This window comes from Klebsiella electrica, from assembly GCF_006711645.1.
Taxonomy (GTDB): Bacteria; Pseudomonadota; Gammaproteobacteria; order Enterobacterales; family Enterobacteriaceae; genus Klebsiella; species Klebsiella electrica.
Genome location: NZ_CP041247.1, coordinates 5,158,308 through 5,215,136, shown reverse-complemented (window position 1 = coordinate 5,215,136; position 56,829 = coordinate 5,158,308). Strand labels below are relative to the sequence as shown.

Sequence of the window (56,829 nt, the reverse complement as noted above, 5' to 3'; positions counted from 1 at the left end):
GTGATCTAGCCATGGGCAGGTTGAAGGTTGGGTAACACTAACTGGAGGACCGAACCGACTAATGTTGAAAAATTAGCGGATGACTTGTGGCTGGGGGTGAAAGGCCAATCAAACCGGGAGATAGCTGGTTCTCCCCGAAAGCTATTTAGGTAGCGCCTCGTGAACTCATCTTCGGGGGTAGAGCACTGTTTCGGCTAGGGGGTCATCCCGACTTACCAACCCGATGCAAACTACGAATACCGAAGAATGTTATCACGGGAGACACACGGCGGGTGCTAACGTCCGTCGTGAAGAGGGAAACAACCCAGACCGCCAGCTAAGGTCCCAAAGTCATGGTTAAGTGGGAAACGATGTGGGAAGGCACAGACAGCCAGGATGTTGGCTTAGAAGCAGCCATCATTTAAAGAAAGCGTAATAGCTCACTGGTCGAGTCGGCCTGCGCGGAAGATGTAACGGGGCTAAACCATGCACCGAAGCTGCGGCAGCGACGCGTATGCGTTGTTGGGTAGGGGAGCGTTCTGTAAGCCGTTGAAGGTGGCCTGTGAGGGTTGCTGGAGGTATCAGAAGTGCGAATGCTGACATAAGTAACGATAAAGCGGGTGAAAAGCCCGCTCGCCGGAAGACCAAGGGTTCCTGTCCAACGTTAATCGGGGCAGGGTGAGTCGACCCCTAAGGCGAGGCCGAAAGGCGTAGTCGATGGGAAACAGGTTAATATTCCTGTACTCGGTGTTACTGCGAAGGGGGGACGGAGAAGGCTATGTTGGCCGGGCGACGGTTGTCCCGGTTTAAGCATGTAGGCGGAGGTTCCAGGTAAATCCGGTACCTTATTAACGCTGAGGTGTGATGACGAGGCACTACGGTGCTGAAGTGACAAATGCCCTGCTTCCAGGAAAAGCCTCTAAGCATCAGGTAACATCAAATCGTACCCCAAACCGACACAGGTGGTCAGGTAGAGAATACCAAGGCGCTTGAGAGAACTCGGGTGAAGGAACTAGGCAAAATGGTGCCGTAACTTCGGGAGAAGGCACGCTGATGGTAAGTGAAGCGACTTGCTCGTGGAGCTGAACTCAGTCGAAGATACCAGCTGGCTGCAACTGTTTATTAAAAACACAGCACTGTGCAAACACGAAAGTGGACGTATACGGTGTGACGCCTGCCCGGTGCCGGAAGGTTAATTGATGGGGTTATCCGTAAGGAGAAGCTCTTGATCGAAGCCCCGGTAAACGGCGGCCGTAACTATAACGGTCCTAAGGTAGCGAAATTCCTTGTCGGGTAAGTTCCGACCTGCACGAATGGCGTAATGATGGCCAGGCTGTCTCCACCCGAGACTCAGTGAAATTGAACTCGCTGTGAAGATGCAGTGTACCCGCGGCAAGACGGAAAGACCCCGTGAACCTTTACTATAGCTTGACACTGAACACTGGTCCTTGATGTGTAGGATAGGTGGGAGGCTTTGAAGTGTGGACGCCAGTCTGCATGGAGCCGACCTTGAAATACCACCCTTTAATGGCTGGTGTTCTAACGTAGACCCGTCATCCGGGTTGCGGACAGTGTCTGGTGGGTAGTTTGACTGGGGCGGTCTCCTCCCAAAGAGTAACGGAGGAGCACGAAGGTTAGCTAATCCTGGTCGGACATCAGGAGGTTAGTGCAATGGCATAAGCTAGCTTGACTGCGAGCGTGACGGCGCGAGCAGGTGCGAAAGCAGGTCATAGTGATCCGGTGGTTCTGAATGGAAGGGCCATCGCTCAACGGATAAAAGGTACTCCGGGGATAACAGGCTGATACCGCCCAAGAGTTCATATCGACGGCGGTGTTTGGCACCTCGATGTCGGCTCATCACATCCTGGGGCTGAAGTAGGTCCCAAGGGTATGGCTGTTCGCCATTTAAAGTGGTACGCGAGCTGGGTTTAGAACGTCGTGAGACAGTTCGGTCCCTATCTGCCGTGGGCGCTGGAGAATTGAGGGGGGCTGCTCCTAGTACGAGAGGACCGGAGTGGACGCATCACTGGTGTTCGGGTTGTCATGCCAATGGCATTGCCCGGTAGCTAAATGCGGAAGAGATAAGTGCTGAAAGCATCTAAGCACGAAACTTGCCCCGAGATGAGTTCTCCCTGACTCTTTGAGAGTCCTGAAGGAACGTTGAAGACGACGACGTTGATAGGTCGGGTGTGTAAGCGTAGCGATACGTTGAGCTAACCGATACTAATGAACCGTGAGGCTTAACCTTACAACGCCGAAGCTGTTTTGGCGAAGAGACGAGATTGATTTTCAGCTTAGATTACAGATTAGCGAAAACGAAAGATTTTGCGCTGAGGCAAGGCGGCAAGCGAAGTAAAGGAAGGAGCATACAGGAGTATGTGACTGAGTTTACGAGCGAAGGCAACGCAGCATCAGAGTAAAAGATTCGTTTTGAGCACCAAGAATTTGCCTGGCGGCACTAGCGCGGTGGTCCCACCTGACCCCATGCCGAACTCAGAAGTGAAACGCCGTAGCGCCGATGGTAGTGTGGGGTCTCCCCATGTGAGAGTAGGGAACTGCCAGGCATCAAATAAAGCAGAAGGCCCGGTCGAAAGACCGGGCCTTTTGTTTTGTCTGGTGTTTATGGCAAAAGCAGCCCGTCCTCACGGACGGGCTTTTTGCGTTTTTATCGTTATTTATCCGCAGCGCTTAATCTTGCTGGAATAGCGAGAACGGGCGTAATAAACGCCCATTGGATTTGCCCCTATATATCCAGACGCGTTTTCTCTCTTAAGCTTCCGCCAACCAACGTAGAATAAACGCCACGATCTGCGGAATATTGTTTAAATCTAGCTGTGGGAGAGATGTCTCTATTGGCGTATCGCTGGCCACCGCAATCACATAATCATCTACGACAAGCTCCTCAACACGATGCCCGCTCTGTTGTCGAAAAAGCAGGATCTTCGCTACCGGCTCATGCTTAAACCCTTCAACCAGAACTAAATCCAGTTTTGATGCATCCATCCTGCTAACCAGCCAGGCCAAATCTACCTCTTCTGCATCCGGCGTTTCAGTCATTAGCGCCCAGCGTTGTGAACTGGCGACAATCGTTTGAGCCGCACCGGCTTTACGCAATTCATAGCTGTCCTTACCCGGTTTATCGACATCCATATTGTGATGGGTATGTTTGATCAAACCTGGACGCAGGCCAGCAGCACACAATGCGGGGATTAATTTCTTCAACAGCGTTGTCTTACCGCTACCACTCCAGGCGGAAATGGCGAGAACGGGGATCATGATTGCTCCTGTATGCTCTGCAAGTCATCAAGGGTATTGACGTTAATAAATGCCGGGCGGGCATCGCTGAAATCAACGCGATGCCCGCCGCTGTTGCGCATAAAAGCCATCACGCGTCGTTCGCCTGCGGCAAGATATGCCGCCAGATCGGGCATTACACATCGATTCATCAGGGCAATGGCGGGATGATCGCGTTCTCCGTCGTAGGCCCAGACTACGGGCGCGGTCTTTTTCTGCTGTAAAAAGCGCTCAGCCAGGAATGAGGGGATAAAGGGGGTATCGCAGGGACAGAAGAGAAACCATTCGCTCTCTGTCTGCTGCATCACGGATAGCATACCGGCTAATGGCCCCGGGAAGTCAGAGAGAGTGTCGGAATACACCGGATACCCGCTTTCATACCAGCGTTCCAGATTACGGTTGGCACTGATAGCCAGGTTGGTCACCTGAGGAGACAGCGCCTCTGCAACATGGCGCCATAATGGCTTACCGTCGAGTAGCTGCAATCCCTTATCCGCTCCCCCCATCCGCGTGGCCCTTCCGCCTGCTAATACAACGCCGGTTATGACCTCGCCTTGCATATCAATATCGCCTCTTTCATTGTGGGATTGACCCTGTTAACTTGTCGCTATCAAGAGTAAGGAGCATGACCATGAAATGTAAACGTCTGAATGAAGTAATTGAACTCCTCCAGCCAGCCTGGCAGAAAGAGCCGGAGCTGAACCTGATGCAATTTTTGCAGAAACTCGCAAAAGAGGCCGGTTACGCCGGCGAACTTGCCGATCTTTCCGACGATATCCTGATTTATCATCTGAAAATGCGTGATTCGGCAAAAGAAGCCGTTATTCCTGGTATTCAGAAGGATTACGAAGAGGATTTCAAAACGGCCTTATTGCGCGCGCGCGGCGTCATCAAAGAGTAAAAGGTTGTAAGTGCTGCCGCGGAACGAGTTATGAGATGATATCCTGAACTACTCCTAAGATTATCGGATGTCAGGATGCACGATAAGGCTTTTAATTTTCAGACGCTAAACCCGGATACCATCATTGATGGGCTATTCGATCTGGGGATGAGGGTGGACTCCGGGCTCACGCCGCTCAACAGCTATGAAAACCGCGTTTACCAGTTTCAGGACGAAGACCGCCATCGCTATGTGGTGAAGTTCTATCGTCCTGAACGTTGGTCTGCCGAACAGATCCTCGAAGAACACCAGTTTACCCTTCAGCTCAAGCAGGATGACGTTCCTGTTGCCGCACCATTGTTTTTCAATGACAGAACCCTTCATCAGCACCAGGGCTTCTATTTTGCCGTGTTTCCCAGCTTAGGTGGGCGCCAGTTTGAATCTGATAACCTCGATCAAATGGAGTCTGTCGGCCGTTATCTGGGGCGTTTGCACCAGACCGGGCGTAAATCGCGTTTTGTCGCACGCCCTGAGATTGGGGTGAATGAGTATTTGCTGGCACCGCGGGACGTTTTTGAACACTCAACGCTGATCCCCTCAGGTCTGAAGAAGGATTTCCTCCGCGCCGCAGATAAGCTGATCGCTGCCGTTATTGCACAATGGCACGGCGACGCGGACGTTCTGCGTCTGCACGGTGATTGCCATGCCGGTAATATTCTCTGGCGCGATGGTCCGCTTTTTGTCGATTTAGATGATGCCCGCAACGGTCCGGCCATCCAGGATCTGTGGATGCTGCTGAACGGTAATAAAGCTGAGCAGCGCATGCAGCTGGAGATGATCGTTGAAGCTTATGAAGAATTCAGTCCGTTTAATTCAGACGAAATCGCCCTTATCGAACCTTTACGCGCCATGCGGTTAGTTTATTATCTGGCATGGTTGCTCAGGCGCTGGGACGATCCTGCCTTCCCTGTTAATTTCCCCTGGCTTACCGGGGAAGATTACTGGCGGGGGCAGACAGCAACTTTTCTTGAGCAGGTGAAGGTTCTGCAAGAACCCCCTCTTCAGTTAACGCCAATGTATTAATTAGATATTTCCAGGAGAGACGTAAACATGAAAAAAATTTGGCTGGCGCTGGCTGGTATGATTCTGGCTTTTAGTGCTTCTGCTGCCCAGATAGCCGACGGTAAGCAGTACATCACCCTCGATAAGCCCGTCGCCGGCGCGCCTCAGGTTCTTGAGTTCTTCTCGTTCTACTGCCCGCACTGCTATCAGTTTGAAGAAGTGCTGCACGTTTCTGATAACGTGAAGAAAAAGCTGCCGGAAGGCGTCAAAATGACCAAGTACCACGTTGAATTCCTCGGGCCTTTGGGTAAAGACTTAACTCAGGCATGGGCCGTTGCGATGGCGCTGGGCGTTGAAGATAAGATCACTGTGCCGATGTTTGAAGCGGTGCAGAAAACCCAGACCGTGCAGACAGTGGCTGATATTCGTAAAGTCTTCGTTGACGCTGGCGTAAAAGGCGAAGACTACGATGCGGCATGGAACAGCTTTGTGGTGAAATCTCTGGTTGCTCAGCAGGAAAAAGCGGCCGCTGACTTCCAGTTGCAGGGCGTACCGGCCATGTATGTCGACGGTAAATATCAGCTGAACCCGCAGGGGATGGATACCAGCAATATGGACGCCTTTGTCGCCCAGTATGCGGATAGCGTTAAGCAGTTGGTTGAGAAGAAGTAAAAAAAAGCCGGTCACTGACCGGCTTTTTAATATCCCTCTTAAATAACCTGTGAAGGTGGCATACTTCTCAGGTTCAACGCTCTTCGCGTCCTTTTGTCCGCATAATTTCCGTCAGCTGACTGTCTTTCTCTTCCCACAGTTCATTCAACCAACGCTGGAAACGGCGCTTAAAGTTTTTGTCATTCACGTAGTCGCCGTGCAGATCTTCCGCCACGGGAACGAGATTAACGTGAACAACAATGCGCGTCAGTCGGCCGCTTAACATATCGTAAAATGGCCGCCTGTTGTTCTCCGGATAGCAAAGCGTGACGTTCAACAGCTTATCGAACTGCGCACCAAGCACGTTCAACGCCATCGCGATACCTGCGGCCTTCGGTGGCAATAAATTGCGATAAGGTGAACGGGTTTGCCGCTGCTTGTCTTCGGTAAAACGCGAACCTTCGACAAAATTGACGATGGTGGTCGGATGCGCGCGAAATTTCTCGCAGGAGCGGCGAGTCGTTTCAACATCTTTACCGCGACGCTCAGGATGGCGAATTAAATAGCCTCGTGAATAGCGACGCATAAAGGGCATATCCAGCGCCCAGCAGGCAAGCCCGATAAAAGGTACCCACGCCAGCTGTTGCTTAAGGAAGTATTTATTCATCGGAATATGCTTGCGGAACAACACGCAGAGCACCACGATATCCGCCCAGCTATGATGATTGCTGATGAGCAGATACCAGTTTTTCTTGTTCAGTCCCTCAAGACCTTGCACGTCCCACGTCAGCCTGGGATTCAGGTAGAGCAGCAGTGCCAACCCTTCGCACCAGCAATACATCATGAAATTGCAGAAACGGGAAATCGCACGCCATACCGCAGGGATGGGCACAAGAAGTTTAATCAGCCCGGCGATGATTATCGGTACGGAACAGATAATGGTGACTAAGATGGTAAGGGCGATACTCAGCGGAAGTGTTATCGCAGCGAGTAATCTCGACATAGTTAGTTTATTCAGAAAGTTAGGCTGATAAAGAGCGCAGTTAAACCGTGCAAGAGGCTGATTTTACCAGAAAACGCAGCAAATGACGGGTCTTACCAGAACAGAAAAAACAGCGGATCTTATATCCACATGGAACATTGAGTCATTAGAAGGGTATTAAAAGCCAGGATCGATAATTAACTTCATGATAAATAAAATTAAATTATGTTTTTTGCTATTTTATTTCAGACCAGACAGCTATCCTTATAAAACTATGCACAAAGTTATCCACAGATATTATTGCCGCACGATCGACCGGATCAACGAATCTTTTTGGTGAAATGCGGGAAAAATTCAGGTTTTCAGGTCTGTCTGTGGCATCCTTTAGCCATAATCTGATAAACAGGCACGGAAATTATGGTTCAGATCCCAGAAAACCCACTTATCCTCGTTGACGGCTCCTCTTACCTCTACCGGGCGTATCACGCTTTCCCGCCGCTGACTAACAGCGCCGGCGAACCGACAGGCGCTATGTATGGCGTGCTGAATATGCTGCGCAGCCTGATCCTCCAGTATCAACCCACTCATGCCGTTGTGGTTTTTGATGCCAAAGGGAAAACTTTCCGTGACGAACTGTTTGAGCATTACAAATCCCATCGTCCGCCGATGCCGGACGATCTGCGGGCGCAGATCGAACCGTTGCATACCATGGTGAAGGCGATGGGGCTGCCGCTGATGGCTGTGCCTGGCGTCGAAGCGGACGATGTGATCGGAACTCTGGCGCGCGAAGCAGAAAAAGCGGGCCGTCCGGTGCTTATCAGTACCGGTGATAAAGACATGGCGCAGCTGGTCACGCCGGGTATTACCCTGATTAATACCATGACCAATACCATTCTTGGCCCGGATGAAGTGGTGACGAAGTACGGCGTTCCGCCGGAGCTGATTATTGACTTCCTGGCGCTGATGGGCGACTCCTCCGATAACATTCCAGGCGTACCCGGCGTGGGCGAGAAAACAGCCCAGGCGCTGCTGCAGGGACTGGGGGGGCTGGATGCGCTGTACGCGGAGCCAGAAAAAATTGCCGGTTTGACCTTCCGCGGCGCCAAAACGATGGCGGCGAAACTGGAACAGAATAAAGAGGTAGCCTACCTCTCGTATCAGCTGGCTACGATTAAAACCGACGTCGAGCTGGATCTGAGCTGTGAAGAGCTGCACGTGCTGCCGCCGGCAGCGGACGATCTGTTGGCGCTGTTCAAAAAATATGAATTTAAACGCTGGATCACCGATGTTGAATCTGGCAAATGGATGCAGTCTAAAGGCGTTAAGCCAGCCGCAAAACCGGCAGAAGCATCGGCTGTAGCGGAAGAAGAGGTCGAGGTGGCCGCGACGCTGTCCGCGGAAAACTACGTCACTATTCTTGATGAACAGACGCTGATCGAATGGATCGAGAAGCTGAAAAAAGCGCCGCTGGTGGCGTTTGATACGGAAACGGACAGCCTGGATAACATCTCCGCCAATATGGTCGGCCTGTCGTTTGCCATTGAGCCCGGCGTCGCAGCCTATGTACCGGTCGCCCATGATTATCTCGATGCACCGGATCAGATTCCCCGTGAACGCGTACTGACGTTGCTGAAGCCCCTGCTGGAAGACGAGAAACTGCTGAAAGTTGGGCAAAACCTGAAATATGACCGCGGAATTCTGGCGAACTATGACATTGAGCTACGCGGCATCGCTTTTGACACCATGCTGGAGTCCTACATTCTTGATAGCGTGGCGGGCCGCCATGATATGGACAGCCTTGCTGACCGCTGGCTGAAGCATAAAACGATTACTTTTGAAGAGATCGCCGGGAAAGGTAAAAATCAGCTCACCTTTAACCAGATAGCGCTGGAAGAAGCCGGGCGCTACGCGGCGGAAGATGCGGATGTCACCCTGCAGCTGCACCTGAAGATGTGGCCGAAGTTGCAGCAGCATGAAGGTCCGCGGAACATCTTTACGCATATAGAGATGCCGCTGGTACCGGTGCTTTCTCGCGTGGAACGCAACGGCGTTAAAATCGATCCGGCGGTGCTGCATGCCCATTCGCAGGAGATAGCCAAACGCCTGCTTGAACTGGAACAGAAAGCCTACGAGATCGCGGGTGAAGAGTTCAATCTCTCTTCCCCCAAGCAGCTGCAGACTATCTTGTTTGAAAAACAAGGTATTAAGCCGCTGAAGAAAACGCCGGGCGGCGCGCCTTCTACTTCCGAGGAAGTGCTCGAAGAACTGGCGCTGGATTATCCGCTGCCAAAAGTTATTCTGGAATATCGCGGGCTGGCGAAGCTGAAGTCGACATATACCGACAAGCTGCCGCTGATGATTAACCCTAAAACCGGCCGGGTGCACACCTCTTATCACCAGGCGGTAACGGCGACGGGGCGTCTCTCCTCCACCGATCCTAACCTGCAGAACATTCCGGTGCGTAACGAAGAAGGGCGTCGTATTCGTCAGGCATTTATCGCGCCGCCGGATTACCTCATCGTCTCTGCCGACTACTCGCAAATTGAGTTGCGCATTATGGCGCATCTGTCGCGTGATAAAGGCCTGCTGACCGCGTTTGCGGAAGGTAAAGATATCCACCGCGCGACGGCGGCAGAGGTCTTTGGCCTGCCGCTGGAAAGCGTTAGCGGCGAGCAGCGTCGAAGTGCCAAGGCGATTAACTTTGGTTTGATCTATGGCATGAGCGCATTCGGTCTCGCACGGCAGCTCAACATTCCGCGCAAAGAGGCACAGAAATATATGGACCTCTATTTTGAGCGCTATCCAGGCGTTCTTGATTACATGGAGCGTACCCGGGCACAGGCAAAAGAGCAGGGTTATGTCGAAACGCTGGATGGCCGTCGCCTCTACCTTCCGGACATCAAATCCAGCAACGGCGCCCGGCGCGCTGGCGCCGAACGTGCGGCGATCAATGCCCCGATGCAGGGTACGGCGGCAGACATTATCAAGCGCGCGATGATCGCCGTTGATGAATGGCTGCTGGCCGAGAAGCCGCGGGTGCGGATGATCATGCAGGTGCACGATGAACTGGTCTTTGAAGTGCACAAAGAAGATCTTGATGCCGTGGCGAAGAAGGTGCACGAACTGATGGAAAACAGCACGACGCTGGCGGTACCGCTGCTGGTGGAAGTGGGAAGCGGAGAAAACTGGGATCAAGCGCACTAAGTATTCAGTGGATAAGGTGATTTTCTGTAAGTAAGCAACATAACTTATAGAGTTTTGTGATGATCATTTGAATTTGCTATGTAAAGAGTGAAAAAAAACTACAAAAAGTGCTTTCTCCGTAACCAAAAGAAGAGTAGAGTTAACGACGTAGGGTACAGAGGTAAGATGTTCTATCTTTCAGACCTTTTACTTCACGTAATCGGATTTGGCTGAATATTTTAGCCGCCCCGGTCATTTATGACCGGGGCGTTTTTTATTGCGCGAAAGAAAATTTTTTGCCAGCCGCGATGGGCTGATGATGCGGCCCGGATAAGGCGTCAGGCGCCGCTATCCGGGAAAACAACGGCGATTACTCTCCGTCGGCGATCTCTTCCTGAGGAGGGATCTCATTAAACCAGCTGTCGAGCTTCTGACGCAGCTTATCCACGCCTGATTTTTTCAGCGAAGAGAAGGGTTCAACCTGCACATCGCCGTTAAAGGCAAGAACCGCTTCACGCACCATATTCACCTGCGCTTTACGTGCGCCGCTGGCCAGCTTATCGGCTTTGGTGAGCAGAACCAGAACCTGGATATCGCTTTCTACGGCCCATTCGATCATTTGCTGATCGAGGTCTTTCAGCGGATGACGGATATCCATCAGCACCACCAGTCCTTTCAGGCACAGGCGTTTCTCCAGGTATTCACCCAGCGCGCGCTGCCATTTGATCTTCATCTCCTCCGGCACCTGAGCGTAGCCGTAACCTGGCAGGTCGACCAGGCGTTTGCCTTCAGCGACTTCGAACAGGTTGATTAGCTGGGTGCGGCCAGGAGTCTTAGAAGTACGCGCCAGGCTTTTCTGGTTGGTGAGCGTATTCAGGGCGCTGGATTTCCCCGCATTTGAGCGACCAGCAAAAGCAACTTCGATCCCGGTATCGGATGGAAGATGGCGGATATCGGGTGCGCTGGTGACAAAATGCGTCTGTTGATAGTTCCAGTTAGTCAAGACTGTCGTCTCCGTTAAATAAGGCTATGGCGGGGATTATACCTGAACAGCAGAAAAAGGCTGTTCTTACCGCATCCTCCGGCGTAAGTAAAAGCCCTTCACTTTGTGAGATATTGTCCATTCAATGGTGAGGCAATCGATGAGAAATGAAGGGCACTGGCAGTGTTAACACATTAAAAATCATACAATTAAATTTAGAGAACAATCCTGAATAACCATTTTTATTCTGTGGTTAGTTGTAGGATTTGATGAAAACGGTAGAGTAATGGGCAAGGCGAGGAAGCCAACAGGACAGTGACTCAGGATGAGTTGTCAGGAGCGCCAGGAGGCGAAGACCCGGGAGTGATGTCAGGATGACAAACGTCTGGAGACGTTTTGACAAGGAAAGGGATGTAACAGGGACCGTTATTTGCTAAAGGAAAGACAGGGTACGTCGTAAGCTAACAGGGAAAGTAGAACCCGCTAAGGGTTGTCAGTGAGGAAAAAGGCGGCAGAGTAATCTGTCGCCTTTTTTCTTTGCTTGCTTTCTGCTAGATTCCGCCTCAATTCTATACTGAAGAAAACGAATCTGAAGATTACTTATATGAAAAAACCGACATCCGTACCCCGTGGCAAAACGCATCGCAAGACACGTGAAGAAATGAACCAGGAATCCCGCGATCGCAAACGCCAGAAGAAACATCGTGGTCACGCGGCAGGAAGTCGCGCAAACGGCGGTGATGCCGCATCATCCGGCAAAAAACAGAGCCAACAGCAAGATCCGCGTATTGGGAGTAAAAAACCGATTCCGCTGGGCGTGACTGAAAGCACCCCGGCTACTAAGCAGCACAAACCGAAGAGCGAGAAACCTATGCTTTCACCACAGGCTGAGCTGGATTTGCTGGAAAATGATGAGCGCCTGGACGCGCTGCTGGAACGTCTGGAAGAGGGGGGCACCCTGAATGCTGAAGAGCAGTCATGGGTCGATGCCAAACTCGATCGTATTGATGAGCTGATGCAGCAGCTTGGCCTGTCCTACGATGATGACGAGGACGAGGAAGAAGAGCGCCAGGAAGATATGATGCGTCTGCTGAAGGGTGGAAACTAACGTTTGCACTCAATCGGATTCCCGGTCCTGCTTATAACCCTTTTGGTTGTATGTTATATGCTGTGGTTATTCGTTAAACTACGACGGTTGTCGCGGCGTCAGAAATGGCTGCGCAACCGGCTCATTACCCGAGGTGCGGTTGGGCCGGGGCGGCGTACCCGCCGACGGCACCATCGGAAGGAGTGAGCATGTCTGTGCAGTTAATCGACTGGGATCTGGCCCTGATCCAGAAATATAATTATTCGGGGCCACGTTATACCTCATACCCCACCGCGCTGGAGTTTTCTCCTGAGTTCGGTGCGGCAGAATTTGACGAGGCGGTAGCTCGCTACCCGCAGCGTCCGCTATCGCTGTATGTGCATATTCCGTTTTGTCACAAGCTCTGTTATTTCTGTGGCTGCAACAAAATTGTGACTCGCCAGCAGCATAAAGCCGACCAGTATCTGGATGTTCTGCAGCAGGAAATTATTCATCGCGCGCCGCTCTTTGCCGGGCGTCAGGTGAACCAGCTGCACTGGGGCGGCGGTACCCCCACTTACCTGAATAAAGCGCAAATCAGCCGCTTAATGCATTTGCTGCGCAGCCATTTCAATTTTAACGCCGATGCAGAGATCTCGATTGAAGTCGATCCGCGTGAAATTGAGCTGGATGTCCTGGATCATCTCCGATCGGAAGGCTTCAACCGGCTGAGTATGGGGGTGCAGGATTTCAATAAAGAGGTTCAGCGGCTGGTTAACCGCGAGCAGGATGAGGCGTTTATCTTTGCCCTGCTCAACCATGCTCGTGAGATTGGTTTTACCTCGACGAATATCGATTTGATTTACGGTCTGCCGAAACAAACGCCGGAGAGTTTTGCGTTTACGCTGCAAAAAGTAGCCGAGCTCAACCCCGATCGCCTGAGCGTATTTAACTATGCGCATCTGCCGACGCTCTTCGCCGCTCAGCGTAAAATCAAAGATGCCGACCTGCCTTCGGCAGAACAGAAGCTGGATATTCTGCAAGAGACCATTGCCTCACTCACCAACGCCGGCTATCAGTTTATCGGTATGGATCATTTTGCCCGCCCGGATGATGAGCTGGCCATTGCTCAGCGCGACGGCGTCCTGCACCGCAATTTCCAGGGATACACCACCCAGGGCGATACCGATCTGCTGGGGATGGGGGTGTCGGCGATCAGCATGATTGGCGACTGCTACGCGCAGAACCAGAAAGAGCTGAAGCTTTACTATCAACAGGTTGATCAAACCGGAGATGCGCTGTGGCGCGGCATTGCGCTGACCCGCGATGACTGTATTCGCCGTGACGTTATTAAGGCGCTGATTTGCCAGTTCCATCTCGATTTTTCTGCGGTAGAAACGCGGTGGCAACTGGATTTCCAGCGTTATTTTGCCGACGATCTGGCGCTGCTGGCACCGCTGGCAAAAGATGGGCTGGTGGATGTGGATGATAAGGGCATTCAGGTGACGGCAAAAGGCCGTCTGCTGATTCGCAACATCTGCATGTGTTTTGATGCCTATCTGCGTCAGAAAGCGCGGATGCAGCAGTTCTCCCGGGTGATTTAACTCTGTCATGCCGGGCGGCACTTCGTTTGCCCGGCCGACGGATTCTGCAGGCCCGGTAAGCATAGCGCCACCGGGCATGACGTTTACTCCATTCCTAACTCTTTCAGCTTGCGCGTTAGCGTATTACGTCCCCACCCCAGCAGACGTGCGGCCTCCTGCTTATGCCCTTGCGTATGACGCAGGGCGGTAGTGAGCAGCGTCCGTTCCATCTCCGGCTGCGCTTCCGAAAGCAGGTTTTGATGACCGGAACGCAGGGCGCGATCGGCCCACTGTCCCAGTAACGTTGCCCAGCTGTCCGGCTGCATATGCGTCGGGCTATCGGGAATCGCGGTTTCAAACAGTTCGCTGGGAAGATCCTGCGTCAGAACCTCCTGGCCTGCTGCCATCACCGTCAGCCAGCGGCAGGTGTTCTCCAGCTGGCGGACGTTACCGGGCCAGGCTAAACGGGTTAGCGCGGTTTCCGTCTCCGGATGGAGCTGCTTGGCTTCGACCCCCAGTTCGCGGGCGGCAATTTGCAGGAAATGCCGCGCCAGGCGGGGAATATCCTCGCGGCGCTCGCGCAGCGGCGGCAGATGAACGCGAATCACGTTCAGGCGATGGAACAGGTCCTCACGGAACTTCCCTTCCTGTACGCGCTGCTCAAGGTTCTGGTGGGTGGCGGCAATAATGCGCACGTCTACCTTCACCGGCGCATAGCCGCCAACGCGATAGAACTGGCCATCGGCCAGAACGCGCAGCAGGCGCGTCTGCACATCGAGCGGCATATCACCGATCTCATCGAGGAACAGAGTCCCGCCGTCAGCCTGCTCAAAACGTCCCTGACGCACGGTATTGGCGCCGGTAAACGCCCCTTTTTCGTGACCGAAAAGTTCAGATTCGATCAGGTCTTTTGGGATAGCAGCCATATTCAGTGCGATAAACGGCGCTTTTGCCCGCGGGCTATGGCGATGCAAGGCGTGCGCGACCAGCTCTTTACCGGTACCGGATTCGCCGTTGATCAATACGCTGATCGATGAACGCGACAGGCGGCCGATGATGCGAAAGACGTCCTGCATCGCCGGCGCTTCGCCGATGATATCGGCCGTCGGGCTGGTTATCGTGATATTGCGCGGCTGCTGCTGTTCCTGATAGTGGCTGATCGCACGATCGACCAGGGCGACCGCTTCATCAATATCAAAAGGTTTGGGCAGATAGTCAAAGGCGCCTTGCTGATAGGCGCTGACCGCCGCGTCCAGATCCGAATGCGCGGTCATTATGATGACCGGAAGCATGGGGTGACGCTGTTTAATTTGTTTCAGTAACGCCAACCCATCCATTCCCGGCATCCGGATATCAGATAACAGTACATCCGGGGTTTTGGTGGTGAGTGCATCAAGCACCTCGTTGCCGTTTTCAAACGTTGTACAACTTAAGCCTGCTCCGGTGAGCGCGCGTTCAAGCACCCAACGGATGGAGCTATCGTCATCAACGATCCAGGCTATCCCTCGTTGCATAAACACCTCTACTTCCGAATAGGCAGGTATACCGAGAATTCGGTATGCCCTGGCCAACTGGTAAATTCAATTTTGCCGGAGTGCTGATCGATAAGACTGCGGGCAATGGAGAGCCCCAGACCGGTACCGCCTTCGCGACCGCTAACCATGGGATAGAACAGCGTATCCTGTAAATGAGACGGAATTCCCGGGCCGTTGTCCTCGACGTCAATACGCGCGGTGAGGCGGTAACGAACGCCGTGCAGCGTCAACTGAAAGGCGGTACGGGTGCGCAGGATGATCTCGCCGCCTTCTGGCCCCAGCGCCTGTAGCGCGTTGCGAACGACATTCAGCAGAACCTGCTCGATCTGGTCCGGGTCATGAGGGAGCTCCGGCAGGCTCGGGTCGTAATCGCGGACCAGTCTGACGTTATCCGGCAGTTCCATCGAGACCAGCTTCACAACCCGTTCGGCAACCTTATGGATGCTTTCGGTCACGTGCATCCCTGGATGCTGCGGCCCCAGCAGGCGATCGACCAGATTTCTTAAGCGATCGGCCTGTTCAATAATCACGTTGGTGTATTCCATCAACGCCGGGTCAGGCAGCGCTTTACTCAGCAATTGCGCAGCGCCTCTCAGACCGCCTAACGGATTTTTGATCTCATGGGCCAACCCGCGAACCAAATCCCGCGCCGCAATTTGCTGGGCGTGCTGCAGCTGCTCCTGGCTCAGGCGCCGCTGGTTATCCATCGGGGCCATCTCCAGCAGGATATAGCCTTCAGGCAGGCGCTGTGCCGTCAGAGACAGGATATGCGAGCGGCCATCGATAACCAGCGTCACTTCGTTGTCGGTAAAACCCTGGCCCGCCAGCAGGCTTTCCTGCATCAGGTCAATATTCAGGGAAAAATAACTCAACAGTTCCGGGAGCGGCGTGCCAAAGAGCTTACGTGAACTTTGCGCCAGCAGCTGCTGCGCGGCCGGGTTCGCGTAATGCACCGCCAGGTCGTCATCGACCAGTAAAATACTGTTGATTAAAGAGTTAAGGATCTGCCCAGCATCGGGCTGAGTGCCTGTTGCCATCCGACAGTCTCCTGAAAAGAGTGCACTATTTTAGTGCAGTATAGCTTTTTATAGGTAAAAAGCGTATGAGATCAGAGTGTTGGTGGAGAAAAAAGCCCATCCTGAGATGGGCTGAAAGTTTCCACGGCAACAAAATATCCACGGTACCCCACGCCACAACACGGAATACCGGGGATTTACAGCAAAATCAGACGCTGTAGTACAGTTCGAATTCAACCGGGTGCGGAGTCATACGTACGCGGTCGTTTTCTTCAATACGCAGGGCGATGTAGGCATCGATAGCGTCGTTGGTGAACACGCCGCCAGCCGTCAGGAACTCACGGTCAGCATCCAGCGCGTTCAGTGCTTCTTCCAGAGAACCCGCAACCTGTGGGATCTCTTTCGCTTCTTCCGGCGGCAGGTCGTACAGGTTTTTGTCCATCGCTTCGCCCGGATGGATTTTGTTCTTAATACCGTCAAGGCCAGCCATCAGCAGTGCTGCGAAGCACAGGTACGGGTTAGCCGCCGGGTCCGGGAAGCGCACTTCAATACGGCGTGCTTTCGGCGAGGTGACTACCGGAATACGGATGGAAGCGGAACGGTTACGGGCGGAGTAAGCCAGCATGACCGGTGCTTCATAACCCGGGACCAGACGCTTGTAGGAGTTGGTGGTCGGGTTTGCCAGGGCGTTGATCGCTTTAGCGTGCTTGATAACGCCGCCGATGTAGTACAGCGCTTGTTCAGACAGACCTGCATACTTGTCGCCAGAGAACAGGTTAACGCCGTTCTTGGACAGAGACATGTGGCAGTGCATACCGGAACCGTTGTCACCGAACATTGGTTTCGGCATGAAGGTCGCGGTTTTACCGAAACGGTGTGCAACGTTGTGCACAACGTATTTGTAGATCTGAATTTCGTCCGCTTTTTTGGTCATGGTGTTGAAACGGGTCGCGATTTCGTTCTGACCCGCGGTAGCCACTTCGTGGTGGTGAGCTTCAACAACCAGGCCCATTTCTTCCAGGATCATACACATGGTAGAACGGATGTCCTGAGAGGAGTCAACCGGCGGAACCGGGAAGTAACCCCCTTTCACGCCTGGGCGGTGACCTTTGTTACCACCTTCGTATTTGGTGGAGGAGTTCCATGCGCCTTCGATGTCGTCGATAGCCACGTGGGAGCCAGAGATAGAGGCGCCGAAACGGATATCGTCGAACAGGAAGAATTCTGGTTCTGGCCCAAACAGAACGGTGTCTGCGATGCCAGTAGAGCGCAGGTATTCTTCAGCGCGTTTTGCGATGGAGCGCGGGTCACGGTCGTAGCCCTGCAGCGTGCCTGGTTCCAGGATATCGCAGCGGATGATCAGAGTCGGTTCTTCATAGAACGGGTCGATCAGCGCAGTGGTCGCATCCGGCATCAGAACCATGTCAGATTCGTTAATACCTTTCCAGCCACCAATCGAGGAGCCATCAAACATTTTGCCTTCTTCGAAGAATTCGGCATTTACCTGATGAGAAGGAATTGTGACGTGCTGTTCTTTACCTTTGGTATCGGTGAAGCGCAGATCGACAAACTTCACTTCGTGCTCGTTCAGCATCGTCAAAACGTGTTCAGCGGACATACTTAAACTCTCCCGGATTGGTCATTGTCGTCGTGGAAACGAAAACTTTTTAACTACGAAAAGTGGCGTTGTTGCCTTAAAAAATATAAAGCGAAATCTGTGCCAACTTTTAAATTGCCCCCAAAAGGCGTTATCATGCACTCCATCGTGCAAAAGGGCTGCACCATTATGAATGCATTGCACCAATATAGTGCAATTGCGTGAACGTTGGGCACTAATTTGGTGCAATTGACCTTGAATAACCCTTTTAACGCTCCGTGAAAGCGATCACAAAGAAACTCTGCAATACTTGTTTGCGGAGGATGTTTGTGATCCTGTTTTGTACTGCGATTAATCCGTGTACAATAACGCGCTATTTCTAATGCCTGAGGCAAAGTTGTGATCGAAAATTTGCGTAATATCGCCATCATCGCGCACGTTGACCATGGTAAAACTACCCTGGTTGATAAGCTGCTGCAGCAATCCGGTACGTTCGATGCGCGTGCCGAAACTCAAGAACGAGTGATGGACTCCAACGATTTGGAGAAAGAGCGTGGGATTACTATCCTCGCGAAAAACACCGCCATCAAATGGAATGACTACCGTATCAACATCGTTGATACCCCTGGGCACGCCGACTTCGGAGGTGAGGTTGAGCGTGTCATGTCCATGGTTGACTCTGTGCTGCTGGTGGTTGACGCATTTGACGGCCCGATGCCGCAGACGCGCTTCGTGACCAAAAAAGCCTTTGCTCATGGCCTGAAGCCGATTGTCGTTATCAACAAAGTTGACCGTCCTGGCGCGCGCCCTGACTGGGTTGTCGATCAGGTATTCGACCTGTTCGTTAACCTCGACGCTACCGACGAACAGCTGGACTTCCCGATCGTTTACGCTTCTGCGCTGAACGGTATTGCGGGTCTGGATCACGAAGATATGGCTGAAGATATGACTCCGCTGTATCAGACTATCGTCGATCGTGTTCCGGCGCCGAACGTTGACCTTGATGGCCCGCTGCTGATGCAGATCTCCCAGCTGGACTACAACAACTACGTTGGCGTCATTGGCATCGGCCGCATCAAACGCGGTAAAGTGAAGCCAAACCAGCAGGTCACTATCATTGATAGCGAAGGCAAAACCCGTAACGGTAAAGTGGGTAAAGTTCTGACCCACCTGGGCCTTGAGCGTATCGACAGCGATATTGCTGAAGCGGGCGATATCATCGCGATCACCGGTCTGGGCGAACTGAACATCTCTGATACCATCTGCGATCCGCAGAATGTTGAAGCGCTGCCGGCGCTGTCAGTCGATGAGCCAACCGTATCCATGTTCTTCTGCGTTAACACCTCTCCGTTCTGCGGTAAAGAAGGTAAGTACGTTACCTCTCGTCAGATTCTTGACCGTCTGAATAAAGAGCTGGTGCATAACGTGGCGCTGCGCGTCGAAGAAACTCCGGATGCGGATGCATTCCGCGTTTCCGGTCGTGGTGAGCTGCACCTGTCTGTGCTGATCGAAAATATGCGTCGTGAAGGTTTCGAAATGGCGGTTTCCCGTCCGAAAGTTATCTTCCGCGAAATCGACGGCCGTAAACAAGAGCCGTTCGAAAACGTCACGCTGGACGTTGAAGAGCAGCATCAGGGTTCTGTCATGCAGGCTCTGGGTGAGCGTAAAGGCGACCTGAAAAACATGAATCCAGATGGCAAAGGCCGCGTACGTCTCGACTACGTGATCCCAAGCCGTGGCCTGATCGGCTTCCGTTCTGAGTTCATGACCATGACCTCCGGTACTGGTCTGCTGTACTCCACTTTCAGCCACTACGACGACGTTCGTGCGGGCGATGTGGGCCAGCGTCAGAACGGCGTACTGATCTCCAACGGTCAGGGTAAAGCGGTTGCGTTTGCACTGTTCAGCCTGCAGGACCGCGGTAAGCTGTTCCTCGGCCACGGTGCTGAAGTTTACGAAGGCCAGATCATCGGTATTCACAGTCGTTCTAACGACCTGACCGTAAACTGCCTGACCGGTAAGAAACTGACCAACATGCGTGCTTCCGGTACTGACGAAGCAACGGTTCTGGTTCCGCCGGTTAAGATGACCCTGGAGCAAGCTCTGGAGTTCATCGATGACGACGAACTGGTAGAAGTGACCCCAACTTCCGTTCGTATCCGTAAACGTCACCTGACTGAGAACGACCGTAAACGCGCAATGCGCGGTGCGAAAGAAGATTAATTCTCGCTTCTTGTCGATACCGAACCCCGCCTTTATGGCGGGGTTTTTTTGTCTGTAGCCCCCCAACCGGTGAACAGCCCCGTCTGACTTTTTGGCCGCGGTTCACCGGTTGGGGGCTCCGTAACGCTTTGCGCTCAGGGTCAGTGATGAGTGTGGCGGGATATCTGAAGGGAAAAGTGAGCAGCGTGGCTCTCCAGGGACGAGCCGTTATCGGGCAGCCTAAATCGTTCTGAACGCCGGTTTAAAAACCATACATAGTCAAATACCGCCTTTCCCGCTACAGTTAATCTTTCATGGCGCGCAAGGAGACAAAAATGCTCTATATCTTTGATTTAGGTAATGTGATTGTCGACATCGACTTCAACCGGGTTCTCGGGACATGGAGCGATTTGAGCCGTATCCCGCTCGCGACGCTCAAGCAGCATTTCACCATGGGCGAGGCGTTCCATCAGCACGAGCGCGGTGAAATTAGCGATGAGGACTTTGCGCACGCGATGTGCCATGAAATGAATATGCCGCTGAGCTATGAGCAGTTTTCCCACGGCTGGCAGGCCGTTTTTGTCTCTCTGCGCCCGGAAGTCATCGCTATTATGCAAAAGCTGCGCGAGCAGGGGCACCGCGTGGTTGTTCTGTCGAATACCAACCGTCTGCATACCACTTTCTGGCCGGATGAATATCCGCAGGTGAGGGCCGCCGCCGATCGTATCTATCTTTCCCAGGAGATGGGGATGCGTAAACCCGAGGCGCGAATCTATCAAAGCGTCCTGCAGTCGGAAGGTTTTTCTGCCGAGGAGACGGTCTTTTTTGACGATAACGCCGATAATATAGCAGGGGCTAAGCTGTTGGGGATAACCAGTATTCTGGTAACCGGAAAGGAGACCATCCCCGCCTACTTTGCGAAATAACTATGCTCAAAACCGTTCATCAAAAAGCAAAGCGCCGCGTCCGGCCCCTGATTGCCTGGATAAAACTGCTCTGGCGGCGTATTGATGAAGACCATATGACGACACTGGCGGGGAATCTCGCCTACGTGTCGTTACTCTCCCTGGTGCCGCTGATCGCAGTCGTCTTTGCGCTGTTCTCGGCATTTCCGATGTTTGCCGAGGTTAGCGGTCAGCTTCGCCACTTTATCTTCGCTAACTTCATCCCGGCGACGGGGGACGTTATTCAGGGATACATCGAACAGTTTGTCGCGAACTCCAGCCGGATGACCGCCGTCGGCGCCTTTGGGCTGATCATGACCTCGCTGCTGCTGATGTATTCGATTGATAGCGCGCTGAACACCATCTGGCGCAGCACGCGTACCCGGCCCAAAATTTACTCATTTGCCGTTTACTGGATGATTCTGACGCTGGGGCCGCTGCTGGCGGGGGCGAGTCTAGCCATCAGCTCTTATCTGCTGTCGTTGCGCTGGGCGAGCGAACTGAACAGCGTGATTGATGATGTGCTGCGTCTCTTCCCGCTGATGTTATCGTGGACGGCATTTTGGCTGCTCTACAGCATTGTACCGACGACCCAGGTACGCAATCGCGATGCAATTATCGGATCGCTGGTGGCGGCGCTGTTGTTTGAGGCGGGCAAAAAAGCGTTTGCTTTATATATCACGACCTTCCCGTCGTACCAGCTGATTTACGGCGTGATAGCCGTGGTGCCTATTTTGTTTGTCTGGGTGTACTGGACGTGGTGTATCGTCTTGCTTGGGGCAGAAATTACTGTCACTCTCGAGGAATACCGCAAACTTAAAAAAGAAGAACCAGAATAACTATGATTGCATTAATTCAGCGCGTATCCCGTGCAAGCGTAACCGTGGAGGGCGAAGTGACGGGTGAAATCGGCCCGGGGCTTCTGGTGTTGTTGGGCGTTGAGAAAGACGATGATGAGCAAAAAGCGAATCGCCTGTGCGAGCGCGTACTTGGCTATCGTATTTTCAGCGATAGCGAAGGAAAAATGAACCTCAATGTGCGGCAGTCCGGCGGCAGCGTCCTGGTGGTCTCACAGTTCACGCTGGCGGCGGATACCGAACGGGGCATGCGGCCGGGTTTTTCCAGAGGGGCCGCCCCTGACAGAGCGGAAGCGCTGTATGACTATTTTGTCGGTCGCTGTCGCCAGCAGGAGATGAACACCCAAACCGGGAGATTCGCTGCGGATATGCAGGTCTCACTGGTGAATGATGGTCCTGTGACCTTTTGGTTGCAGGTATGAGCCAGCTTCCGGGCCGGCTGCGGGTAACAAAAGAGAGTACGGCTATGTATCACCTTCGTGTACCGCAAACAGAAGACGAACTCGAGAGCTACTATCAGTTCCGCTGGGAGATGTTGCGCAAGCCGCTCCATCAGCCCAAAGGATCGGAGCGTGACGCCTGGGATGCGATGGCGCATCACCAGATGGTCGTGGATGAAGAAGGCAACCTGGTTGCCGTCGGGCGGCTGTATATAAACGCGGAGAACGAAGCCTCTATTCGCTTTATGGCCGTACATCCCTCGGTGCAGGATAAAGGCTTGGGGACGCTGATGGCGATGACGCTGGAGTCCGTCGCCCGTCAGGAGGGCGTTAAGCGCGTAACCTGTAGCGCTCGCGAAGACGCGATGGATTTCTTTGCCAAGCTCGGTTTTGTTAACCAGGGCGAGATTACCACGCCGACCACCACGCCGATCCGCCACTTCCTGATGATTAAACCAATCGCCTCGCTGGACGATATTCTGCATCGCGGCGACTGGTGCGGGCAGCTGCAGCAGGCCTGGTATCAGCATATTCCGCTCAGCGAAAAAATGGGTGTGCGTATTCAGCAGTACACCGGCAAAAACTTCATCACCACCATGCCTGAAGCCGGTAACCAGAATCCGCACCATACGCTGTTTGCCGGAAGTCTGTTTTCCCTGGCGACGCTGACCGGCTGGGGGCTTATCTGGCTGATGCTGCGCGAGCAGCATCTGGGCGGCACGATTATTCTCGCCGATGCCCATATCCGTTACAGCCAGCCGATTAGCGGCCGCCCGAGCGCGGTGGCCGATCTGGGCTCGCTCAGCGGCGATCTCGACCGCCTGGCACGCGGGCGCAAAGCCCGCGTACAGCTGCAGGTTGAGTTGTTTGGCGGCGAGAGTCTGGGCGCCATTTTTGAAGGCATTTACATCGTTCTGCCCGCGAAGCCGTTTGGTTCGTATGAAGAGGGCGGGAACGAAGAAGAGTAATTCCCGGTGCGCTGATTATATCGACCGACCTGGTGAACGGATTCGCCAGGCGATATCGCCCATGGCATGGCGCGCCGCCAGACTGATGCCACCCAGCTGAAAGAAACCGTGAATCACGCCAGCATAGCGCTGGCAGGTACAGACCACGCTTTGCTCGATCATTCGCTGATACAGCGCTTCACCCTCATCACGCAGCGGGTCATATTCGGCGGTGAGGATATGCACCGGCGGTAGGCCGCTGAAGTCGTCTCGCCACAGCGGGCTGGCCTCCGGGTGTGCCGATTCCGTTGCGGGCAGGTACATTTCGTAGCCGCTCAGCAGCGTATCCCGGGTGATGATGTAATCCTCTCCGTTGCTGACGTAGCTTGCCGAAGCCGCGGTGGCGTCCAGCATGGGGTAAATCAGAATCAGCTGTGCGGGCTGCCAGCCACCCGCGGCTTTCAGCCGGAGCGCGGTGACGAGAGCCAGATGCCCCCCCGCGCTATCGCCCGCAAGGGTGATTTGCGAGGCATCGACCCCGAGCGGCTCCGCGTGGCGGCGGATAATCTGCGCTCCCTGTTCCGCGTCATCGTGCGCGGCAGGAAACGTCTGCTCGGGCGCCAGCCGGTATTGCACGGCAATGACCCGGCAGCCGCTTTCATACGCCAGCTGGCGCAATTGTTTATCGTGGGTGGCGAAACCGCCGCTGATAAAACAGCCGCCGTGATAGTAGATAACGGTGGGCAGCGGACCGGCCGCATTCTGCGGCGATACCACGCGAAAATGCATCCCCTCCAGCATGACATCATCCACCTGCACTCGCGTTTCGGTTTCTCCTGCCAGTACCGCACTGGCAACATAACCTGCCCTCCGGTCATCAATATTTCGCTCTCGCGAAGAGGGGCGCCCTGCGGCGATAAACTCCTCAACCAGCCGGGCAATACCGTGTTCCAGTGCCATCATTATATTCCTTCAGTCTGTATGGATATACAGTGTTATAGCCTGGGTTGCCGTCGATAGAAAAGGTTTTTTTGTAGAAAATGAGCATCGGGGACGGGAGAAGGGCATGCTAAAGCGAAGGCCTTCCTCTGCTGAGGTGCGCGCGTATCAGGTTTTGGCGAGTGCCGGGCAACGTGGATTACCCGGCAATATGGGGGGATTTACTCCCCTTCACCCGGGAACATAAACGGGTTAATTGAACTTCTGGCGAAGCCTTCCTGCTCCATGCGGGCATCCAGCACCAGCGAGGCGAGATCGTCGGCTACGGCTTCCACTTGCGGATCTTTTTCCTGGTACAAAATCTTCAGGTAAGTCCCGCAGTCACCGCAGCTTTCGGCCTTAATGGCCGCCTGCTCGTTGTCCAGAGACCAGTAATGTAAATCCCGGCTCTGCTCGCAGTTGCTGCACTTCACGCGCACGACGTGCCATTCGGTTTCGCACAGGTTGCAGTGCAGGTAGCGCAAGCCCTGCGTGGTGCCAATTTGCACCATGCTGGATACCGGCATTGAACCGCAGACCGGGCAATACTGACGCTGTTCGCCATACTCGGCGCGCGCCTTGCCAGGGATCAGGCTGGCCATCTGCGCCCAGTAGAGCGACAGCGCAGCCCAGATAAACGGCGCTTTGTCGCTACTGACCGAGGCAAAGTCGGAAGCGAACAGGGCGCTTGCCATCAGCTCCAGCTCCTGCTCAGAGGCTTTTTCGAGGTTTTCGATGACCGCCAGCGCCGGGCCACTCATCTCTGGCTTGAGCTCGGCAATCAGCGAATGCAGGAGCTTGTGCCAGTGCTTGTCGCGCGGCAGCACGTGAATATCCAGCGGCGGTTTGCCCTGCTCGTTCGCTTCTTTGAGGCGGGCGGTCAGATCCATCTGTAGCGGATGGTCGTAGAGCACCACTTCCTGGGCGTGTGCAATGAGCGCAGCAAAGCGCAGGTAGTCGCCCAGCGGGTTGTTCTGTGCCAGTTCGCGCAGACGATCGGCCCGACGGTTATAAAGATTTTTCAGCCTGGGAAACAGTAACGGCGGAATGTACTCCGCCGTACGTTTCTCGCTCGAACCCAGCTCATCTTGCGGGATTATGCGAATACTCATTCAGTCTTCTTTTCCTGTTTCTGGCGAACTTCCCGGTACCAGCGGGGATGATGTTTCTTCGCCCATGTTTTGGTCACCCAGCCCTCCACCATCGCGGTAATGGTGCCTTTCACCCACAGGGCGGCGTAAATATGCACCATAATAACCACAATCAGGGCAACGGCGGCAAATGAATGCAGCATCAGCGCGAAGCGGATCACCGGGATTGAGAACGCCGGCGCAAAATACGGACGCCAGATGATCACGCCGCTCGCCAGCAGCAGCACCAGCAAGATAATCGCCGCCCAGAATACGCACTTCTGGCCGAAGTTATAGCGCCCGGTATCACCCACTTCCTCGTTGACGACGATCTTACGAATATTCTTCGCCCAGAAGATATCATCCCGGTTGATGAGGTTATGGTGCCAGTAGCGGAAAAACATGATGATGAACGACGCGAACATGATAACGCCGACAAACGGGTGCAGTATACGCGCCAGCTGCGGTGTCCCCATGATCTGCATCAGCCAGTTGAAGGACGGGAAGAAAAAGCCCAGTCCGCTCAGCGCCGCCAGCACGAAGCAGAAGGCGGTGACCCAGTGGTTGATGCGTTCCGGCGCCGTGTAGCGCACGATGGTGTCACGTCTTTTCATTTGCGCACCTCGTCATTCTCTTCATGCAGGTTGTCCTCTTCCTCTTCCGCACGGTTCGGACCGACCCCGACATAGTGGAAGACGCTGGCGGCGAAAGTCGCGGCAAATCCTACCGCCGCGAGCGGTTTCCAGATACCTTTCCAGAACTTCACGGTGGCGCTGATTTCCGGGTTCTCCGGCAGGCCGTGATACAAATTCGGTTTGTCGGCGTGGTGCAGCACGTACATCACGTGCGTGCCGCCGACGCCGGCCGGATCGTACAGGCCCGCGTTGTCGTAACCACGGGTTTTCAGTTCAGCGACGCGCTCACCTGCCAGCGTTTTCATATCCTCTTTGGAGCCAAAGTGAATCGCCCCGGTCGGGCAGGTCTTCACACAGGCAGGCTCCTGACCCACGGTGACGCGGTCGACGCACAGCGTACATTTGTAGACGCGGTTGTCTTCCGGGTTCAGGCGCGGCACATTGAACGGGCAGCCGGCGATACAGTAGCCGCAGCCGATGCACTGCTCGGACTGAAAATCCACGATACCGTTGGCATACTGAATGATAGCCCCTTCCGACGGGCAGGCCTTCAGGCAGCCGGGGTCGGCGCAGTGCATGCAGCCATCCTTACGGATAAGCCACTCCAGTTTGTCGTTCTGCTCCACTTCGGAGAAGCGCATCACCGTCCAGGATTTGGCGGTCAGATCCGCGGGGTTGTCGTACACCCCGACGTTGTGACCGACTTCATCGCGGATATCGTTCCATTCTGAACAGGCGACCTGACAGGCTTTACAGCCAATACAGGTGGTGACGTCGATAAGCTTCGCGACTTCCTGCTGGTGGTCCCGCGCCTGAGGCGCGGGAGTGAAACCGTTAGTCGCGGAACGACGAATAATGTCTTGCGATTGATAAGCCATAAGTCGTCTCCGTTACACCTTTTCCACGTTCACGAGGAAGGCTTTAAACTCCGGCGTTTGCGTGTTCGCATCGCCGACGAACGGCGTCAGCGTGTTGGCGATAAAGCCTTTCTTCGCCACCCCTTCATAGCCCCAGTGGATAGGAATACCGATGGTATCAATATCCTTACCGTCCACTTTCAGCGTGCGAATACGCTTGGTCACCACCGCCTTGGCCTTGATATAGCCGCGGTTGGAGGAGACGCGAACGGTATCGCCATGCGCGATGCCGAGCTTGTTCGCCAGCTTCTCGCCGATTTCCACAAATTGTTCCGGCTGGGCGATGGCGTTGAGCAGCGCATGCTTGGTCCAGTAGTGGAAGTGCTCGGTGAGACGGTAGGTGGTGCCGACGTACGGGAACTTATCCGCTTTACCCATCTGTTCCAGGTCGCCGCTAAAGACGCGGGCGGCCGGGTTAGAGACCACATTCGGGTGCAGCGGGTTGGTGCCCAGCGGCGTTTCAAACGGCTCGTAGTGTTCCGGGAACGGACCTTCCGCCATCTTATCAAGAGCAAACAGGCGGCCCATGCCTTCGGGCTGCATGATGAACGGCCCGACATCGCTGCCTGGTGCGGCGGCACTGTAGTCCGGAATGTCCACTCCGCCCCATTTTGCGCCGTCCCATTTCAGGATTTGGCGTTTGGGATCCCACGGGTTGCCCTGCGGGTCAGCGGAAGCACGGTTGTACAGAATGCGACGGTTGAGCGGCCATGCCCAGGCCCAGCCCAGCGTATTGCCGAGGCCGGATGGATCGGCGTTATCGCGACGCGCCATCTGGTTGCCTTCCGGCGTCCAGCTGCCGGCGAAGATCCAGCAACCGCTGGCGGTGGTGCCATCATCGCGCAGCTGCGCGAAGGAGCTGAGCTGCTGGCCTTTCTTCACAATCACCGCGCCGGTGGCCGGATCGGTAATATCTGCCAGCGCCTTGCCGTTGCTCTCCATCGCCACCTCTTCCGAAGCGGGTTCGTGCGGCGTGGAGTAGTCCCAGGTCATGTTCAGCACCGGCTCAGGCGCCGGACCGCCGGTTTCCGCGTACATTTTCCGCAGACGTAAGAAGATGCCGGCGAGGATTTCGCCATCGGTGGTCGCAATCCCTGGGGCATCCGCGCCTTTCCAGTGCCACTGCAGCCAGCGTCCGGAGTTAACGATGGAACCATTCTCCTCGGCAAAGCAGGTAGAGGGCAGGCGGAACACTTCGGTCTGTATTTTCGCCGGATCGACATCGTTCGACTCACCGTGGTTTTGCCAGAAGGTAGACGTTTCGGTGTTGAGCGGGTCGATGGTCACCAGGAACTTCAGTTTCGACAGCGAGGCGACCACTTTGTTTTTGTTCGGGAACGAGGCCACCGGGTTAAAGCCCTGGCAAATATAGCCATTGACCTTGCCCTGATACATCATCTCGAAGTACTGCAGGACGTCGTAGCCCTTATCCCACTTCGGCAGCCAGTCAAAGCCCCAACTGTTTTCCGCCGTGGCTTTATCGCCAAAGAAGGCCTTCATCATTGAGACGAAGAATTTCGGGTAGTTGCCCCAGTAGTTCACCTGATCTTTCAACAGCGGCTTCGGCGTGTTGGCGGACAGGTAGGTTTGCAGGTCGGTCTGCTTCTCACTCGGCAGCGTCATATAACCCGGCAGGCTCTGCGACAGCAGCCCCAGGTCGGTCAGCCCCTGAATGTTGGAGTGACCGCGCAAGGCGTTCACGCCGCCGCCAGCCATACCCATGTTGCCAAGCAGCAGCTGGATCATCGCCATGGTACGGATGTTCTGCGCACCGATAGAGTGCTGCGTCCAGCCGAGCGCATAGAGGAATGACGCGGTTTTATCATGCGCGCTGGTTTCAGCGATGTACTCACAGACTTTCAGGAAGTCCGCTTTCGGCGTACCGCAGATATTTTCCACCACTTCTGGGGTATAGCGAGAAACGTGCTGCTTCAGCAGGTTCCATACGCAGCGCGGATGTTGCAGCGTCGTGTCGCGTTTCGCGAAGCCGTTTTCGTCCAGCTCATAGTTCCAGCTGGTCTTATCGTATTTGCGGCTTGCCGCGTCATAGCCGCTGAACAACCCGTCATCGAAGCTGTAATCCTCACGTACGATCAGGCTGGCGTTGGTATAGGCTTCGGTGTACTCGCGGTTGAATTTTTCGTTATTCAGCAGGTACAGGATGACGCCTGACAAGAAGGTGATGTCAGTACCGGAACGAATCGGGGTATAGAAGTCGGCTACCGACGCAGTACGCGTAAAGCGGGGGTCGATAACAATCAGCTTCGCGCCGTTGTGGATTTTGGCTTCCATCGCCCAGCGGAACCCTACCGGGTGCGCTTCAGCGGCATTACCGCCCATCACCACGATCAGGTTGGCGTTTTTGATGTCAACCCAGTGGTTGGTCATCGCACCGCGACCAAATGTTGGAGCAAGACTTGCTACCGTTGGTCCGTGTCAGACGCGCGCCTGATTGTCGACCGCGAGCATACCGAGCGCGCGGGTGAATTTCTGCGTTAAATAGCCGGTTTCGTTACTGGAGGCTGAAGCGCACAGCATGCCGGTGGTCAACCAACGGTTGACGGTGGCGCCAGCGTCGTTTTTGGCGATAAAGTTGGCATCGCGGTCTTCTTTCATCAGCTTCGCGATACGATCGAACGCGTCGTCCCAGCTGATTTGCTGCCACTTGTCGGAGCCTGGCGCACGATATTCCGGGAATTTCAGACGGCTTTCGGAATGAATAAAGTCGACCAGACCTGCCCCTTTCGGACAGAGCGCACCACGGTTGACCGGGTGATCAGGATCTCCTTCGATATGAAAGATGGATGCTTTGGCGTTTTTCGCACCGTCGCCGAGGCTATACATTAACAGCCCGCAACCGACGGAACAGTACGTACAGGTGTTACGGGTTTCGCGGGTACGCAGCAGTTTATATTGCCGGGTTTCCGCGAGCGCGGCGCCTGGGGCAAAACCCAGCGCCGCTGCCGTTGTGCCTGCCATACCGCCAGCGCAGATCTTAAAGAACTGCCTTCTGCTGACCTGCATGGTTCACTCCTTGTATCGACATTGTCACATGTAGTTATTTACTTTGCGGTAAGCGCCGCAAAGGTTCAGAATTAGGGGTGATCCCCCTTTCACTTGAAGGGGTATGCAAAGAATACCACATTGTGTGTATGCCTGTTCCAATACGGTTAAAACAAAGTGAACAAGAACCCTCCCGAACAAATTGAAAATGTGACAAGCATCACAGGATGTCGTCAGGTCGTGCTCTGGAAGCGCGATGATTTGCAACATCCGCAGTCTGACGAATTAGCCGAAGAAGTACCGGTGGCGCTGGTCTATAACGGTATCTCACACGTTGTCATGATGGTCTCTCCTAAGGATCTGCAACGTTTTGCCGTCGGTTTTTCATTATCAGAAGGGATTATTGAACACCGGCGCGAGATCTACGGGATGGAGGTAGTGCAGGCCTGCAACGGTCTGGAAGTTCAGATTGAGCTTTCCAGCCGTCGTTTTATGGGGCTGAAAGAGCGCCGTCGCGCGCTGGCCGGGCGAACCGGCTGCGGCGTTTGCGGCGTTGAGCAGCTCAACGATATCGGCAAGCCGGTGCAACCTTTACCATTCACCCAAACCTTCAGGCTGGAGAATCTCGATCGCGCGCTGGAGCAGCTTCGTGGTGTGCAGCCGATTGGTCATATCACCGGCTGCACCCATGCGGCGGCGTGGCTGTGTCCGTCCGGAGAACTGGTGGGCGGACACGAGGATGTCGGGCGTCATGTCGCGCTGGATAAACTGCTGGGGCGGCGCGTAGAAGAGGGCGATGACTGGCAATGCGGGGCGGCGTTAGTCTCCAGCCGCGCCAGCTACGAGATGGTGCAGAAGGCGGCAATGTGCGGCGTGGAAATTCTGTTTGCGGTTTCCGCCGCCACCGCGCTGGCGGTGGCGGTCGCGGAACGTTGCAACCTGACGCTGGTGGGCTTTTGCCGCCCGGGCAGGGCGACGATTTACACCCATCCGCAGCGGTTGATCGCAGGTTAAAATTAAGTCAGTTTTTTTGAATGATGAGAGCAAATCCTTCCGCTTTTAGTTGTGGGTTGTGAGGTCTAGTATTTATCACATCAAGGCACATCGCCTTATCCAAACAACTTAATGAAGGATTTACATCATGAAAAGCATCAAAACTTTTGCTGCAGTTATCGCTCTTACCGTTTCTTTTGGTGCTTTCGCCGCTGAAAGCGTGACCGCCACCGCCGCAACCATCGACGGAGCTGAAGCGAAAATTGCCGCTCAGGCACAGGCCGCTGGCGCATCGTCTTATAAAATTACCGAAGCCTTTACCGGTAACCGCGTGCACATGACGGCGGAACTGAACAAATAAATCTGGCATTACCGTCGAAAGAGCGCCTGCGGGCGCTTTTTTTGTTTTTCTGCTTCGGCCATCAGATCTCTCCGCCCGACTTCGCCACTTCTGCGTAAAAAAATGTGGTATTTATCACGTTTCTCTTCTTTGTTTTTCGCGCCGCCATTAAACCCCCGGTAAGCAAAATGACGCGCTATCCTCTTAATATTTAACCTGATGAATAATAAAGTTATTTGAAAATAACTGTTAAGACGATCTCATCTTTTAAATGAGATTCCGATCACAAAAAACACCTCATATTTATATCTGTCAATCGTTACTACGGATAAATTAATCATAATTATGTGATCTTCATTGCAAATACAGGTCTTGAACTTAGGGATAAATGTGGGCAAGGAAATATGACGGTGGTGATCATGAAAATCGGTATTGTTATTAGCGGTGGCGATGTGTCCGGAATTAATAATTTTATTTTTCAGGTTGCGAAACTGGCGAGCGCGGAAATCACCATATTTAATGGTGGTATACCTGGATTGCTCGACAAAAATCACCAGGAAATCGCCTGGCGGGATCTCGTTGATTTCTCTATTTGTTCACTGCCTGTTATTACATCCGGAAGAACCACTCGCAAATTGCTGAGGAATGAGTATGAAGCGATAGCCAGGAAAATTAAGTCGCTGCGCCTTGATGTGTTAATTATGGCTGGTGGCGATGGTAGCCTACAGTTCCTTAATACACTTAGCGAATTTGACATTAACTGTTTCGGTGTCGGCATGACTATCGATAATGATGTATATGGTAGTGATTATACTATCGGTTTTTCGACAGCCTGCGAACAAATTATCAAGGAGGTTTCCCGTTTAAGAAATACCGGTAGAGCATTACCTGGGCGGGTGTTTATGGCTGAAATATTAGGAGGGTATTGCGGGGAACTCACGTTGCAGTCAGCGATTAAAAGTAATGCCGATATTGCGCTGATTCCGGAAGCACAGATGCCATTAGACGATCTGGCCGAGCGCGTCAGACGTAAGCTTCGCGAGCAAAACAGCGTAGTGATTCTTTGCTCTGAAGGCTATACCAGGGAGTATTCCCCTGGCTTTCAAGGGGCTATCGATACGATGATCAAGCAGCTTGAGCCACGCATCGGTGTCCGCATCCGTAAAACCATCATCGGCTATGGACTGCGCAGCGGCGACCCGACCTGCGAAGAGATTTACCAGGGGACGATCATGGCGAATGAAGTCGTTCGCTGTATTCAGTCAGGAATGAAAAATAAAGCGATTATTATAAATTCAAGCAATAAACCTATTCCAATTGATTTAGTCAGTATGAAAAAACGTCTGGTAGATATCGAAGGACATCATTATAAACTTGCCAAACAACTCAATATCATTTGAGGAGACCCTACATGCTGAAAATTCTTTGCGTATGTGGCTGCGGCCTCGGTTCAAGCTTTGCCATCGAAATGACGGCGAAAGCAGTATTAAAGAAACTGGAAATCCCTGCACATATTGAACACACAACTGTATCTGAAGCCGGAGCGTTCAAATCCGATATTATTTTGACGCAAAAAACATTTGCCGACATATTAACCGCTGACGCTAATGAAGAGGAAATAAAGCGCGTGGTGGTCCTTAATAAACTTACGGATAAAGATGAAATTGAACGGAAAATTGTCTCATTCCTGAAAGAGCGCAACCTCAAGGTGGCCGACCATGAATAGCTTTATCGAGTTTATTGTTAAAGATTTGCTCGGCCAGGCTTCGATATTAATCGCATTTATTGCCATGCTGGGTCTGATCTTACAGAAGAAGTCAGTGGGTAAAATAGTCGAGGGGACGTTTAAAACGCTGCTCGGATTCTTAATTATGATGGCCGGCATTAATATTATTGTCGCTACCCTGAGCTTCCTTAACGATATCTTCACCCACGGTTTCGGGATGAAGGGGTATATCACCGATGTTGCCGCTATCGCGGGTCTGGCGAATCGGGAACTGGGTTCTGAAGTAGCGTTAACGCTGATGGTTATCTTTGCCGTTAACATTATTATCGCCCGTCTGACGCCGCTGAAATATATCTTCCTCACCGGGCAGGCGCTGCTGTGGATGGCGACGATTGGCACGGTGATTGGCTACAAAGCCGGGCTGACCGGGCTGCCGCTGATCCTGACCGGCGGTGTCTTTGGCGGCGTTATGGCGGTACTGATGCCGGCGCTGGCGCAGCCGGTGGTCAGACGCATTACCGATTCTGACGATGTGGCTCTCGGGCATTTTTGCACCATCGGATATTTAGTCCAGGCGGCGGTGGCTAAAGTGGTGGGTAAAGGCTCCCGCTCAACCGAAGATCTTGAACTGCCTGATAACTTCAAGTTTCTGCAGGATACCTATCTCGCCATGGCGGTGGTGATGGTCCCCATGTACCTGATCCCGGCGCTGGCGGCCGGACCGGAGTATGTCGCCCGCTTTTCCGGCGGCGTCAACTACCTGATGTATGCCTTTATGCAGTCTGTTCAGTTTGTGGCAGGGGTCTTTGTCCTCTACAGCGGCGTGCGCTTATTGCTGAATGAACTGGTCCCGGCCTTTCGCGGTATTGCCATGCGTATTGTGCCGGATGCGAAACCGGCGCTGGACTGCCCCGTGCTGTTCCCTTATGCCCCTAACGCGGTCATCGTGGGGTTCCTGGCGACGACCGTGGGTTCGATAATCGGCATGCTGGTCTTCCCGATGTTTGGCCTGGCGATGATCCTCCCGGGACTGTTAACCAACTTCTTTGCCGGCGGTACGGCGGGGGTCTTTGGTAATGCGCTGGGCGGACGTCGCGGAGCAATGATTGGCGGTGTGGTTCACGGCCTGTTTATTACTTTCCTGCCCGCCATTCTGGTCCCGATGCTTGAAAGCTATGGTTTTACCGGCGTCACATTCAGTGATTCCGATGTCATTAGTTCGGGTCTGGTATTAGGCCATGCCTTGCAGAATAACTGGTTATTTGTCGCCTTGTTTATTGTTTTTGTCGCCGCACTGGCATGGTTCGTAAACGGTACATCATCTAAGTCGAAAGGGGAAAATATTCATGAGTCTGTATAATTTCAACGATATTCTGAAAATCGCCCGGCAAAGAAATTACAAAGCTATTGGCTCATTTAATCTGCACTGTATCGAAATGCTGCCGGCCTTTTTTAAAGCCGCGCAAAAGAGCCATAGCCCATTAATGATTCAAATCTCGACCGGTACGGCGGAATATCTTGGCTATCGTTTACTGGTGGATGCGGTTCGCTCTCTGGCGGAAAGTGAAAATGTGCCAACCTGTCTGCATCTGGATCACTGTTCTGATATCAGCGCGATTGAAACGGCCATGAATGCCGGATTTTCATCGGTCATGTATGACGGCTCACACCTGGGGCTGGAGGAGAATATCGGTAATACGCGGATTGTGGTGGAAATGGCGCGGCCACGGAATATTACCGTTGAAGGCGAGCTGGGTGCCATCGGGGGATCAGAAGATGGTAAAGCCGTTGCCGCAGAAGATATCTGTTTTACCACCGTCGAGGACGCCACGCGCTTCGTGAATGAGACTCAGGTTGACATGCTGGCTGTCTCCGTCGGCACCGTGCACGGCCTTTATACCGGCAAGGCGCAGATTCAGCATCAGCGCCTTCAGGAGATTAGCCGGGCTACGGGTGTGCCGCTGGTGCTGCACGGCGGTACCGGCGTCAGCGATGAGGATATGCGTAAAGCGGTGAGCGAAGGGATTAATAAGGTTAATGTGGGGACAGAAATGAATGTGCAGTGGGTTGACCAATGTAAAACCACTTTTGAAAAAGGCAAGGTGAATGACAGCGTGCGTAAGTTTTTAATTCCCGCCAATAATGCGGTCACCCAGGTACTGATGGAAAAAATGGCATTATTTAAATAGTTAAATCCGCAATAATAAATTGTCATGACCAGGTTAGCCCTGCACCCGTCAGGGCGGGAGAAGATTATGTTTCAATCACTGAAAGCGTTGTGGAAAAAAGAGCATCATCCGCCGCAGGATTATGATCGGCTGTCCCGCGAACTGGCTGAAGAAATAAAAACGCTGGAAAATGAACTACAGGGCGAGCCTGGTAATGGTGAGATCCAGAAGGCATTGATGCTGAAGGTAATGACTCCAACTTATTGATAGTGTTTTATGTTCAGATAATGCCCGATGACTTTGTCATGCAGCTCCACCGATTTTGAGAACGACAGCGACTTCCGTCCCAGCCGTGCCAGGTGCTGCCTCAGATTCAGGTTATGCCGCTCAATTCGCTGCGTATATCGCTTGCTGATTACGTGCAGCTTTCCCTTCAGGCGGGATTCATACAGCGGCCAGCCATCCGTCATCCATATCACCACGTCAAAGGGTGACAGCAGGCTCATAAGACGCCCCAGCGTCGCCATAGTGCGTTCACCGAATACGTGCGCAACAACCGTCTTCCGGAGCCTGTCATACGCGTAAAACAGCCAGCGCTGGCGCGATTTAGCCCCGACGTATCCCCACTGTTCGTCCATTTCCGCGCAGACGATGACGTCACTGCCCGGCTGTATGCGCGAGGTTACCGACTGCGGCCTGAGTTTTTTAAATGGCGGAAAATCGTGTTGAGGCCAACGCCCATAATGCGGGCGGTTGCCCGGCATCCAACGCCATTCATGGCCATATCAATGATTTTCTGGTGCGTACCGGGTTGAGAAGCGGTGTAAGTGAACTGCAGTTGCCATGTTTTACGGCAGTGAGAGCAGAGATAGCGCTGATGTCCGGCAGTGCTTTTGCCGTTACGCACCACCCCGTCAGTAGCTGAACAGGAGGGACAGCTGATAGAAACAGAAGCCACTGGAGCACCTCAAAAACACCATCATACACTAAATCAGTAAGTTGGCAGCATCACCGATGCTGAAGTATAACCGGGCGCTATCGGTGTATGCTAAAAGCAAAATACATCGTCAGGATATCGACGCGCTATTTATTCGGATTGATGAGTTACGCAATATTATTCGCCGCAATATCTAGGGAGGCGTAATGACCATAAAAGATTTGCTGATTGAAGCCGATGCCATTCAGGTCGGCGTGATGGAGTCTGACTGGCGCAGGGTGATTGAGCTGGCCGCCAGCCCCCTGGTGGCGAACGGGTATCTCTCTGAGAGTTATAGTAAAGCGGTTATTGATAATACGCTCAATCATGGTGCTTATTACGTATTCGAAGAGGGCATTGCTATTCCACATGCCAGACCGGAATGCGGCGTGAAGCGAAACTGCTTCAGTCTGGTGGTATTAGATAAACCGATTCAATTTGCCGGCAGCGACAGAGCGGATATCGTCATTATGTTCGGCGCGCAGGATAGCAATGCGCATATTGAAGAAGGCATTCGGGCGATTGTGGCGCTGCTGGACAATAACCAAACCATGGCCAGGCTCCGCGCCGCCAGTACCAGAGAAGAGGTGATTGCGTTGTTATGAACAGACATCTCACTGCCGGTTGTAAAACCGTTATCTTAATTAACGGCGTCCCCGCTTCGGGAAAGAGCACGATAGCCCAGGCGCTAGCGCAAACCTTTGGCCTGCCGCTCCTGACCATTGATGAGATTAAAGAGCCGTTTATGGCGTGCTTTACCGACATCGATCGGCCTTTTAACCGTCAGCTGGGATGCGCGGCCTACGAGGCTATCTGGTCGATCATCGGCCATTCGCCAGCCAACGTTATCTGGTTAATCGACGCCTGGTTCGGTTTCCAGCCTCGGGAGACCCTGCAACGGTTGTTGCATCAGGCGGGGGTTGAGAAAGTGGTTGAGATCTGGAATCACATCTCTCCTGAACTGGCGGTGTCACGCTATGCCACGCGCCTGCAGGATCGTCGGGCGGGCCATCCCGGAGAAGAATATCTGCCGGAGCTTGCCCTGCTGGCTGAACGGGCTGAGCCGATGCGACTCGGCCCGGTCTTCACGGTGGATCAACAGCAGCCGCTGGATATTGTCAGGCTGTCGGAGTGGATTCAGCAGACGCCAGGTTGACGCAGCGTCTGATTGCCGGATAGCGCTTGCGCCTGTCCGGCCTACGCAAGCCCGACCAGACGCAGTAGCGCCGTGACCACCGCCGCCGAAATAATCACCACGATCAGCGGCATTTTGCGCCAGGCAAGAAAGACGGCGAAATCGACGCCCAGTACCCGCGCCATGCCGGCAAAATGTTCGCCTTCATAAAAAGTGGTCGCCAGGGCGACAGAAAACAGCAACACCGTCGCCGCATCGGAAAGTAGTGCCTGAGAACGTGCAGAAAGCGCTAAACGACTGCCGAGCGTTGCCCCGCCCAGACGCATCAAATAGGTCCCTGCCGATAAAATCGCCATACCGACGATGAACAGCGTGATGTCAGCCATTATTTTTTCCTCGCCATCAAACCAAACAGAGAGAGCAGCACCGGCAGACCCACCGGGGCTAAGGGGACGGTGGCAAGAGAGAGCGCCGCGCCGCTGCAGGCGCGGATTAAGGTGGTGCGATTTTTAAACGCTGGCACCACCAGCGCCAGCAAAATAGCCGGGAATACCGCATCCAGACCAATGGTTTCCGGGTCAGGCAACAGCTTGCCGACCATGGCGCCGAGCATCGCCCCCACGGGCCAGATAATCGCTACGCCCAGGCCGCATAGCCAGTAGGCGGCTTTACGCTGTTCCGGCGTTTTTTGCGCGAGCCCGAACACCACGCTCTCATCATTCATAATATGACAACCCAGCAGGCTGACGCCGCGTTTGCCGACCAGCTCGCGCACCGTGACGCCGAACGGAATATGGCGGGCGTTGACCAGCAAGCCTGCCGCCGCAGCGGCCAGCGGGTTTCCGCCGCTGGCGATAATGCCGATAAACATAAATTCGGAGGCGCCTGCCAGTACCGAAAGGGAGAGCGCAAACGGAACCCAGACCGGGAAGCCGTAGGCCATCGCCAGCGAACCATAGGACATGCCGACGATGCCGACCGCCAGACACACTAACGCTATCGCTTTGATGGTGTCTGCTTTGAGACAGGAGAAGGGCTGCTTCATACTATTTAGCCATATCGAACGAATTTCCATTATAATGAACGCATCGGTATTGATTTTCAAGACGAACGAATCGTTCGTTATAAAAAACGTGGAGCCGTGTATGACACAGCCAATTAGCCTGATTGCCAAAAGTCTGGTACGTGAACGGGCCCGTACCGGGCTATCGCTGGCGGAAGTGGCGCGCCGGGCAGGTATTGCCAAATCAACGTTATCGCAGCTGGAATCGGGCAACGGTAATCCGAGCCTGGAGACCCTGTGGGCCCTCTGCGTCGCGCTCGATATCCCTTTTGCGCAGCTGCTGGAGCCGCAGGCGCAAAAGACCCAGGTATTGCGTCGCGGAGAAGGAACCAAAGTGGTGGCCGAACAGGCCCATTACCAGGCGATTTTACTGGCGACCTGCCCGCCGGGCGCCCGCCGTGATATCTACCTGTTACTGACGCAGCCAGGCGCTGACCGGATTTCTCATCCTCATCCAGCGGGTTCGGTTGAGCATATTATTATTACCCAGGGGCGCGCGCGGGTCGGGTTGACCGAAGCGCCGGAGGAGCTGGGGGAGGGCGATTACATCTGCTATCCGGCGGATCAGGAACATGTATTCCAGGCGCTGGAACCGGATACCCAGGCGCTGTTGGTGGCCGAGCATCATTAATCTTAATAACATTCTGCGTATATATTCGTAATATGCAGAATGTTATGCCGTTAAATATATTAATGGCATATATTATTTTACACCCTACAGAACCCGGAATCTCTCTTTCTGTTCACCCCTTCTTGTCATTTTTGTTTGCTTCCGTTTTGTCTGGAAACATGGGATTGATGTCACTCTTCCACCCTTGGGTGGTTCGTATACTGCAATGGTGATATCGGGGTTAATTATGTTTCTTGAAGAACGTAGAAAGTCTATTTTGCGATATTTAGATGAGCATGAACGTGGCTATGTGAATTATTTCTCGGCTCATTTTAATGTCACTAAAGAAACGATACGTAGTGATTTGAATACTCTTGCAGATATGGGGCTGGTGCAGCGCTGTTATGGCGGGGCCATTATATTACGGCGTAGTTTGCAGGCCGAACTTATATCTGAAACCGGTGATAGTTTTGAGGTGCTGCTGCAACCTGTTAATCACCGAAAATCACCAGGTGATGAGCGAAAGAAAGGAAAGTTTATGCAGGGTAAGGTATGTGTATTTGGCTCGTTCAATGTTGATATTGTGGCTAAAGTTGAGCGCTTCCCAAGGGGCGGCGAGTCGATAATGGCGCTTGGTAGCAGCCTGGGGCCGGGCGGGAAAGGGGCAAACCAGGCAACGGCTGCCAGTAAAGCAGGCGCTCAGGTGCATTTTGTCGCCAAGGTGGGTAAAGATCAGTTCAGTAATTTAGCGGCAGATCATTTAACGCGCTCGGCAATTCACTCTTACACGCTTTATCAGTCTGAGAGTGAGCCAACTGGTAATGCGATTATTTACGTTTCTCAGGAGAATGGCGAAAATATGATCGCTATTTATTCTGGGGCTAATACAACTATTACCCATAGTGAAATCCAGGCAATCGTTCCGGAGTTATCTTCATCTGATGTTTTATTAGTTCAGATGGAGAATAATTTCGATGCCACTCATTCGATCATTAAGATAGCTCACGATCTGGGTAAACGGGTCATTCTGAATCCAGCGCCCTATTCTGCCGAAATTATTCCCAGCATCCCCTTCGTTGATGTGATTACGCCAAACGAAACGGAGGCCTCTTTATTATCGGGTATCGAGATCAACGATCTTGATACGGCAAAAGAAGCGGCCCTACGTATTGCCGGACTGGGGGCTAAAAAAGTGCTGATTACCATGGGGTCGCGCGGCGCGCTGCTGCTGGATAATCGCCAGTTCAGTCATATACGCGCTTTCCCTGCCGTCACCGTGGATACCACCGGTGCTGGCGATGCTTTTAACGGTGCGCTGGCAGCCTCGCTTGCCGCCGGAAACAGTCTGGTGCAGGCCGCAACCTGGGCCTCCGCCTTCGCCTCTCTGGCTGTTGAACTAGAAGGGGCATCCAACATGCCTGATTTTGAACAGGCAAACGCACGACTCCGTACCCTCTGAACTCGGGAAAAAATAATATGAAAACGATCAACGGTATTGTTCCGGTAATGCTGACGCCATTTACAGCTGGCGATCGGATTGATTATCCGGCTCTGGCGAAATTAATCGACTGGTATCTGGAGAAGGGCGTTGATGCGCTGTTTGCCGTCTGTCAGTCCAGCGAAATGCAGTTCCTTTCCTTAGAAGAACGCGTTGAACTGGCGAATTTTGTGGTACAGCACGTGAATGGCCGTATCCCGGTTATCGCCTCTGGCCATATCAGCGATGACATTGACGCGCAAAAATCCGAGCTGCTGGCGATGGCACAGACCGGTATTGATGCTCTGGTACTGGTGACTAACCATCTCGATCCGCGTAATGAGGGTAGCGAAGTCTTCTATGCGACGCTGAACACACTGTTAGATACGCTGCCAGCCTCGCTACCGCTCGGTCTTTACGAGTGTCCGGCGCCTTACCGCCGCTTACTTAGCGATGATGAATTTACCTGGTGCGCTAACAGCGGCCGCTTCGTTGTGCTGAAGGATGTGAGCTGCGATCTGCCGACCGTTGAACGTCGCGTACGTCTGGCGCAGGGCACGCCGCTTAACGTCATTAACGCCAACGCGGCGATTGCCTGGCCTGCGATCCTGGCGGGGTCACAGGGCTTTAGCGGCGTGTTTACCAACTTCCACCCTGAACTATACAGCTGGCTGTGGCGCGAGGGGAAAAACCAACGCCTGGTAGCCGATGAGCTGGCGATTTTCCTCTCTCTGGGGGCTGTAACGGAAACGCTGGGCTATCCGAAAAACGCCAAAATCTATCATCAGCGCCTGGGGACTTTTGACAGTATCAACTGCCGGGTTAACAAGGATGATGTGCTGAATAAGTTCTGGGGACTGACGGTGATTCTCGACCAGATTCGCGCCGGAACCGAACAGTGGCGTCAGCGTATCGCGGGCTAAGCAGAGGATGCCATTATGATCGTAACCAGTCTTAAGGCATGGCCAGAGCAGGCAGCGGCCTACCATCCGGTACTGCGGCAGGCGCTGGCTTTCCTCGCTCAGAACGATTTTCAGGATTTCGCGCCGGGTAAAATCGACCTGATCCCCGGCAAGCTATTCTGCCTGTTGCAGGAGATGGACAGCGTACCTTTTGCAGAGGCGCGCCCGGAGTCGCACCGCCAGTTCATCGATATTCAGTATCTGATTTCCGGTCATGAGCGCATGGGGGTCAGTCGTGTCGAAAGCGGACTGCATACCGTTGTGGATGACCGTACGCCGCAGCAGGACATTCTGTTCTGGCAGGTTGAAGAAGAAGAGATGCAGGTCACGCTAACGCCCGGTATGTTCGTGATTTTCTTCCCGGAAGATATCCATCGCCCGTGCTGCCATCCGCAGGGTGACGGGATAACCCCTCTGCGCAAAGCGGTGATCAAAATCGATCGCGCGTTACTGGAGGAGGCGGTATGAGCATCGTAAATTCGACTTCCGCCGCGGCAGTTGCGCCGCCGAAGCTCTCCCGACGCCGCTGGGGGATTATTTTGATTCTGCTGCTGGCTGCGGTTGTGAACTACCTTGACCGCGCCAACCTGAGTATTGCCAATACCACGATTTCGAAGGAGTTTGGTTTCTCCGGCACTGAAATGGGCCTGTTGCTGTCGGCATTCCTCTGGCCGTATGCTCTGGCGAATCTGCCCGCCGGATGGCTGGTTGACCGCTTTGGTCCTAAGAAGATGTTCACCGGCGCGCTGACCCTGTGGTCCGCCGTGACTTTCCTGATGGGGTTTGTTAATACCTACAGCTTTTTCTATGGCCTGCGGGTGCTGTTGGGGGTTGCTGAGTCGCCGTTCTTTACCTCAGGTATCAAGATCACCCAGAGCTGGTTTTCCGATAAAGAGCGCGGACTGCCGACATCCATAATCAACACCGGTTCGCAAATCGCTAACGCGATTGCGCCGCCGCTGCTGACCATTCTGCTGCTGTGGGTAGGCTGGCGCGGGATGTTTATCGCGGTCGGTCTGCTGGGGATTCCGTTAGTGCTGGCATGGCTGAAGTTTTATCGCGACCCGGATGCGCGGGAAGCGATGCTGATCCATACCGGGAAAGTCGCGGTGACTACGGCGGATAAACCGCAGGTAAGCTGGGGCGCGCTGTTCCGCAATAAAACAACCTGGTTCATGATTTCCGGCAACTTCTGCATCATGTTTACTATCTGGGTTTATTTGACGTGGCTACCGGGTTATCTGGAAACATCCCTCGGCTTCAGCCTGAAGCAGACGGGCTTTATTGCATCGATTCCGTTCTTCGCCGGTATTCTTGGCGTCCTGTGCGGTGGGATGCTCTCTGATCGCCTGGTGCGCAGAGGCGTTAATGCGGTAACGGCGCGGAAAGTACCTATCGTGCTGGGTGCGGCAATGGCGGCCTGTTTCGTGATGCCGATTCCGTTTGTCAGCAACAGCGGTACCGCGATTACGCTGCTGACGCTGGGTTATTTCTGCTCGCAAATGCCGTCTGGCGCTATCTGGGCGCTGGCGGCGGATATGGCGCCAAAAGAGCAGGTTGCTTCTCTCGGCGCGATCCAGAACTTTGGCGGTTTCCTCGGTGCAGCGCTGGCGCCGGTGATCACCGGGATTATTCTTGATGTTACCGGCCAGTTCACCAATGTCTTTATTCTCGGCGGCTGCCTGCTGTTCCTTGGCGCCTGTCTCTATGGCTTCTTTGTGCGTAAACCTCTGGCACAATAGTGCTTTCCTCAGACAAAGCGCCGACCGGCGCTTTGTCGCTCTTGCTGGACGCCATCCCCGTATTGCGGGAAACTAGCCGCATTCTCCGCGAAGACAGGGATACATATGTCGCTGAAAGCCATTGCTAAAGAACTTGGGATCTCGGTCACCACCGTCAGTCGGGCATTAAACGGCTACGACGACGTGTCGCAGGAGACGCGCGCCCGCGTTGAGGCGGAGGCAAAACGCCGCGGCTATCGGCCCAATACCTTCGCCCGGCGTCTTAAAATGGGCAAAATCGATGCCGTGGGTCTGGTGTTCCCCGTGCGTCCGGCTCCGCTGAATAACACGGTGTTTCTTGAGATGGTCGGGGAGATTAGCCATGAGCTGGCGCGTTATGAAATTGATTTGCTGCTGATCGCGGATGATGAGCAGGCGGATAAACATGGCTATATGCGCATGGTGCAAAGCCGGCGGGTCGACGCGCTGATCGTGGCGCACACGCTGGATGACGATCCGCGTCTGACGCAACTGCTCTCCTGCGGATTCCCCTTCCTCGCTCTTGGCCGCAGCCGCCTGCCGCAGCCCTACGCGTGGTTTGATTTCGATAATTATGCCGGCACCTATCGCGCGACCCGCCACCTGATCGGCCAGGGCCATCGGCGCATCGCTCTGCTGGGGGAAAACAACAGCCAGGCGTTTATCACTCAGCGGCGTAACGGCTACCTGGACGCCTTGCGTGAGGCCGGTCTGTCCGAAAGCTGGCTGCGCAGCGTGCCGCCTACCCGTCGCGGCGGATACCAGGCTACGCTGGAACTTTTGCGCCTGCCGGAGCCGCCGACGGCGATCGTCACGGACTGCAATACCCACGGCGACGGCGCGGCAATGGCGCTCTCGCAGCTGGGGCGCCTGACCGGCGATAGCCGCGTGTCATTAGTGGTTTATGACGGATTGCCGCAGGACAGTATTATCGATACCCAGGTCGCTGCCGTGATTCAGTCCACCCGTCAGGGCGTTGGCCGACAGATTGCTGAGATGGTCCGGCGGCTGATCGCCGGTGACGACCTCTCCTCTTTACAGGTGCTCTGGCAACCTGAATTCATCCCAGGCGCCACTGCCTGACCTCTTTCCGCAACGCTAATTTCTGCACTCGATCACGGATCCGAAACGTTTTGGTTGTTATCCGAAACGTTTCGGATCAACAGTAAGACATTCCTTGTTGTGGAGATGTCTGATGTCCGATTCGATTTTACGTCTGCAAAGTGCCACGGTTGATGTGGTGATCAAAACCCAGCCGTTCGCCGAAATTATCTACTGGGGGCCGCATTTAGCTCACTTTTCGCCGCAGGATGCTGACACGCTCGCTCGCCCGATTGCCAATGGTCGCCTTGATGTTGACTCGCCGGTCACCTTGATGGCCGAGCTGGGCCACGGGTTGTTCGGCGCGCCGGGGATTGAAGGGCATCGTCAGGGCCTGGATGGTTCGCCGGTCTTTGCCACTACCGGGGTTTTGCAGGAGGGGCAGCGCTTAACGTTGACCAGCGAAGACCAGCAGGCCGGTCTGCGTCTGGAAAGCGACATTGAGCTCGATAGCAGCGGCGTCCTGCGCGTCCGCCACGGGTTAACCAATCTGCACCCGCAGCCCTGGCAGGTCGATCGCCTGGCCGTGACGCTGCCGGTTGCCGAACGCGCCCGCGACGTTATGGCGTTCCACGGCCGCTGGATTCGCGAATTTCAGCCGCATCGTCTGACCCTTGAGCACGACAGTTTTGTGCTGGAGAATCGCCGTGGCCGCACCTCTCATGAACATTTCCCGGCGCTGATTACCGGCAGTCCGGCGTTTGGCGAAATGGCGGGGGAGGTCTGGGGCGTGCATCTGGGCTGGAGCGGCAACCACCGCCTGCGCGCGGAGGTGAAAACCGACGGTCGCCGCTACCTGCAGGCGGAAGCCTTGTATCTGCCGGGCGAAATGGCGCTGACGGAAGGGGAAACGTTGTGGACGCCCAGCCTCTATGCCAGCTATTCCGCTCAGGGGCTGAACGGCATGAGCCAGCAGTTCCACCGCTATCTGCGTGAGCAGATCATTCGCTTTCCGGGCAATAAACCGCGCCCGGTGCATCTCAATACCTGGGAAGGGATTTACTTCGACCATGACCCGCAATACATCATGCGCATGGCGGATGAGGCGGCAGCGCTGGGCGTCGAGCGATTTATCATAGACGACGGCTGGTTTAAAGGGCGCAACGACGACCGGGCGGCGCTCGGCGACTGGTATCTCGATGAGAAGAAATATCCTCATGGCCTGACGCCGGTGATTGACCATGTGAAGTCGCTGGGCATGGAGTTTGGTATCTGGGTTGAACCGGAAATGATTAACCCGAACTCCGATTTATACCGCGCGCATCCTGACTGGGTGCTGGCGCTGCCGGGCTATACGTCGCCGACCGGACGTCATCAGTATGTCCTGAACCTGAATATCCCTCAGGCGTTCGACTATCTGCTGGAGCGGATGAGCTGGCTGCTGGGCGAGCATGCGGTTGATTACGTGAAGTGGGATATGAACCGCGAGCTGGTGCAGCCAGCGCATAACGGCAAAGCGGCGGCCGATGCGCAAACCCGTCAGTTTTATCGCCTGCTGGATACCTTAGTGGCCCGCTTCCCGCAGATCGAGTTTGAATCCTGTTCTTCCGGCGGCGGCCGTATTGATTACGAGGTGCTTAAACGCAGCCACCGCTTCTGGGCTTCGGATAATAACGACGCGCTGGAGCGCAATACCATCCAGCGCGGCATGAGCTATTTCTTCCCGCCGGAGGTGATGGGGGCACATATCGGCAACGGTCGCTGCCACGCCACCTTCCGTCAGCACAGCATCGCTTTTCGCGGCCTGACCGCACTGTTTGGCCATATGGGACTGGAGCTGGACCCGGTGAGCGCCGATGAACAGGAGCGCGCCTGCTACCGCAAGTATGCGGCGCTGCATAAGCAGTGGCGCGACGTGATTCATCATGGCGTGCAGTGGCGGCTGGACATGCCGGACACCACCACCCTTGCGCACGGCGTGGTCAGCGCGGATAAGCGTCAGGCGCTGTTTCTGGTCAGCCAGCTGGCGATGCCGGATTACAGCCTGATGGCGCCGCTGCGCTTCGCGGGTCTGGAGGCGGGGGCGCGATATCACATTACGCTTCTTGACCACCCCAATATTCAGGTAACGGGGGAGGGCGGCCACACCATGCGCAAGCTGCCGGCGTGGATGACTTCACCCCAGACGGCAAGCGGCGAGTGGTTGCAACAGGCGGGACTGGCGCTGCCGATTCTCGACCCGGAAAGCGCCATTTTGATTGGTCTGCAACGCGTGTGATGGCAATGGGCCGCCCGGCGGCCCTTCTTGAGGAATATAAAATGAACCCGACCGCCTGTACCCATAAAAACAACCCTAACTTCTGGATTTTCGGGCTGTTCTTCTTTCTCTACTTTTTCATCATGGCCACCTGTTTTCCGTTTCTGCCGATCTGGCTATCGGACGTTATCGGGCTGAACAAAACCGAGACCGGCATTGTGTTTTCCAGCCTGTCTCTGTTTGCGATTTGTTTTCAGCCGGTGTTGGGCGTCATCTCGGATAAGCTGGGGCTAAAGAAGCATCTGATGTGGGTCGTCTCCGTCCTGCTGGTGCTGATTGCGCCGTTCTTCCTCTACGTGTTTGCTCCGTTATTAAAAACCAATATCTGGGTCGGCGCGTTAAGCGGCGGCGCCTATATCGGCTTTGTGTTTTCCGCGGGTGCCGGGGCGATGGAGGCGTACATTGAGCGCGTCAGCCGGAATAGCGGGTTTGAGTACGGTAAAGCGCGCACCTTTGGCTGTCTGGGATGGGCGCTGTGCGCGACTACGGCAGGCATGTTGTTTAGCGTCAACCCGGAATGGGTTTTCTGGATGGGATCGGCCGCAGCTTTACTGCTGCTGGTACTGGTGGCTATCGCTAAACCGCAGGCCAGCCAGGCGACCCAGGTGCTGGACTCCCTGGGGGCCAATCGTTCCGCCGTAGATTTGAAAACTGCGGTACGCATGTTCCGCCAGCGCAAAATGTGGATGTTTATTTTGTATGTGGTTGGTGTGGCCTGCGTCTATGACGTGTTCGATCAGCAGTTTGCCACCTTCTTTAAATCCTTCTTTACCACCCCGGAAGCGGGGACCCGGGCGTTTGGTTTTGCCACCACCGCCGGGGAGATCTGCAATGCCATTATCATGTTCTGCTCACCGTGGATTATTAACCGCATCGGCGCCAAAAATACCTTGTTGATTGCCGGGATGGTGATGGCGGCGCGGATGATTGGCTCATCCTTTGCGACCACCGCGCTGGAGGTGGTGGCGCTGAAAATGCTGCATGCGCTCGAGGTTCCGTTCCTGCTGGTGGGGGCATTTAAATACATCACCGGCGTCTTCGATACTCGCCTGTCGGCGACGATCTACCTGGTCGGTTTTCAGTTTGCCAAACAGGTGGCGGCGATTTTCCTCTCCGCGTTTGCCGGCAATATGTATGACCGGATTGGCTTCCAGGACACCTATCTTATTCTCGGTGGCATCGCGCTGGTGGTGACGGTTATCTCGGCGTTCACGCTGTCAGGTAAAGCCGCCCTGGGCCGCGTTGAGAGTAAGGCGATGACGACCTGATTCGCGGTGTGGCCACGCCTGTCAAATGCCAGAAAATCGCGTGATTCATTGATTTTATCCTCATCTGTTTTTTTATCGGATAAATCTTCTTCCGACACGATGAGTGTAAAAATCGGTCAGTTTTCTCGCCTTCAGGCTGTTGCCATATGACGGCGGACTCTGACAACCAACAACGTAATGACTTGTTCCAGCTCACAAAAATGCGGGTAGACCTGTGTGTTATAACCTTATTAAAAATACGGCATTGATAAGCGTTTTCAATATCATTTAATTAACTATAATGAACCAACTGCTTACGCGGCATTAACACTTCCTGCCGCTTGACAATAATGGAGATGATTATGAGTTATACACTGCCAGCCCTGCCGTACGCTTATGACGCCCTGGAACCGCACTTTGATAAGCAGACGATGGAAATCCATCACACTAAACATCACCAGGCCTACGTTAACAACGCCAACGCTGCGCTGGAGAGCCTGCCGGAATTTGCTAACCTGTCTGCAGAAGAACTGATCGCCAAACTGGATCAGCTGCCGGCTGACAAAAAAACCGTACTGCGTAACAACGCGGGCGGCCACGCTAACCACAGCCTGTTCTGGAAAGGCCTGAAAACCGGCACTACCCTGCAGGGCGACCTGAAAGCCGCTATCGAACGTGATTTCGGTTCCGTTGATAACTTCAAAGCTGAGTTTGAAAAAGCGGCAGCGACCCGTTTCGGTTCTGGCTGGGCATGGCTGGTGCTGAAGGGCGACAAACTGGCCGTGGTTTCGACCGCTAACCAGGACTCCCCGCTGATGGGTGAAGCTGTCTCCGGCGCTTCCGGCTTCCCGATTGTGGGCCTGGACGTTTGGGAACACGCTTACTACCTGAAATTCCAGAACCGTCGTCCGGACTACATCAAAGAGTTCTGGAACGTGGTTAACTGGGACGAAGCAGCAGCGCGTTTTGCCGCCAAAAAATAAGGTTGCATTGTGCTGAATGAGAAGCGAGTCTGATGACTCGCTTTTTTTATATCCGCAGCAAAGGAGCGGCGATGCACTATCCGGTGAATGTCTTTGTGGGCAAGGTAAGGGATTACGACGGCAGCCGTCCAAGCGCCATCGGTAAAATTCAGGTCGACGGTGAACTGATCCTCGGCGAACTGGGGCTGGAGGGCGATGAACAGGCGGAGAAGAAAATACATGGCGGGCCGGATCGCGCGCTGTGCCACTATCCCCGTGAACATTACGCCCATTGGGCCCTTGAACTTTCGCAGCAGGCGGATCTTTTCTGCGCACCGGCGTTTGGCGAGAATCTCTCGAGCGAAGGACTGACGGAAAAAGACGTCTGTATCGGCGATATCTTCCGCTGGGGAGAGGCGCTGATCCAGGTGACGCAGCCGCGCTCACCGTGCTTCAAGCTTAACTATCACTTTGCGGTCAGCGATATGGCGCAGCTTATGCAGAACAGCGGTAAAACCGGCTGGCTGTATCGGGTTGTGGCCGGTGGGCGGGTGTCCGGCGATGCGCCGCTGGAGCTGGTTTCCCGGCTCAGCGATGTGAGCGTCCATGAGGCGGGCGCCATTGCCTGGCATATGCCGTTCGATGACGAACAATATCATCGTCTGCTCTCGGCAGCGGGGCTGTCGGTGAGCTGGAGCCGCACCCTGCAGAAACGGCGCCTGAGCGGGCAGATAGAAGACAATTCGCGGAGATTGTGGGGGAAATAATTTTCCCCGGGCCGCAAACGACATATCCATAAAATTTGCTAAACCGTAGCCAGGCTAAGCAAAGCGCAAGCCGGAAGATTTCCCGGATGGCCTCGCGTTGCGACTGATCCGGGCTACTTGACTGCACTCATCCGTAGCCCGGCTAAGCATAGCGCAAGCCGGGACATGCTCATCAGGTACGTTTATACAGCGGCAGCCAGATGGTCAGCCGCAAACCGCCTAACGGGCTGTCGTCGGCTTTGACCCAGCCGCGATGCTGCTGAATCGCGGCCTCAACAATCGCCAGTCCCAGACCGGTCCCGCCGGACTCACGATCGCGCGCCTCATCGGTACGGTAGAACGGACGGAAAATTTGCTCGCGATCCTCCGGACTGACGCCCGGACCGTCATCATCGACGTTAACCGTGATGCCGTCTTTATCCACCGAAAAACTGACCGAAATTTTGGTGTGCGAGTAGCGCAGCGCGTTACGGACGATATTTTCCAGCGCGCTTTCCAGCGCATTGGGATTACCGTACAGCGGCCAGGGGCCCGGCGGATACTCGACGGTGAAGGATTTCCCCACCTGTTCGGCTTCAAACGCCGCGTTATCCAGCACTTCTCCCCACAGCTGATTGGCTTTCACCGTTTCGCTGACCAGCGCGTTGTTCGCCTGATTGCGTGACATCACCAGCAGGTCGTTAATCATGCTGTCCAGCCGGTGGGCCTCGGTCTCAATACGCTCAAGCTCTTTACTCTCGCCGCTGCGACGGCGCAGTAAAGCCGTTCCCAGCTGCAGGCGCGTGAGCGGCGTACGCAGCTCGTGGGAGATATCGGACAGCAGGCGCTGCTGACCGGTCATCATGCGTTCCAGCGCCGTGACCATCTGGTTAAAACTGGCCCCGGCGGCTAAAAACTCCTGCGGACCGGCTTCCAGTTCCGGATGTTGACGCAGGTTGCCCTGGGCGACTTCATCGGCGGCGTTTTTCAACTTGCGAGCCGGTTTAGCCAGACTCCACGCCAGCCAGAGCAGCAGCGGCGAACTGACCAGCATCGTGACGATAAGCAGGAGCAGCGGGCGATCGAACAGCAGGTTGATAAAGTCTGACTGGGATGTGCTGGCAGGGCGGATCAGATACAGCTGGTAATTATCTTCCCCATCCCTGACGGAAAACGGCCCGACCATTTCCAGACGGCCGTAGCGTTTTTTCTGCGGATGATCGGCATTATCGGCCTGGCCGATAAAGTTACGAATGATCTGCATCTCGTTGCGTTCTGCACCGATCACGCGGCCTTCGCTGGTTACCAGTAATAAACGCTGCCCCGGCGGAGCCCACTTATCGATAGCGCGAAACAGACGACGCCACCACATCAGGTCATTGGGGGGATCGGTCGCCAGTTCGGCCTCGACATGCTGTTCTATCATGGTGCCCTGCCGCTGTTCGCTCTCCAGCAGTTCGGTCATCTGGCGCGAGTCCAGCTTGGGCAACATCAGAACCAGCATCAACACTAGCGCCAGCGTGAGCCAGAAAATAGCGAAGATGCGTGCGGTTAAACTCCCTATCATGAAGCCGAAACCATCAGGTAGCCGCGTCCGCGCAGGGTTTTAAACCACGGATGGCCATCTTTGCGTTCCGGCAGCTTACGACGCAGATTGGAAATATGCATGTCGATGGCGCGATCGAACGGCGTCAGGCGTTTTCCCAGGACTTCCTGGCTCAGATGTTCACGAGAGACAACCTGGCCAAGATGCTGCGCCAGCAGGTAGAGCAGGGTGAACTCCGTGCCGGTCAGCTCCAGGGTCTGACCATCGAAATTGGCTTCCTGGCGACCAGGGTTGAGGCTCAAGGCGTCAACTTCCAGCGTCGGGGAACCGGCTTCGGTGGTTTGCTGCTGCTCGCTCCAGTGAGAACGGCGCAGAATCGCGCGTATACGTGCCACCAGTTCACGATCGTTGAACGGCTTAGGCAAGTAATCATCCGCACCCAGCTCGAGGCCGAGAACGCGATCCAGCTCGCTGCCGCGGGCAGTTAGCATGATAACCGGGGTCTGGTGTGTCTGACGTAACTCTTTAAGCGTATCGATACCGTTTTTCTTCGGCATCATCACATCAAGCAAAAGTAAATCGATGCTGTCGTCCAGAAGGGTCAGCGCCTGTTCCCCGTCATGGGCCACAAGCACGTTAAATCCTTCCATATCGAGCAGCTCTTTTAACAGGGAGGTGAGCTCCCGGTCATCATCAACTAACAGGATTTTATTCATTGTTTAAATACCTCCGAGGCAGAAATTACGTCATCAAGGCTCGCTAATCCATGACTTTACGTTGTTTTACACCCCCTGACGCATGTTTGCAGCCCGAATCGTAGACTGTATCTCGTTGAATCGCTACACAGACACAAATGTATTGGGAGTATGTGATGCGCAATGTTATTGCTGCCGTCATGGCCTCAACGCTGGCGCTAAGTGCATATAGCCAGGCCGCTGAAGTCGTCACCAGCGTTAACTGGCTCCCCGGAGATGACGGGGTGCAGCGCACCAGTCAGAGTCATATGTTTGACGGCATAAGTTTAACCGAACAGCAACGCCAGCAGTTACGAGATCTTATGCAACGGGCACGCCATGACAGGCAACCCATTAATGTTAGCGAAATGGAGACAATGCATCGTCTTGTCACCGCAGAAAATTTTGATGAAAACGCTGTGCGCGCTCAGGCTAATAAAATGGCGCAGGAACAGGTTGCTCGCCAGATTGAAATGGCGAAGGTTCGCAACCAGATGTACCACCTGTTAACGCCGGAGCAGCAAGCGGTTCTTAATGCTAAACACCAGCAACGAATGGATCAGTTGCGCGAGGTTGCAAGGATGCAAAAAGGTTCAGCAACCATGCTGTCGAGTAGTAGTAGTAGCAATACCGTGCAACCCCAGTAGTAGACCCTGTTTTCCTTGCCATAGACACCATCCCTGTCTTCCCCCTCATGATGAGGGGGTTTTTTTTGCCTGTCATTCAGCGAAACGCCTCCCGCCTTGCTCCTCGTTGCGACAAAAGTTCAGGTTATACTAAGCGCATCGCCGAAAAGGAGCATATATGAATCAATCTTATGGGCGGCTGGTGAGCCGCGCGGCTATTGCGGCGACGGTGATGGCGTCCGCGTTACTTTTGATCAAGATTTTTGCGTGGTGGTACACCGGGTCAGTGAGTATTCTGGCTGCGCTTGTGGACTCGCTGGTGGATATTGCCGCCTCGTTAACGAATCTGCTGGTTGTGCGTTATTCCCTCCAGCCTGCTGATGAGGAGCATACTTTTGGCCACGGTAAGGCAGAATCACTGGCCGCGCTGGCACAAAGTATGTTTATCTCCGGGTCGGCTCTGTTTCTGTTTCTGACCGGTATTCAGCACCTGGCGCGCCCGGAGCCGATGCAGGCGGCGGGGGTCGGTATTGCCGTGACGCTGATCGCGCTGGTCAGCACGCTGGTGCTGGTCACGTTCCAGCGTTGGGTGGTCAGAAAAACGCAAAGTCAGGCGGTGCGGGCAGATATGCTTCATTATCAGTCTGATGTTATGATGAACGGCGCAATTCTGGTGGCGCTGGGCCTCGCCTGGTATGGTTGGCATCGTGCCGACGCGCTGTTTGCTCTCGGGATTGGCATCTATATTTTATATAGCGCTTTGCGTATGGGTTATGACGCTATTCAGTCGCTGTTAGACCGCGCGCTTCCTGACGAGGAACGTCAGGAAATTATCAATATCGTGACCGAATGGCCAGGCGTCAGCGGGGCACACGATCTACGGACGCGGCAGTCAGGGCCGACTCGCTTTATTCAAATACATCTGGAAATGGAAGATAACCTCCCGCTGGTCCAGGCACACGTTATTGCCGATCAGGTGGAGCAGGCGATTCTGCACCGTTTCCCGGGTTCTGATGTCATTATCCATCAGGATCCCTGTTCTGTGGTGCCGCTGGCACGGCAGGGCGTTTTATGAGCTTTCGGTTATAGTCTGTAAACTCGATGTAAAAGTGTGGGGCAGATCGGCATTTTTTGTATAAATTACCGCCATTTGGTCTGACCTGAATCAATTCAGCCAGAAGCGTTTGATATACTATTGCAATTATCGTCGTGCACTCCTGGTGAAGGAGCGCTTCAGGCAACAGGATTATTTTTTGCTTCCTAAGTTCAGAGGTAGTCATGATTAAGAAAATCGGTGTGTTGACAAGTGGCGGTGATGCTCCGGGCATGAACGCAGCAATTCGTGGCGTTGTGCGCGCAGCATTAACGGAAGGTCTGGAAGTTTTTGGAATCTATGACGGTTACCTCGGCCTGTATGAAGATCGTATGGTTCAGCTCGACCGCTATAGTGTTTCCGACATGATCAACCGTGGCGGCACTTTCCTGGGGTCAGCACGCTTCCCGGAGTTCCGTGAAGAGCATATTCGCGCCGTTGCGCTTGAAAATATGAAAAAGCGTGGCCTGGATGCGTTGGTCGTTATCGGCGGTGATGGCTCTTACATGGGGGCGATGCGCCTGACTGAAATGGGCTTCCCGTGCATCGGCCTGCCAGGCACCATCGATAACGATATCAAAGGCACTGACTACACCATCGGTTTCTTTACCGCGCTGAGCACCGTAGTGGAAGCCATTGACCGTCTGCGTGATACCTCTTCTTCCCACCAGCGTATTTCTGTTGTTGAAGTGATGGGGCGTTACTGCGGTGACCTGACTCTGGCCGCGGCGATTGCCGGCGGTTGTGAGTTTATCATGGTGCCGGAAGTGGAATACACGCGTGACGATCTGGTTGCTGAAATCAAAGCCGGCATCGCCAAAGGTAAGAAACACGCTATCGTGGCCATTACCGAACATATGTGCGACGTGGACGAGCTGGCGCACTACATTGAGAAAGAAACCGGCCGTGAAACCCGTGCGACCGTTCTGGGTCACATTCAGCGCGGCGGCTCCCCGGTACCTTATGACCGTATCCTGGCATCCCGTATGGGCTCTTACGCTATTGAACTGTTGCTGCAGGGCTTTGGCGGCCGCTGCGTTGGTATTCAGAACGAGAAGCTGGTGCACCACGACATCATCGACGCTATCGAGAACATGAAGCGTCCGTTCAAAAATGACTGGCTGGATTGCGCGAAGAAACTGTACTAATTCTGGCGTGAAACAAACGAAAAGGCCTTCTCAGAGAGAAGGCCTTTTTTATGCGCGGGCGGGTTATTCGATATCCAGCGCATCCTCGGAGAGGATGATCCCGGTATTATCGGCATACAGATGGTCGCCGGAGAAGAAGGTCACACCGCCGAAATTGACGCGTACGTCGCTTTCGCCGATACCTTCCCCAGCGGCCCCTACGGGAATGGCGGCCAGCGCCTGGATGCCGATATCCAGGTCTTCAAGATCGTCAACCTGACGCACCGCGCCATAGACCACTATCCCTTCCCACTCATTTTGTACGGCAAGACGCGCCAGGTCAGCGTCAATTAACGCCCGTCGGACGGAACCCCCGCCATCGATCAGCAAGATGTGACCACGGCCGTTCTGTTCGAGCATATCGTATAGCAACCCGTTATCCTCGAAACATTTCACCGTGATGATTTGTCCACCAAACGACGACCGTCCCCCAAAGTTGGAGAACAGAGGTTCCACTACGTTGACATCCTCCTGGTAGATGTCACAAAGCTCGGAAGTATCGTATTTCATAGGCTTAACGTTCAGTTGCTGCGAGAGATTTTAGTATATCTCGCGAATCGTATTGTTGGCAAAATCATCAGTTGTTAATTGATATTTGTCAGTTAACCCACCAGCTTGCTGCAGATAATCCCAATGACAAACAGTAGGTTGGTTAACAGCGCGGCTTTTACCGTGCGTTCCAGCATCGGGCGCATTGCCACCGGTTCGCGCTCGCGCATCACAAATCGCGCCTGCTTCACCAGCAGCGGCGTGGCGAGCAGGAACAGCCAATCCCACAGACTATGCAGAGAAATCAGAGTAAACAGCGCCAGGCACAGCGGCGCGCCGATGAGCAGGCAGGTATGATAGCGGCGGGCGTTGAGCGGCCCCAGACGTACCGCCAGCGTGTTCTTGCCGTTCTCCCGGTCGCTATCGATATCGCGCAGATTATTGATATTCAGCACCGCGGCGGCTAGCAGACCACAGGCGGTGGCGGGCAGGAAAATGGTTGCTTCAATCGTGTGGGCCTGGAGATACCAGCTCCCTGCGACGCTGAGCCAGCCAAAGAATGCCAGCACAGAGATATCGCCGAGGCCGATATAGCCATAAGGCCGGGTGCCGACGGTGTAGGTGATCGCGGCGATAATTGCTACGCCTCCCAGCACCATAAAACCAATAAAATCGGCCATCGTCTGCCAGGCACAGAACAACAGCGCCAGTCCGGAGAGGCAAATCAGCACCACGGTGACAATCAGCGCGCGCTTCATCTGCGCCTGGGTGATGGCCCCTTTTTGCATGCCGCGTAGCGGCCCGATGCGGTCAGGTTTATCGCTGCCCTTAACGGCATCGCCATAATCGTTGGCCAGGTTGGATAATATTTGCAGCAGGCCGGCGGTGATCAGCGCCAGTAGCGCAACCCAGGGATCGAAGTTCCCCTGCTGCCACGCGAGCGTCGTACCGACAACGATGGCGGAAAAGGCCAGCGGTAGCGTTTTTGGCCGCAGGCTTTCCAGCCAGGCCTGGGTTCGGTTTATCGGTTGTTCAGTCATAGGTTCCGGCCAATAAAAATGGGGCTATACCCGTCATCCTTCAAACTGCCCCTTTGTTGGCTTCGCCCGCTCAACCCGGTCACTTACTGGAATAAGCTCCCGGGATTCTCAGGCTAGCCGCCTCGACGCAGCGTGAATGATTTTGTGTATCTATAGCCCCATCTATAGTGATGAAAATATATTGGACCGGATTATAGGATAAAACGGCTCAGATCTTCATCTGCCACCAGTACATCCAGATGTTTACCAACATATTCCGCATCAATCGTGATGCTCTGACCGTTCATTTCGCTGGCGTCGTAGGAGATATCTTCAATCAGACGCTCCAGCACGGTGTGCAGGCGACGTGCGCCGATGTTTTCGGTGGTTTCGTTAACCTGCCATGCCGCCTGCGCAATACGCTTGATGCCATCTTCCGTAAACTCGATGCTGACGCCTTCGGTCGCCATCAGCGCTTTATACTGAACGGTGATGGAGGCGTTCGGCTCGGTCAGGATGCGCTCGAAATCTTCCGTCGTCAGCGCTTTGAGCTCGACGCGAATCGGCAGACGGCCCTGCAGTTCCGGGATCAGGTCAGACGGGCTGGCCACCTGGAATGCGCCAGAGGCGATAAACAGAATATGGTCGGTTTTCACCATACCGTGCTTGGTCGACACCGTGCAGCCTTCGACCAGCGGCAGCAGGTCGCGCTGTACGCCTTCGCGAGAGACATCCGGGCCGGAGCTGTT

The 56,829-nt window shown here is 54.3% G+C and carries 54 protein-coding genes, 2 rRNA genes and 1 pseudogene (2 of these 57 running past the window's edge); 37 read left to right on the top strand and 20 right to left on the bottom strand.

The features are described 5' to 3' along the window. Window positions 1-2,227 (top strand): 23S ribosomal RNA (locus tag Electrica_RS24925) (it extends 680 nt beyond the left edge of the window). Between the two features lie 200 nt (window positions 2,228-2,427). Further along, window positions 2,428-2,543: ribosomal RNA gene (gene rrf, locus Electrica_RS24920) — 5S ribosomal RNA — on the top strand. Between the two features lie 205 nt (window positions 2,544-2,748). Here rrf and mobB read toward each other — a convergent pair. Both mobB and mobA read right to left on the bottom strand, forming a co-directional pair. Then, complete coding sequence (gene mobB, locus Electrica_RS24915) at window positions 2,749-3,255, bottom strand: molybdopterin-guanine dinucleotide biosynthesis protein MobB (protein WP_142255812.1); 507 nt, start codon at window positions 3,253-3,255, stop codon at window positions 2,749-2,751. Then, window positions 3,252-3,833 (bottom strand): molybdenum cofactor guanylyltransferase MobA, encoded by a 582-nt coding sequence (gene mobA, locus Electrica_RS24910; RefSeq protein WP_142255811.1) that lies wholly within the window; start codon window positions 3,831-3,833, stop codon window positions 3,252-3,254. The genes mobB and mobA overlap by 4 nt, the downstream gene beginning before the upstream one ends. 71 nt (window positions 3,834-3,904) lie before the next feature. Here mobA and Electrica_RS24905 point away from each other — a divergent pair, with 71 nt between their 5' ends. The 3 genes from Electrica_RS24905 to dsbA all read left to right on the top strand — a co-directional run bounded on the left by Electrica_RS24905 (window position 3,905) and on the right by dsbA (window position 5,887). Then, window positions 3,905-4,174 carry a YihD family protein gene (locus Electrica_RS24905; RefSeq protein WP_100686436.1) on the top strand — a complete coding sequence of 90 codons (270 nt, stop codon included), beginning with the start codon at window positions 3,905-3,907 and terminating at the stop codon, window positions 4,172-4,174. Window positions 4,175-4,249: 75 nt separating this feature from the next. Further along, on the top strand, window positions 4,250-5,236 hold the full coding sequence (locus Electrica_RS24900) for a serine/threonine protein kinase (RefSeq protein ID WP_142255810.1): 987 nt from the start codon (window positions 4,250-4,252) through the stop codon (window positions 5,234-5,236). Window positions 5,237-5,263: 27 nt separating this feature from the next. After that, the gene (gene dsbA / locus Electrica_RS24895; protein ID WP_100686438.1) at window positions 5,264-5,887 is read left to right on the top strand and encodes a thiol:disulfide interchange protein DsbA; all 624 of its coding nucleotides are present in this window, start codon (window positions 5,264-5,266) and stop codon (window positions 5,885-5,887) included. A gap of 73 nt (window positions 5,888-5,960) precedes the next feature. Here dsbA and Electrica_RS24890 read toward each other — a convergent pair whose 3' ends face one another. Then, window positions 5,961-6,869 (bottom strand): acyltransferase, encoded by a 909-nt coding sequence (locus Electrica_RS24890; protein WP_142255809.1) that lies wholly within the window; start codon window positions 6,867-6,869, stop codon window positions 5,961-5,963. Between the two features lie 396 nt (window positions 6,870-7,265). Here Electrica_RS24890 and polA point away from each other — a divergent pair, with 396 nt between their 5' ends. After that, a complete protein-coding gene (gene polA, locus Electrica_RS24885) occupies window positions 7,266-10,052 on the top strand; it encodes a DNA polymerase I (protein WP_142255808.1) in 2,787 nt (928 codons plus the stop codon). Between the two features lie 165 nt (window positions 10,053-10,217). Next, on the top strand, window positions 10,218-10,265 hold the full coding sequence (locus tag Electrica_RS29470) for a spot 42 RNA, inhibition of DNA synthesis (RefSeq protein WP_071892919.1): 48 nt from the start codon (window positions 10,218-10,220) through the stop codon (window positions 10,263-10,265). A 136-nt stretch (window positions 10,266-10,401) separates the two neighbouring features. Here the strand turns inward: Electrica_RS29470 and yihA are convergent, their stop codons facing one another. Continuing rightward, on the bottom strand, window positions 10,402-11,034 hold the full coding sequence (gene yihA / locus Electrica_RS24880) for a ribosome biogenesis GTP-binding protein YihA/YsxC (RefSeq protein WP_032690136.1): 633 nt from the start codon (window positions 11,032-11,034) through the stop codon (window positions 10,402-10,404). 583 nt (window positions 11,035-11,617) lie between these two features. Here yihA and yihI point away from each other — a divergent pair. Together yihI and hemN are read left to right on the top strand one after the other, a co-directional pair. Further along, complete coding sequence (gene yihI, locus Electrica_RS24875) at window positions 11,618-12,121, top strand: Der GTPase-activating protein YihI (protein WP_100686441.1); 504 nt, start codon at window positions 11,618-11,620, stop codon at window positions 12,119-12,121. A 188-nt stretch (window positions 12,122-12,309) separates the two neighbouring features. Next, a complete protein-coding gene (gene hemN / locus Electrica_RS24865; protein ID WP_131050732.1) occupies window positions 12,310-13,683 on the top strand; it encodes an oxygen-independent coproporphyrinogen III oxidase in 1,374 nt (457 codons plus the stop codon). Between the two features lie 83 nt (window positions 13,684-13,766). On the opposite strand, the gene glnG is transcribed toward hemN, so the two are convergent. The 3 genes from glnG to glnA all read right to left on the bottom strand — a co-directional run bounded on the left by glnG (window position 13,767) and on the right by glnA (window position 17,831). Then, a complete protein-coding gene (gene glnG / locus Electrica_RS24860) occupies window positions 13,767-15,176 on the bottom strand; it encodes a nitrogen regulation protein NR(I) (protein WP_100686443.1) in 1,410 nt (469 codons plus the stop codon). 8 nt (window positions 15,177-15,184) lie between these two features. Continuing rightward, complete coding sequence (glnL, locus tag Electrica_RS24855) at window positions 15,185-16,234, bottom strand: nitrogen regulation protein NR(II) (protein ID WP_100686444.1); 1,050 nt, start codon at window positions 16,232-16,234, stop codon at window positions 15,185-15,187. A 187-nt stretch (window positions 16,235-16,421) separates the two neighbouring features. Continuing rightward, window positions 16,422-17,831 carry a glutamate--ammonia ligase gene (gene glnA / locus Electrica_RS24850; RefSeq protein WP_100686445.1) on the bottom strand — a complete coding sequence of 470 codons (1,410 nt, stop codon included), beginning with the start codon at window positions 17,829-17,831 and terminating at the stop codon, window positions 16,422-16,424. A 378-nt stretch (window positions 17,832-18,209) separates the two neighbouring features. Here glnA and typA point away from each other — a divergent pair, with 378 nt between their 5' ends. The 5 genes from typA (at window position 18,210) to fabY (ending at window position 23,221) form a co-directional block, all read left to right on the top strand. Next, window positions 18,210-20,033 (top strand): ribosome-dependent GTPase TypA, encoded by a 1,824-nt coding sequence (gene typA, locus Electrica_RS24845; RefSeq protein WP_142255806.1) that lies wholly within the window; start codon window positions 18,210-18,212, stop codon window positions 20,031-20,033. Window positions 20,034-20,347: 314 nt separating this feature from the next. Then, window positions 20,348-20,938 (top strand): glucose-1-phosphatase, encoded by a 591-nt coding sequence (gene yihX, locus Electrica_RS24840; RefSeq protein ID WP_100686447.1) that lies wholly within the window; start codon window positions 20,348-20,350, stop codon window positions 20,936-20,938. 2 nt (window positions 20,939-20,940) lie between these two features. Next, complete coding sequence (locus Electrica_RS24835; protein ID WP_142255805.1) at window positions 20,941-21,795, top strand: virulence factor BrkB family protein; 855 nt, start codon at window positions 20,941-20,943, stop codon at window positions 21,793-21,795. 2 nt (window positions 21,796-21,797) lie between these two features. Continuing rightward, entirely contained in the window at window positions 21,798-22,235 is a 438-nt protein-coding gene (gene dtd / locus Electrica_RS24830) for a D-aminoacyl-tRNA deacylase (protein WP_100686449.1), read from the top strand. A 44-nt stretch (window positions 22,236-22,279) separates the two neighbouring features. After that, window positions 22,280-23,221 (top strand): fatty acid biosynthesis protein FabY, encoded by a 942-nt coding sequence (gene fabY / locus Electrica_RS24825; RefSeq protein ID WP_167686258.1) that lies wholly within the window; start codon window positions 22,280-22,282, stop codon window positions 23,219-23,221. Window positions 23,222-23,236: 15 nt separating this feature from the next. On the opposite strand, the gene Electrica_RS24820 is transcribed toward fabY, so the two are convergent. The 5 genes from Electrica_RS24820 to fdnG form a co-directional block, all read right to left on the bottom strand. Beyond that, window positions 23,237-24,160, bottom strand: coding sequence for an alpha/beta hydrolase (locus Electrica_RS24820; RefSeq protein WP_100686451.1), 924 nt, complete (start codon window positions 24,158-24,160; stop codon window positions 23,237-23,239). A 200-nt stretch (window positions 24,161-24,360) separates the two neighbouring features. Then, entirely contained in the window at window positions 24,361-25,290 is a 930-nt protein-coding gene (fdhE, locus tag Electrica_RS24815) for a formate dehydrogenase accessory protein FdhE (RefSeq protein ID WP_131050730.1), read from the bottom strand. Next, complete coding sequence (gene fdoI, locus Electrica_RS24810) at window positions 25,287-25,922, bottom strand: formate dehydrogenase cytochrome b556 subunit (RefSeq protein ID WP_142255803.1); 636 nt, start codon at window positions 25,920-25,922, stop codon at window positions 25,287-25,289. The genes fdhE and fdoI overlap by 4 nt, the downstream gene beginning before the upstream one ends. Continuing rightward, on the bottom strand, window positions 25,919-26,821 hold the full coding sequence (gene fdxH / locus Electrica_RS24805; RefSeq protein WP_131050830.1) for a formate dehydrogenase subunit beta: 903 nt from the start codon (window positions 26,819-26,821) through the stop codon (window positions 25,919-25,921). The genes fdoI and fdxH overlap by 4 nt, the downstream gene beginning before the upstream one ends. Window positions 26,822-26,833: 12 nt before the next feature. Beyond that, the gene (gene fdnG / locus Electrica_RS24800; RefSeq protein ID WP_131050425.1) at window positions 26,834-29,884 is read right to left on the bottom strand and encodes a formate dehydrogenase-N subunit alpha; all 3,051 of its coding nucleotides are present in this window, start codon (window positions 29,882-29,884) and stop codon (window positions 26,834-26,836) included. 156 nt (window positions 29,885-30,040) lie between these two features. Between fdnG and fdhD the strand changes: the two genes are divergently transcribed. From fdhD to Electrica_RS24765, 7 genes are all read left to right on the top strand, one after another. Continuing rightward, on the top strand, window positions 30,041-30,877 hold the full coding sequence (gene fdhD / locus Electrica_RS24795; RefSeq protein ID WP_142255802.1) for a formate dehydrogenase accessory sulfurtransferase FdhD: 837 nt from the start codon (window positions 30,041-30,043) through the stop codon (window positions 30,875-30,877). Between the two features lie 127 nt (window positions 30,878-31,004). Continuing rightward, window positions 31,005-31,217: a YdgH/BhsA/McbA-like domain containing protein gene (locus Electrica_RS24790; protein ID WP_131050427.1), complete on the top strand. Its 213-nt coding sequence runs from the start codon at window positions 31,005-31,007 to the stop codon at window positions 31,215-31,217. Window positions 31,218-31,615: 398 nt separating this feature from the next. After that, entirely contained in the window at window positions 31,616-32,596 is a 981-nt protein-coding gene (locus Electrica_RS24785) for a 6-phosphofructokinase (protein ID WP_131050452.1), read from the top strand. Window positions 32,597-32,607: 11 nt separating this feature from the next. Then, window positions 32,608-32,922, top strand: a complete 315-nt coding sequence (locus Electrica_RS24780) for a PTS sugar transporter subunit IIB (RefSeq protein ID WP_032696660.1) — start codon at window positions 32,608-32,610, stop codon at window positions 32,920-32,922. Next, entirely contained in the window at window positions 32,915-34,282 is a 1,368-nt protein-coding gene (locus tag Electrica_RS24775) for a PTS sugar transporter subunit IIC (protein ID WP_142255801.1), read from the top strand. The genes Electrica_RS24780 and Electrica_RS24775 overlap by 8 nt, the downstream gene beginning before the upstream one ends. Beyond that, window positions 34,269-35,111, top strand: a complete 843-nt coding sequence (locus tag Electrica_RS24770) for a class II fructose-bisphosphate aldolase (protein WP_131050429.1) — start codon at window positions 34,269-34,271, stop codon at window positions 35,109-35,111. The genes Electrica_RS24775 and Electrica_RS24770 overlap by 14 nt, the downstream gene beginning before the upstream one ends. 66 nt (window positions 35,112-35,177) lie before the next feature. Further along, window positions 35,178-35,357 (top strand): hypothetical protein, encoded by a 180-nt coding sequence (locus tag Electrica_RS24765; RefSeq protein ID WP_142255800.1) that lies wholly within the window; start codon window positions 35,178-35,180, stop codon window positions 35,355-35,357. On the opposite strand, the gene Electrica_RS24760 is transcribed toward Electrica_RS24765, so the two are convergent. Continuing rightward, a protein-coding gene (locus Electrica_RS24760; protein WP_095033700.1) for an IS1-like element IS1B family transposase occupies window positions 35,351-36,048 on the bottom strand; the annotation gives its coding sequence in 2 pieces (ribosomal slippage) (window positions 35,351-35,799 and window positions 35,799-36,048; 699 coding nt in all). The genes Electrica_RS24765 and Electrica_RS24760 overlap by 7 nt on opposite strands. Window positions 36,049-36,104: 56 nt before the next feature. Here Electrica_RS24760 and Electrica_RS29030 point away from each other — a divergent pair. The 3 genes and pseudogenes from Electrica_RS29030 to Electrica_RS24750 form a co-directional block, all read left to right on the top strand. Then, window positions 36,105-36,224: pseudogene (locus tag Electrica_RS29030) on the top strand (hypothetical protein); the annotation flags it as partial. Between the two features lie 9 nt (window positions 36,225-36,233). Continuing rightward, window positions 36,234-36,671 carry a PTS sugar transporter subunit IIA gene (locus tag Electrica_RS24755; protein ID WP_131050431.1) on the top strand — a complete coding sequence of 146 codons (438 nt, stop codon included), beginning with the start codon at window positions 36,234-36,236 and terminating at the stop codon, window positions 36,669-36,671. Beyond that, window positions 36,668-37,222 carry an AAA family ATPase gene (locus Electrica_RS24750; protein ID WP_100685438.1) on the top strand — a complete coding sequence of 185 codons (555 nt, stop codon included), beginning with the start codon at window positions 36,668-36,670 and terminating at the stop codon, window positions 37,220-37,222. Before Electrica_RS24755 ends, Electrica_RS24750 begins: the two co-directional genes overlap by 4 nt. Window positions 37,223-37,263: 41 nt before the next feature. On the opposite strand, the gene Electrica_RS24745 is transcribed toward Electrica_RS24750, so the two are convergent. Then, complete coding sequence (locus Electrica_RS24745; RefSeq protein WP_142255799.1) at window positions 37,264-37,587, bottom strand: AzlD domain-containing protein; 324 nt, start codon at window positions 37,585-37,587, stop codon at window positions 37,264-37,266. Beyond that, window positions 37,587-38,246 carry an AzlC family ABC transporter permease gene (locus Electrica_RS24740; protein ID WP_142255798.1) on the bottom strand — a complete coding sequence of 220 codons (660 nt, stop codon included), beginning with the start codon at window positions 38,244-38,246 and terminating at the stop codon, window positions 37,587-37,589. Before Electrica_RS24740 ends, Electrica_RS24745 begins: the two co-directional genes overlap by 1 nt. Before the next feature lie 100 nt (window positions 38,247-38,346). Between Electrica_RS24740 and Electrica_RS24735 the strand changes: the two genes are divergently transcribed. From Electrica_RS24735 to yiiM, 10 genes are all read left to right on the top strand, one after another. Further along, window positions 38,347-38,895 (top strand): helix-turn-helix domain-containing protein, encoded by a 549-nt coding sequence (locus Electrica_RS24735; RefSeq protein WP_142255797.1) that lies wholly within the window; start codon window positions 38,347-38,349, stop codon window positions 38,893-38,895. Window positions 38,896-39,121: 226 nt separating this feature from the next. Then, the gene (locus Electrica_RS24730) at window positions 39,122-40,333 is read left to right on the top strand and encodes a PfkB family carbohydrate kinase (RefSeq protein WP_100685434.1); all 1,212 of its coding nucleotides are present in this window, start codon (window positions 39,122-39,124) and stop codon (window positions 40,331-40,333) included. Window positions 40,334-40,350: 17 nt separating this feature from the next. Further along, a complete protein-coding gene (locus tag Electrica_RS24725; protein ID WP_131050434.1) occupies window positions 40,351-41,274 on the top strand; it encodes a dihydrodipicolinate synthase family protein in 924 nt (307 codons plus the stop codon). Window positions 41,275-41,289: 15 nt separating this feature from the next. Then, on the top strand, window positions 41,290-41,781 hold the full coding sequence (locus Electrica_RS24720) for a YhcH/YjgK/YiaL family protein (protein ID WP_100685432.1): 492 nt from the start codon (window positions 41,290-41,292) through the stop codon (window positions 41,779-41,781). Next, a complete protein-coding gene (locus tag Electrica_RS24715) occupies window positions 41,778-43,055 on the top strand; it encodes an MFS transporter (protein WP_100685431.1) in 1,278 nt (425 codons plus the stop codon). The genes Electrica_RS24720 and Electrica_RS24715 overlap by 4 nt, the downstream gene beginning before the upstream one ends. Before the next feature lie 105 nt (window positions 43,056-43,160). Beyond that, the gene (locus tag Electrica_RS24710) at window positions 43,161-44,156 is read left to right on the top strand and encodes a substrate-binding domain-containing protein (protein WP_142255796.1); all 996 of its coding nucleotides are present in this window, start codon (window positions 43,161-43,163) and stop codon (window positions 44,154-44,156) included. Between the two features lie 112 nt (window positions 44,157-44,268). Then, entirely contained in the window at window positions 44,269-46,392 is a 2,124-nt protein-coding gene (locus tag Electrica_RS24705; protein ID WP_142255795.1) for an alpha-galactosidase, read from the top strand. 41 nt (window positions 46,393-46,433) lie between these two features. Beyond that, window positions 46,434-47,699, top strand: a complete 1,266-nt coding sequence (locus tag Electrica_RS24700; RefSeq protein ID WP_142255794.1) for an MFS transporter — start codon at window positions 46,434-46,436, stop codon at window positions 47,697-47,699. A 341-nt stretch (window positions 47,700-48,040) separates the two neighbouring features. Continuing rightward, window positions 48,041-48,661: a superoxide dismutase [Mn] gene (gene sodA / locus Electrica_RS24695; protein WP_100685423.1), complete on the top strand. Its 621-nt coding sequence runs from the start codon at window positions 48,041-48,043 to the stop codon at window positions 48,659-48,661. A gap of 71 nt (window positions 48,662-48,732) precedes the next feature. Continuing rightward, window positions 48,733-49,407 (top strand): 6-hydroxyaminopurine reductase, encoded by a 675-nt coding sequence (gene yiiM / locus Electrica_RS24690; RefSeq protein ID WP_100685449.1) that lies wholly within the window; start codon window positions 48,733-48,735, stop codon window positions 49,405-49,407. 172 nt (window positions 49,408-49,579) lie between these two features. Here yiiM and cpxA read toward each other — a convergent pair whose 3' ends face one another. Continuing rightward, a complete protein-coding gene (gene cpxA, locus Electrica_RS24685; RefSeq protein WP_004869367.1) occupies window positions 49,580-50,953 on the bottom strand; it encodes an envelope stress sensor histidine kinase CpxA in 1,374 nt (457 codons plus the stop codon). After that, complete coding sequence (cpxR, locus tag Electrica_RS24680; RefSeq protein ID WP_100685422.1) at window positions 50,950-51,648, bottom strand: envelope stress response regulator transcription factor CpxR; 699 nt, start codon at window positions 51,646-51,648, stop codon at window positions 50,950-50,952. The genes cpxA and cpxR overlap by 4 nt, the downstream gene beginning before the upstream one ends. Before the next feature lie 155 nt (window positions 51,649-51,803). Here cpxR and cpxP point away from each other — a divergent pair, with 155 nt between their 5' ends. The 3 genes from cpxP to pfkA all read left to right on the top strand — a co-directional run bounded on the left by cpxP (window position 51,804) and on the right by pfkA (window position 54,533). Further along, entirely contained in the window at window positions 51,804-52,313 is a 510-nt protein-coding gene (gene cpxP, locus Electrica_RS24675) for a cell-envelope stress modulator CpxP (RefSeq protein ID WP_100685448.1), read from the top strand. A 157-nt stretch (window positions 52,314-52,470) separates the two neighbouring features. Continuing rightward, a complete protein-coding gene (fieF, locus tag Electrica_RS24670; protein WP_100685421.1) occupies window positions 52,471-53,367 on the top strand; it encodes a CDF family cation-efflux transporter FieF in 897 nt (298 codons plus the stop codon). Window positions 53,368-53,570: 203 nt separating this feature from the next. After that, on the top strand, window positions 53,571-54,533 hold the full coding sequence (pfkA, locus tag Electrica_RS24665; RefSeq protein ID WP_131050439.1) for a 6-phosphofructokinase: 963 nt from the start codon (window positions 53,571-53,573) through the stop codon (window positions 54,531-54,533). 63 nt (window positions 54,534-54,596) lie between these two features. On the opposite strand, the gene rraA is transcribed toward pfkA, so the two are convergent. The 3 genes from rraA to hslU form a co-directional block, all read right to left on the bottom strand. After that, window positions 54,597-55,082 (bottom strand): ribonuclease E activity regulator RraA, encoded by a 486-nt coding sequence (gene rraA, locus Electrica_RS24660; RefSeq protein ID WP_004869382.1) that lies wholly within the window; start codon window positions 55,080-55,082, stop codon window positions 54,597-54,599. Window positions 55,083-55,174: 92 nt separating this feature from the next. Further along, the gene (menA, locus tag Electrica_RS24655; RefSeq protein ID WP_100685419.1) at window positions 55,175-56,101 is read right to left on the bottom strand and encodes a 1,4-dihydroxy-2-naphthoate polyprenyltransferase; all 927 of its coding nucleotides are present in this window, start codon (window positions 56,099-56,101) and stop codon (window positions 55,175-55,177) included. Between the two features lie 191 nt (window positions 56,102-56,292). Next, window positions 56,293-56,829, bottom strand: the end of a protein-coding gene (gene hslU, locus Electrica_RS24650) for an HslU--HslV peptidase ATPase subunit (protein ID WP_100685418.1). 798 nt of this gene lie beyond the right edge of the window; only the last 537 of its 1,335 coding nucleotides appear in the window; its start codon lies off the right edge, out of view; the stop codon is at window positions 56,293-56,295.

Excerpts from the sequence above, each read along its gene's own strand:
- Electrica_RS24775 (WP_142255801.1), top strand. The coding sequence starts at position 32,915 with ATGAATAGCTTTATCGAGTTTATTGTTAAAGATTTGCTCGGCCAGGCT.
- Electrica_RS24710 (WP_142255796.1), top strand. The coding sequence starts at position 43,161 with ATGTCGCTGAAAGCCATTGCTAAAGAACTTGGGATCTCGGTCACCACC.
- dtd (WP_100686449.1), top strand. The coding sequence starts at position 21,798 with ATGATTGCATTAATTCAGCGCGTATCCCGTGCAAGCGTAACCGTGGAG.
- rraA (WP_004869382.1), bottom strand. The coding sequence starts at position 55,082 with ATGAAATACGATACTTCCGAGCTTTGTGACATCTACCAGGAGGATGTC.
- Electrica_RS24745 (WP_142255799.1), bottom strand. The coding sequence starts at position 37,587 with ATGGCTGACATCACGCTGTTCATCGTCGGTATGGCGATTTTATCGGCA.
- fdoI (WP_142255803.1), bottom strand. The coding sequence starts at position 25,922 with ATGAAAAGACGTGACACCATCGTGCGCTACACGGCGCCGGAACGCATC.
- fieF (WP_100685421.1), top strand. The coding sequence starts at position 52,471 with ATGAATCAATCTTATGGGCGGCTGGTGAGCCGCGCGGCTATTGCGGCG.
- cpxP (WP_100685448.1), top strand. The coding sequence starts at position 51,804 with ATGCGCAATGTTATTGCTGCCGTCATGGCCTCAACGCTGGCGCTAAGT.
- Electrica_RS24740 (WP_142255798.1), bottom strand. The coding sequence starts at position 38,246 with ATGAAGCAGCCCTTCTCCTGTCTCAAAGCAGACACCATCAAAGCGATA.
- dsbA (WP_100686438.1), top strand. The coding sequence starts at position 5,264 with ATGAAAAAAATTTGGCTGGCGCTGGCTGGTATGATTCTGGCTTTTAGT.
- Electrica_RS24785 (WP_131050452.1), top strand. The coding sequence starts at position 31,616 with ATGAAAATCGGTATTGTTATTAGCGGTGGCGATGTGTCCGGAATTAAT.
- glnL (WP_100686444.1), bottom strand. The coding sequence starts at position 16,234 with ATGGCAACAGGCACTCAGCCCGATGCTGGGCAGATCCTTAACTCTTTA.
- yihI (WP_100686441.1), top strand. The coding sequence starts at position 11,618 with ATGAAAAAACCGACATCCGTACCCCGTGGCAAAACGCATCGCAAGACA.
- hemN (WP_131050732.1), top strand. The coding sequence starts at position 12,310 with ATGTCTGTGCAGTTAATCGACTGGGATCTGGCCCTGATCCAGAAATAT.
- pfkA (WP_131050439.1), top strand. The coding sequence starts at position 53,571 with ATGATTAAGAAAATCGGTGTGTTGACAAGTGGCGGTGATGCTCCGGGC.
- Electrica_RS24700 (WP_142255794.1), top strand. The coding sequence starts at position 46,434 with ATGAACCCGACCGCCTGTACCCATAAAAACAACCCTAACTTCTGGATT.
- Electrica_RS24770 (WP_131050429.1), top strand. The coding sequence starts at position 34,269 with ATGAGTCTGTATAATTTCAACGATATTCTGAAAATCGCCCGGCAAAGA.
- cpxA (WP_004869367.1), bottom strand. The coding sequence starts at position 50,953 with ATGATAGGGAGTTTAACCGCACGCATCTTCGCTATTTTCTGGCTCACG.
- sodA (WP_100685423.1), top strand. The coding sequence starts at position 48,041 with ATGAGTTATACACTGCCAGCCCTGCCGTACGCTTATGACGCCCTGGAA.
- Electrica_RS24755 (WP_131050431.1), top strand. The coding sequence starts at position 36,234 with ATGACCATAAAAGATTTGCTGATTGAAGCCGATGCCATTCAGGTCGGC.
- Electrica_RS24835 (WP_142255805.1), top strand. The coding sequence starts at position 20,941 with ATGCTCAAAACCGTTCATCAAAAAGCAAAGCGCCGCGTCCGGCCCCTG.
- fdhE (WP_131050730.1), bottom strand. The coding sequence starts at position 25,290 with ATGAGTATTCGCATAATCCCGCAAGATGAGCTGGGTTCGAGCGAGAAA.
- Electrica_RS24905 (WP_100686436.1), top strand. The coding sequence starts at position 3,905 with ATGAAATGTAAACGTCTGAATGAAGTAATTGAACTCCTCCAGCCAGCC.
- fabY (WP_167686258.1), top strand. The coding sequence starts at position 22,280 with ATGTATCACCTTCGTGTACCGCAAACAGAAGACGAACTCGAGAGCTAC.
- Electrica_RS24790 (WP_131050427.1), top strand. The coding sequence starts at position 31,005 with ATGAAAAGCATCAAAACTTTTGCTGCAGTTATCGCTCTTACCGTTTCT.
- fdxH (WP_131050830.1), bottom strand. The coding sequence starts at position 26,821 with ATGGCTTATCAATCGCAAGACATTATTCGTCGTTCCGCGACTAACGGT.
- Electrica_RS24820 (WP_100686451.1), bottom strand. The coding sequence starts at position 24,160 with ATGGCACTGGAACACGGTATTGCCCGGCTGGTTGAGGAGTTTATCGCC.
- polA (WP_142255808.1), top strand. The coding sequence starts at position 7,266 with ATGGTTCAGATCCCAGAAAACCCACTTATCCTCGTTGACGGCTCCTCT.
- cpxR (WP_100685422.1), bottom strand. The coding sequence starts at position 51,648 with ATGAATAAAATCCTGTTAGTTGATGATGACCGGGAGCTCACCTCCCTG.
- Electrica_RS24725 (WP_131050434.1), top strand. The coding sequence starts at position 40,351 with ATGAAAACGATCAACGGTATTGTTCCGGTAATGCTGACGCCATTTACA.
- Electrica_RS24765 (WP_142255800.1), top strand. The coding sequence starts at position 35,178 with ATGTTTCAATCACTGAAAGCGTTGTGGAAAAAAGAGCATCATCCGCCG.
- yiiM (WP_100685449.1), top strand. The coding sequence starts at position 48,733 with ATGCACTATCCGGTGAATGTCTTTGTGGGCAAGGTAAGGGATTACGAC.
- Electrica_RS24705 (WP_142255795.1), top strand. The coding sequence starts at position 44,269 with ATGTCCGATTCGATTTTACGTCTGCAAAGTGCCACGGTTGATGTGGTG.
- Electrica_RS24750 (WP_100685438.1), top strand. The coding sequence starts at position 36,668 with ATGAACAGACATCTCACTGCCGGTTGTAAAACCGTTATCTTAATTAAC.
- Electrica_RS24900 (WP_142255810.1), top strand. The coding sequence starts at position 4,250 with ATGCACGATAAGGCTTTTAATTTTCAGACGCTAAACCCGGATACCATC.
- Electrica_RS24890 (WP_142255809.1), bottom strand. The coding sequence starts at position 6,869 with ATGTCGAGATTACTCGCTGCGATAACACTTCCGCTGAGTATCGCCCTT.
- glnG (WP_100686443.1), bottom strand. The coding sequence starts at position 15,176 with ATGCAACGAGGGATAGCCTGGATCGTTGATGACGATAGCTCCATCCGT.
- Electrica_RS24715 (WP_100685431.1), top strand. The coding sequence starts at position 41,778 with ATGAGCATCGTAAATTCGACTTCCGCCGCGGCAGTTGCGCCGCCGAAG.
- Electrica_RS24780 (WP_032696660.1), top strand. The coding sequence starts at position 32,608 with ATGCTGAAAATTCTTTGCGTATGTGGCTGCGGCCTCGGTTCAAGCTTT.
- mobB (WP_142255812.1), bottom strand. The coding sequence starts at position 3,255 with ATGATCCCCGTTCTCGCCATTTCCGCCTGGAGTGGTAGCGGTAAGACA.
- glnA (WP_100686445.1), bottom strand. The coding sequence starts at position 17,831 with ATGTCCGCTGAACACGTTTTGACGATGCTGAACGAGCACGAAGTGAAG.
- yihX (WP_100686447.1), top strand. The coding sequence starts at position 20,348 with ATGCTCTATATCTTTGATTTAGGTAATGTGATTGTCGACATCGACTTC.
- Electrica_RS24735 (WP_142255797.1), top strand. The coding sequence starts at position 38,347 with ATGACACAGCCAATTAGCCTGATTGCCAAAAGTCTGGTACGTGAACGG.
- mobA (WP_142255811.1), bottom strand. The coding sequence starts at position 3,833 with ATGCAAGGCGAGGTCATAACCGGCGTTGTATTAGCAGGCGGAAGGGCC.
- Electrica_RS24730 (WP_100685434.1), top strand. The coding sequence starts at position 39,122 with ATGTTTCTTGAAGAACGTAGAAAGTCTATTTTGCGATATTTAGATGAG.
- menA (WP_100685419.1), bottom strand. The coding sequence starts at position 56,101 with ATGACTGAACAACCGATAAACCGAACCCAGGCCTGGCTGGAAAGCCTG.
- Electrica_RS24720 (WP_100685432.1), top strand. The coding sequence starts at position 41,290 with ATGATCGTAACCAGTCTTAAGGCATGGCCAGAGCAGGCAGCGGCCTAC.